The organism is Ruegeria sp. BC3 (assembly GCF_056539265.1).
Genome location: NZ_JBQFUP010000007.1, coordinates 1 through 56,777, shown reverse-complemented (window position 1 = coordinate 56,777; position 56,777 = coordinate 1). Strand labels below are relative to the sequence as shown.

Sequence of the window (56,777 nt, the reverse complement as noted above, 5' to 3'; positions counted from 1 at the left end):
GGGTGGAACTTGACCAGCCACAGGATCGAGTTCGGACGGTCCTGACGTTTGGACAGCGGCGTGTACCGCGGGCCACGGCGCTTTTCCTCGCCCGAGGCGGCCGGGTTGAACTTGAGCTTCAGCTTGTGCAGTGGGTTGTTCTGCGCCGCGTCGATCTCATCCTGGGTCAGCTGGTTATTGGCAATCGGGTCAAACCCTTTGACGCCTGCGGCCACATCGCCGTCCGCGATGCCCTGCACCTCAAGCTCGTGCATGCCTACGAAATCCGCGATCTGCTTGAAGCTGATCGTGGTGTTGTCCACCAGCCATACGGCTGTTGCCTTGGCCATAAGCGGTTTTGCCATCAGCCCGTCTCCTATAAATACATCTGTCCCGTCGCCGGAATTCGGCGGCCCCGAGGCTTTGGGGCAGGTTTCCGTTGTCGGGGAACTTGGCCCGTATATAGTCGCGCTGAGGCAAGAAGGGAAGAGGCGAATGCGCCACGGGATTCTGGGTTTGGTTTTGGGACTGGTCGGTGCGTTGGCCGCGCACGCGGATGGCGAAAAGGCGGGTGAGTTTGACTACTACGTCCTGTCGCTCAGTTGGTCGCCGAACTGGTGCGCCCGCGAAGGTGATGCGCGCGGGTCCGATCAATGCGACGCGCGCCATGACCACGGGTGGATTCTGCATGGTCTTTGGCCGCAATACCACCAGGGTTGGCCATCCTTCTGCCGCACCCCCGAGGCCCCGCCCTCGCGCGCGATGACCCGGGAAATGGCGGATATTCAGGGCTCGTCAGGATTGGCCTGGCATCAATGGAAGAAACACGGCACCTGTTCGGGTCTGTCGGCACCGGACTACTATGCCCTGTCCCGGCACGCCTATGGAGCGGTTGAACGCCCGCAGGTGTTCCGCAAACTGGATGCGTCGGTCAAGCTGCCTGCATCCGTCGTGGAAGAAGCTTTCCTCAAAGCCAACCCCGGTCTCGAACGCGACATGATCACGGTCACTTGCAAGCAAGGCTATATCGAAGAGGTGCGCCTGTGCCTGTCACGCGAGCTTAACCCGGTTCCCTGTGGGCGCGACGTGATCAAAGACTGCAGAGCCAAAGACGCCCTGTTCGACCCGATTCGTTAGAGTTTCCGGTTCTGGCAGTCCCGCGCATAGTCCAGCGCCTTGGCGGTGCCTTTCAGGTCAATCGCCATCACCACTTCACCTGCCGGGTTGTAAACGGTCATCGTTCTGTTCTGGGCAATGGCGTTGACGAAATTCCGATCTGTGAAAAACACCGTCGCGCCCGGAACCCGGTCCTGTTTGAATCCAATGGCGGTCGCGTCAAAGCTCTTGCCGTCCAGTTCAAACCGGATCGGATAGCTCTGCCCCGGTTCGATATCGCCCCAGGCCTTGTTGTAGACGGTGAAATACCCGCGATTGCCCAGCGCGTCATAGCCCAATCGCACAACCGAGAGATCCTGATAGATCGTCTGAATAAGACACCCGTTTCCCAGCGCGGGGTCCATCATGATGTTCCAGCCTTCGACAAAGCCCTTGTCGATAAGTTCCTGCGACCAAGCGGCAGTTGCGGTGAAAACGGCGAAGGTGAAGGCGAGAAGGCGGGTCATTATTGGTTCCGAATTAAATGAGGTCAGGCTAACGGCATAGTACACGCCACGCGCTTAAGGCAAAGGTCATTCTGGGCCGCTGTGGCGGTGAATTGCGATCTATTTGCGCAGTAAAACGCGGCTATGCCTTGCGGCGCCGACGCTTGAATCCTGCCCGTCGCACAATAGTTTTTGCTCAATAGGTTAAGGAGCGAGCCATGCCTCAACATCCAAGAACATTCTCTCACATCGGGTTGTCAGTCCCAAATGTTGATGAAGCTGTAGAATTCTACTCCGAAGTCCTTGGGTTTTATGTAATCATGCCACCAACCGACGTGGTCGAGGATGATACGGACATTGGTGTGATGTGCACCGATGTGTTTGGCCCGGAATGGAAAAAACTGCGTATCGCGCACCTTGCGACGGCCGATCGAGTTGGTTTCGAGCTTTTTGAGTTTGACGGGAACTATGCGCCGGAAAACAATATCGATTTTCGCCAGAATGGTACGTTCCACTTCTGCGTCCAGGACCCTGACGTCGAAGGTCTGGTAGAAAAAATTGTGGCAGCTGGCGGTAAGCAACGGATGCCGATCCGATACTATTATCCCGGAGAGAAGCCCTACCGCATGGTCTACGTTGAAGACCCATTTGGTATTGTCTTCGAAATTTACAGCCATTCTTATGAATTGACCTACTCGTCGGGTGCTTACACCTGACAAACGAGTAAAGCCTTTTTGTGCAATCGGAGCAGGCGGGAGCGTTCGCTTGCCAGTTGATTGCGGCGCTCAGAGCTCCTTCCGTGCCCGCAACGCCGCCGTAATCGTCCCGTCATCCAGATAATCCAGCTCGCCCCCAATCGGCACACCTTGCGCCAGCGAAGTCAGGCGGACCTGACCCTCCAACTGATCGGCGATGTAATGGGCGGTGGTCTGGCCATCGACGGTGGCGTTCAGCGCCAGAATGACTTCGGTAATCCCCTCGGCCAAAACCCGGTCTTTGAGGCGGGGAATGCGCAACTCGTCCGGGCCGACGCCATCCAGCGCCGACAATGTGCCACCCAGCACGTGATAGCGGCCTTTGAAAACGCCAGCGCGCTCCATCGCCCAGAGGTCAGCGACGTCCTCGACCACGCAAAGCTCTCCGGTCGCGCGGGCCTCGCTGTCGCAGATGTCACAGATATCGGTGGTGCCCACGTTGCCGCAGTTCAGGCACTCGCGGGCGGTGACGGCGACCTGCTGCATTGCATCGGACAAGGGTGTCAGCAGCAAGGCGCGTTTGCGGATCAGGTGCAGCACGGCGCGGCGGGCCGAGCGAGGGCCGAGGCCCGGCAACTTGGCCATCAGGTCGATCAGATTGTCGATGTCGCTGTTCGAACTCATGGCGCGTGCTCCTGCAAAAGGGCCGGGCATCTGTGCCCGGCCTTTGGGTCGTCAGGAGTGTCTATCAGAACGGCAGCTTGATGTCTGCGGGAAGGCCCATGCTTTCGGTTAGTTTTGCCATCTCGGCCTGCGAGCGTTCGGCCGCTTTGGTCTGCGCATCCTTGATTGCGGCAAGGATCAGGTCCTCGACGACTTCCTTGTCGTCCCCGTTGAAGATAGACGGGTCGATATCCAGACCTTTGAGCTCACCTTTTGCTGTGGCGGTTGCCTTGACCAGACCTGCACCGGATTCGCCGACAACCATGATGGTGTTCAGTTCTTCCTGCATGTCGGTCATCTTGGTCTGCAAATCCTGTGCGGATTTCATCATCTTGGCCATATCGCCCAGACCGCCGAGTCCTTTGAGCATTGGTTTTCTCCTGTAAATCGGTTTGACGCCTAAATACGGGCGTGGGCTGCGGCATACAAGGGCAGAGGTGCTCCCGCCCGTCGTCAAGGTCTTTGGCAAGACCTTTCCTCCCCTTGGGATGCCCGGCGTCAGCCGGGTGCCCGTGGCGGGCGCGGGAGTTTTTCTGCCTTGTGAACGCCGATCAGTCCTCTTCGAACGGATCCCATTCGTCTTCCACCTCGGGCAGGGCTTCGGTTTCAACCTTGGCTGCGCGTTCCTCTGGTGTTTCGATCCGCTTGATGCGGGCTTTGGGGAACTGCATCAGGACGGCCTGCACAAGCGGGTGCTGCTCGGCCTGCGCTTTCAACGCCAGATCGGCTGCGTCGCGAACTTCTGCGATCGTCGCCGCATCGCCATCCGCCACAATCGATACGGCCCATCGGTTGCCCGTCCAGCGTTGCAGAGCCGAGCCCAGACGCTGAGCCAGATCGGTCGGGGCGTTGTCTGTCGGCGTAAACTCGATCCGTCCCGGCGAATACGAGACAAGCCGTACGCCGTTTTCGACTTCGACCAGGAGTTTCACGTCCCGATTGGTGCGGATCAGTTCCACCACGTGTTCGAAGGTCGGATAGCGCGCCAGCGCGGTCTGGACGTCTTGGGCCAATGCAGCCGTCGGTGCGCCCGCCGGTCCGCGCTGTGGCGCAACCTGCGCCGTGGACGTCGCCTGTACAGGCGCATGGGACGGTACAGCCATACCTCCGCCCGGGCCGCCGTTTGGCGGCGGCGGTGCATCTTGCAGTCGCTTGATCAACTCTTCCGGGCTGGGCAGGTCTGCCACGTGGGTCAGGCGGATCACCGCCATTTCGGCCGCCATCATCGCGTTGGGCGCGGCGGAGACCTCCTCCAGCGCTTTCAGCAGCATTTGCCACATCCGGGTCAGAACGCGCATCGGTATCGCCTCGGCCATTTGCTGGCCGCGCGCGCGCTCATCAGGGGAGACGGTGGGGTCTTCGGCGGCGTCCGGCGTGATCTTTACCACAGAAACCCAGTGGGTGATTTCCGCGAGATCGCGAAGCACGGCCAACGGATCCGCCCCTTCGGCGTATTGGCCGCTTAACTCCGTCAAGGCACCTGCCGCGTCTCCGCGCAGGATCATATCCATCAGGTCCAGAACGCGGCCCCGGTCGGCAAGACCCAGCATCGCGCGCACCTGATCGGCATTGGTTTCCCCAGCGCCGTGAGAAATCGCCTGATCCAGCAGCGAGGTCGCATCCCGCGCTGATCCTTCGGCGGCGCGGGTGATCAGTGCCAGCGCATCGTCGGCAATCTGTGCCCCCTCGGCTGCTGCGATCTTGTTCAACAGGCCGATCATGTCTTCGGGCTCGATCCGGCGCAGGTCGAAGCGCTGGCAACGCGACAGGACGGTCACCGGAACTTTGCGGATCTCGGTGGTCGCAAAGATGAATTTCACATGCTCGGGCGGTTCTTCAAGCGTCTTGAGCAGCGCGTTGAATGCACTGGTCGAGAGCATGTGAACTTCATCGATGATGTAAATCTTGTAGCGGGCAGAAGCCGCGCGATAACGGACGCTGTCGATGATTTCTCGAATGTCATTCACGCCGGTGCGGCTGGCGGCGTCCATCTCCATCACGTCGACATGGCGGCCTTCCATGATGGCAACGCAGTGTTCACACTGGCCGCATGGTTCGGTCGTGGGACCGCCTGTGCCGTCGGGACCGATACAATTCATGCCCTTGGCGATAATCCGGGCCGTGGTCGTCTTACCGGTCCCCCGAATGCCGGTCATGATAAAGGCCTGCGCGATCCGATCCGCTTCGAACGCGTTTTTCAGCGTGCGCACCATTGCGTCCTGTCCAACCAGATCTGCAAAGGTCTCGGGGCGGTACTTGCGGGCAAGAACCTGATAAGCGGGGCTGGGCGTTTCGGTCATGTCTGCTCTGTCGGATTCGTAACAGGGATGCAGCGTAGAGACCCGCGTCGCCCGCGTCCACAGCAGGGTTGGAGGAATTTCGGTTTGGTTTGTATTGAGGGGAAGAAAAGAACGACGAATCCTCTGATTCACAAAGGAGCATCGCTTTGGAAAAATTCGCAATCCATGCCCTAGGCGTTGGTCCAGGCCAACTGGCGTTGTCGCCTTTGCCCGGGGCGGGTGGTGCCTATGACCGCGATCTGAATGTGATCCGGGACTGGAACCCTGACCTGGTGATTTCAATGACCACCGACGCCGAACTGAACCAAGCCGGAGCAGCTAGCTTTGGGGGCGATGTTCAAAACGCATCTGCCGTGTGGAAGCACCTGCCGATCAAAGACTTCGGCGCTCCATCGCCGCCAATTCAGGCGCAGTGGCCCGAGACCAGCGCATTGGCGCGGCGCATATTGGCAGATGGCGGGCGTGTTTTGGTCCATTGTCGGGGCGGATGCGGTCGATCTGGCATGGTTTTGCTGCGCTTGATGATCGAAAGCGGAGAGGAGCCTGCGCAAGCCCTAGCGCGCCTTCGCGCGGTTAGGCCTTGCGCTGTTGAAACCGATCCGCAAATGGACTGGGCCACGACGCTGACCCAGCATAGGTCGTGAGAGCCGATCAGGCCGGAATGTGCTGTACGGTTTCTTGCGAGGGACGAGGTGCCAAAGCCAGCGCCTCAAGCATGGCGCATGGCGCAGTGGTCAACGCACCGGCGGGCAACATCGCAAAATCCGCGCCGAACATCATATCGGCATAGTCCTCTAGCGTTTCGGCTGAGTCTTCGGCATTTGTCCCGCAATAGACCCTGATCCGGGCCGGGCTGGCGCGAAACCGTGCCGTGCAGCCTTCACCGCAATGGCTCAACTCGCTTGAGCCGTCCATTTCGAATTCGCTGGTTGTCACGGGCTGCGCCGCGTCCATTGCCTGCGTAATGGCGCGCGCCAATTGGGCCAGCGCCGGGCAGGGTTTCCCGGTTTTCTGGCACAGAGTCGCCGTGAACTCATGCGTTTGTGTCTTCCAGATCATGATGCGCCCTCCGCGCGATGGACGGGGGACGTGGAACAGGTGTCTCAGTTCACTGAAGACCTGCCCGGACACCCCGCCCGAGTTTCGGTTTTGTCTTTGATGGCAGGTCTCCTGACTTGCGGGTCATCGCTTTGCTGACCTTCCCAACCTTTCGGCCAGTGGTTATTCAGCATTGCTCACCGCTTACAGTTGCGGGGGCAGTCTCGGCCTTGATCCATTCCGGCATCGCCGGGCAGGACCGCACCGTGTTCCCTTTTCATCCCGCCCAGGTTACGAGGCGAGAACCATCACACCATCGCTAGCGGGTGTAGCCGGTTTGAGTCAAGCTGCCTGTTTCGCCAGGTCCAAACGGACGCTTGGTCACTTTGGAAATCTGTTGACTTTGAGCCGGGAAAAGCGCCGATTGCAGAAAGTGAACCGTACGGTTCAGATGCTTGCGAGGGCGCTATGTTGGACAATACTACAGCGGTAGTGACCGAAGATTTTATGCTGGCTGCCGGTACGGCCAGCCTGTCCGCACGGTTGTACACACCCGCATCGGCACCAGACGTTGCCGTTGTGATCCACGGTGCCACGGGCGTACCGCGTGACTATTACAAGCACTTCGCGCATTGGCTGGTGGCCGAGCAAGGCGTGGCCTGTCTGACCTATGATTATCGCGACTTTGGGCATTCCTTGACTGGCCCTATGCGCGAATCGCAGGCCACCATGGCGGACTGGGCGTTGATAGACATGCCAGCCGCCCGAGCAGAGATGCGACGCAGGTTTCCGTCTGCGCAACACTGGAGCATTGGACACTCGGTCGGTGGAATGCTTGGACCTGTCCAACCGGATATCGACCAGATCGATCGAATGATCTGTGTCTGTTCAGGCTTGGTCACATTGTCGGACCACCCTTGGCCGTACCGCGCGTTGGCGACGATGTTCTGGTACGGTCATCCGCCGTTGCTGGTCAAGGCGCTGGGATACCTGCCGGGCAAGGCGCTGGGATTTGGGTCGAACCTACCGTCGCGAGTGTATTGGCAATGGCGGAAGTGGTGTACTGATCCGCTGAACTATGTGCCAGAGATCGGCACCAGCCTGCCCGAAGCGCAATGGGCCGCGTCGGAGACACCCGTTGACCTGTTCACAACAGACGATGATCAGGTGGTGCCTCCTAACGCGGTGTGGCGATTGGCCGATCTCTACGGCCCCAAGGCGCGCAGGCACCAATTGTCACCGAAGGAGTTCGGCCTGTCCGAGATCGGCCACATTGGCGCGTTTGCGCGTCGCAATGCGGCCGTCTGGCCCCGGCTGATTGCGCCAACCAACGGCTAGAGCCTTTTGCGGGACGTCTTGTCCTGCATCACGGACCGCACCATTTTGCCGAATGCTTTGTCGCGTGCCCGTGATTCCGCCACCGTCTCAGAGTTTCTCTGATCCTCGCGGCGCAATTTTTGCCAACGGGCCAAACGTTCTGGGTCCAGCGTTCCTTCGGCGATGGCATGCTGCACGGCACAGCCGGGTTCGCTTTGGTGCTGGCAATCCGAGAAGCGGCAATCATTTGCCAGATCCAGAATGTCGGAAAAAACCTCATCCACGCCGTCTTGCGCATCCAGCAGACGCAAGGCACGCATACCGGGCGTGTCGACCAGCCATCCGCCATTGCGCATCGGATGCAGCGCCCGCGCAGTCGTCGTGTGCCGACCACGTGCATCATCCTCACGAATGCCCGCAGTGGCATGATGCAGACCTGTCATGGAATTAGCCAGTGTCGTTTTGCCGACGCCCGAAGATCCAACCAGCGCTGCGGTTTGCCCTGTGGGGCACCAGGACAGCAGGCTATGAACGTCGCTCTCATCCAGAGCATTTATTGCAAGCACGGTCAGAAACGGGGCCAGCGCCTCGGCTTCTTGGACAAAGGCTTTGGGATTGTCGCAGGTGTCGGCTTTGGTCAGGACAACCACCGGATAGCACCCAGCCTGATGCGCCAGCGCCAGATAGCGCTCAAGGCGCGCCAGATTGAAATCAGCATTGCACGAGCTGACGATGAACAGCACATCCACGTTGGCCGCGATCAATTGGGCCTCGGCCCCGGTGCCTGCGGCCCGCCGTTGCAAAAGGCTGCGGCGATCCAACAGGCGCTGCACGCGGTTTTGGTCATCCACCAACACCCAGTCGCCGACGGCAAATGTGCCGGTCGACTGATTTGGTGTGAACAGAGTGGATTCACCGTCCGAGCTCACGCCAGTCAGGCGATCACGATGAACGGCAGTGATGCGAAAGGGAATGTAAGTAGGGTTGGCCACGTGCTGCGCGGCAAAGTGTGAGGACCATCCAAGGTCCGAAAGTGTAAGGGACATTGTTCTGCCTGTGTTCAGTACAGCAATCCTACCGGATGGCAGTCGCTCATCCGTCGGTAATGTGTTCAGGCAGGTGCGAGTATAGGGTTCAGAAACGCTCTGCCCGAAGGGTATTTGCTACAATCATAGAAGCCCTCCTGAGGCTAAAGGTTCGCGTTAAGTGAGAGGTTGGACATCGACCCAAGCGGGGCTCGTTGTGGCTGCTTCCTTCCGGACCTGACCAGGTTGGCGAGGCGCTCGCCCGCGCCAACCTCTCAACGGGAGATATAGGCAAGACCAGCGGGAATGACAACCCGTCACAGTAAGAGTTGAATGTGCAGGAATCCATCTGCATCTGAGCCAATGAGCTTCGGATCGAACCGGGCAATTTCAGCCAGATGATCCTGTGCCTTGGGGCTGGTTTTCAGCAAGGCCGACGTGCCGGGCGCGGGTGTAAAACTGAACGGGCAGTGGTCGTTGCTGAGCGACTCCGGAGGCAGTTCCCCGGTCAGATAGTCTTTCAGCACTTGCTGGATCGACAAGGCCGGAAGAGTAAGAGATTTGGCATCCGCTACAAAAGGGAAATGCCCGCCACCGCTGGCCCGGTAATTGTTGAGCGCGACAACGAAGCGTTGGTTTCCAGTCACCGGGCGGTTTTCGAAACGAACATCCCGGACGCGCCTGTGGTCAGAGTTCACCAGCTGTCCGGTCGCGTCGAAACGGGGCGGCACGCTCAGATCAATTGCGTAGCTGAGCCCAAACAGAACATCAAAGTTGTGTCCGACTCGGTCCGCGTTAACCAGTTCGATCGGCGCGTCTTGATTAATCTGGTTGAAAATACCGGCGGACATCTCCAGCCAATCCAAAACCTGCGCGCCGGATACCTCAACCGCGCGCAGTTCGTTCGGAAAGATGTTCAGGTCAGCCACATGGCGCATGCGCAAAACACCGGGCGGAATGTCTGTATAGAACCGTGGCCCTGCGCGGCCCCCGAACTTCGACGGAGCGGCCGCGGATAGCAATGGCAGGCCCTCATGGTCTGTGCCCATAAGGTTCCGCCTCAGCGCAGAGGCCTGCGCGTCCGCCAGCACGGCAAGCGCGCGGTCTTTGGCACAAAAGCTGAAAAAGCTGTGCAGGTGGACATCGGTTTGTCCGATCGGTTGTTCGGCACGTCCTCGGGTGGCGGAATGAAGCGCGGAGAAAAGCGACATCAGTTCCGGATCCTCAGGTGCGTTCGTGACCGGGCGCAGTTCCGCCGTATGGGCTGAAACCGACCACCCTTGTGCGGCAGTCGCGGTCAGCTCTAGGTCGATGACCCCCAGATGCGATCCGGCTGAACCGGGCATGACGACAGGAATGCCGTGTACCAGACCGCGTTCAGCGTCGACATGCCGTTGCCCGGAATGAGCCGGTCCCGGAAGTGTCAGATGAGTATGCCCGGCAATGACTGCGTCGATACCGCCAATAGCGCACAGCGGAATCACTGCGTTTTCCAGATCGGGCGCTGGTGTAGACGGACCCAGCCCGGAGTGGGCCAGCGCAACGATCACATTGCAACCCTCGGATTGAAGCGTGGACACGGATTGCCGAGCACAAGTCAGAATGTCTTCGATCCGGACATCTTCGTTCAGCCGATGGGATTCCCAGTTTCGGGTCTGCGGCGGAAGGACTGAAAAGACGCCAATTTTCAAATCATGCTTTCGTCCATCAATGGTAACCTCACGGGTCAGAACCAAATGATCCGTCCAACTCGTTGTGGCACCGGGTTGGTGGACGTTGCTGCAAATCACCGGGCACGGAGCCTGCGACAGGATGCGGTCCAGAACTCTTTGACCAAAACCGAAATCGTGGTTTCCCAGCCCGACCGCGTCATACCCCAACGCTTTGAAGGCTTGCATCAACGGATGAGGGCGATCGACCTGTTCAGCGGCCAGATCTCCGACCGGAGTGCCTTGCAGGGAATCTCCGTTGTCGAACAGCAAGACAACGGTGCCCTCGGCCTCAGCTTGTTCTCTGGCATCCCGGATCAGACTGGCAGTCCGCGTCAGACCAATCGTTGGCTCGGGCCTGTCTGAATAATAGTCGAAACTCCTGAGGTTCATATGCAGATCGGTGGTGGCCAGGATGCGAAGCCGCACGGATTGCGATGGAAAGCTCTGGGGACGTTTCAAAATTCTACTTTGGGCGTATTTGTATTATTCAATTTCAACAAAAAGATTATTCCCTGCAAATTTCAAGGCTTAGCTAAGCCCATTCGACGGAAAACGGGGATTCCGGGCGGAAATCACCGTTGCAACTGTTGGGCCGTCATGGCAGCCCTGTGCGCACTAGCCTAAGGATAACTCATGAAAAATGCGGAATATGTGACCTTTGGTGGCTCGGGGCTGGATCGCGCGGCACATATTCGTGGTGATGCGGAAAAACTCGGGCAGGCCCGGCAACATCCCGGTGCGAAATGCCTATTGTTGTGGCGCGGCAAGGTCCTGGTGCAGGGTGAGGCGCTGGATCAAATCGGGTTTGTATCCATGACCCACAAGTTGGTTGAAAGCGGTCCGGGTGGCTCGGTCGAGCAGCCTGTTTTCCTGGGCATGTCCGATGACGCGCCGGTGTTTGCCGCCGATATCTCGGGCTGTGCAGCGGACGGGTTGGATTTGTCGGGTGTCGGCGCTTTTGTGGACCGAAGCGAGCAGCAGCACCCTGATTTGCCGCAGGGCCATGTCTTTGCCGAACTGCGCCGGATCATGACCCGCCTTTCGACGCGCGATGCAGAATTGGCCGCCTCGGCCAAGGCGGTCATCGGTTGGCATGAAACCCACCGCTTCTGTGCCCGGTGTGGCGCTGCCAGTGTGCTGGCGCAAGCCGGATGGCAGCGCAGTTGCCCGTCCTGTGGCGCTCAGCATTTTCCGCGTACGGACCCGGTGGTCATCATGCTGATCACCTACGGCGATTCGGTGCTGATGGGGCGGTCGCCTGGCTGGCCTGAGGGGATGTATTCGCTGCTGGCCGGCTTTGTGGAACCCGGCGAAACGCTGGAAGCTGCGGTCCGGCGCGAAGTGCTGGAGGAAGCGGGGGTTCTGGTCGGGGCTGTCAGCTATCTGTCCAGCCAGCCCTGGCCTTTCCCGGCATCGCTGATGTTTGGCTGCGCGGGCGAGGCCTTGTCGCGTGACATCACAATTGATCCGGTCGAAATCGAAGATGCCATGTGGGTCAGTAAGTCTGAAATGATGCAGGCGTTTGCGGGTGAGCATCCCAAGCTGCTACCGGCTCGCAAAGGTGCGATTGCGCATTTCCTGCTGCAAAACTGGCTTGCGGATACCCTGGACTGACAAAATACTGAGCTGAACAGCAAGAGACCCCCGAACCCCAATGCAGTTTACAGCGCGCGAAGACATCGAAGCACCCATCAACGCCGTATTCGAGATGGTTGCCGATTTTGAACGGTTCGAACGCATTGCGATGCGCCGTGGGATCGAGGTGCGGCGAACGTCCGGCCACATGGGAGTGGTCCCAGGCACAGCCTGGGAGACCGAGTTCAAATTGCGCGGTAAGACCAGACAGATCTCGGTCGAAATGACCGAATGTGATCCACCGTCGCTGATGCGGTTCGAGGCTGCCAGCAAGGGGATGAACGGCGTCACGACAGTTGAGCTTTTGGCCTTGTCGCAGCGCCGCACCCGCCTGAGCTTGGATATGGCCCTGTCGGCAAAGTCGCTGCCAGCTCGGCTGTTGCTGCAATCGCTGAGGCTTGGTCAATCCCGATTCAAGCGCCAATTTCAGCTGCGCCTCACGGAGTTCGCCCGCGAAATGGAACAACGCCACATTCACGGTCGCTGAGCAGATCAGCCGAACACTTGGAAAGGTCGCGAAATGGATGGCATCGAAATCCGCGAAGCGGTCCTTGCGGACGCCGAAGGCATCTCGGGCGTACTGCGGGAGATAACTGCGGCGGGAAAACGCAATAAACCAAGTGACGTTGATTTCGCCAGTCAGCACTACGTGATCGACCCGGACCGTATCAGATGCTCGGTCGCAGTTCAGGACAACCGTATACTGGGTTTTCAATCTCTGAAGTGGGCGGTTGAAGGCAACCCTTATGGTGCTCCGGTCGGGTGGGGCGTTATTGGCACGCATATCCGCCCGTCCGCGGCGCGACGCGGTGTTGGGCGCGCCTTGTTTCGCGAGACACTATTGGCGGCGCGTGCGCATGACCTTCCGGCCATTAATGCCACCATCGCCGCCACTAATGCCGAAGGTCTGGCTTACTACGCGGCGATGGGGTTTGTGGACTATCGGCAGCTGGATGGTGCCCAGTTCAAACGCTTTACCATCACTTAGTCACGGATCGTTTCAGCCGCGCGGCTGGGCGGCCGGGTAGACACCGAGAATTTCAACATTCGTCGTAAAGTGTTCCAGCTCATCCATTGCCAATTGAACGTTCCGGTCATCCGGGTGACCCACGATATCCGAATAAAACTGAGTCGCTGTGAACGACCCGTCGACCATGTAGCTTTCCAGCTTGGTCATGTTGATGCCGTTGGTCGCGAACCCACCCATCGCTTTGTACAGAGCGGCAGGAATGTTGCGGACCTGGAAAACAAAGCTGGTGATCATGCCGTGCTCACCCCGGCGGCTGTTGTCGGCCTGCCGTGACATCACCAGAAAGCGCGTGGTGTTGTTGTCGCGATCCTCGATATGACGCGCGAGCACGTTCAACCCATAGATCTCGCCAGCCAACTCGCTGGCCAGAGCGGCCGAGTGCAAATCGCCCTGTTCCGACACTTCGCGCGCAGCGCGTGCGTTGTCGGGGCTGACGCGTCCCCGAATGTTGTGTTCTTTAAGGAATTCCGCGCATTGGGGCAGCAGCACCAGATGAGAATGCGCCTCGGTCACATCTTCCAGCTTGGCGCCGGGCACACCCAGCAGGTTGATGTGCACCCGCACAAAGGCCTCGTCGATGATGTGCAACCCGCTGTGCGGGAGCAGCCGGTGAATATCGGCCACCCGCCCATAGGTGGTGTTCTCGACCGGCAGCATCGCCAGTTCAGCCTCGCCTGAGCGCACCGATTCGATCACATCTTCGAAAGTCCGGCAAGGCAGAGCTTCCATATCGGGGCGGGCATTGCGGCAGGCCTCGTGGCTATAGGCGCCGGGTTCTCCCTGAAATGCAATACGTTTGGTCATTTGGTCGATTCCGTGCAACAAGTTCGATAATTGGGCGTTTAGTCGCGGTGTCTATACCTTGCCTCTTGTCAGGGGAAGCCTTAGACACCCCGCAGACAGCTGAAATGGACACGCGATCAAATGTTCGACACGATGACAGTTACTAAGGCCGCTGCAGGCCTGTTTGGCACCTTCCTGGTGCTGCTTCTGGCCAAATGGGGCGCAGAGGTTCTTTACCATGCGGATGGGCATGGCGAGACGGCCTCGTACATCATCGAAACCGAAAGCTCGGGCGAAAGCGCCGACGGCGAAGAGGTGGTGTTCGAAGACATGCTGGCCGCTGCCGATCCGGACAAGGGCGCCCGAGTCTTCCGCAAGTGCACCGCCTGCCACAAGCTGGAAGACGGCGCAAACGGCACTGGCCCCTATCTGTTCGCGATTGTGGACCGCCCGGTTGCCGCGGCAAAAGGGTTCACCGGATACTCTGCTGCGATGCAGGCGCATGGCGGCAACTGGACACCCGAAGCACTGGATGCCTTCCTGACGCGCCCCAGCGCCTATATCTCGGGCACATCCATGAGCTTTGCTGGCCTGAAAAAGCCGCAAGAGCGGGCAGACCTGATTGCCTATCTGCAGACCATCAAATAAGAATCGACCCGGTTTCGACTGGTTCCAAAGCCGCTGTCCGCAAGGCAGCGGCTTTATTTTTTGTCTAAGAAAAACTTCACAAAGTGTTCACGCATTCTAAACTTGAAACTGGCAGGGCTGGTCTTTTAGCTGGTGCCAACAAGATTAGAGACGTCAACGACCAGGGGATGAGCCATATGAAATCCAATCGAGTTTCCGCTTTAGTGCGACCACGGGATTTCGGGCGTTTAATTCACATCCTGGCATTTGGGGCCCTGTTATGTGCAGCTGCCGCGACGCAGGTCTTTGCCGAAGAAAAGATCATCAAATCGCACGGATTCTCGGAATTCGGTGATCTGAAATACCCCGAGGGGTTTGCACATTTCGACTATGTGAACCCGGACGCCCCGCGCGGAGGCGAGCTTTCCTATGCTGCACAAGGCACTTTCGACAGTTTCAATCCGTTCACGCGTCAGGGCCGCGCCGGTGCACGCTCGGCGGATCAATACGAATCTCTGCTGATCGAATCCTATGATGAACCGGCCTCGTATTATGGTCTTCTTGCCGAAAGCCTTGAATACCCGGAAAGCCAGGATTGGGTGATCTTCAACATGCGCCCCGAGGCGCGGTTCTCCGATGGTACTCCGGTCACGGCTGAGGATGTGGTCTTTTCGCATAACCTGCTGTTGGATCAGGGTCTAAAGTCTTACGCCGATGCGGTGCGCAAGCGGATCCCACGGGCAGAAGCATTGGATGAACATCGGGTCAAATTCTATTTCGCCCCGGATATCCCGCGCCGGGCTTTGATCTCGCAAGTTGGCGGTACACCGGTATTCTCAAAGGCGTGGTTCGAAGCTGACCCCGAGAATCGCCGCCTGGACAAATCGCGGCTTGTTCCGGGTATCGGGTCCGCGCCCTACCTGCTGGACAGCTACGACATTAATCGTCGCATCGTTTACAAGCGTAACCCGGACTATTGGGGTGATCACGTCAACGTAAATGTTGGTCGCAACAACTACGACAAAATCCGTATCGAATACTTCAGCGACTCGATTGCCGCGATGGAGGGGTTCAAGGCCGGGACATTCACACTGCGGCAAGAGAACAACTCGAAAAGCTGGGCCACGGCCTATGATTTCCCGGCGATTGAAAATGGCGCTGTAGTGCGTGCCGAGTTGGCGAACGGGAACGTCCCGTCGGCCAGTGGCTTCATCATGAACCTCGACCGTCCCAAGTTCCAAGATCCACGCGTCCGAGAAGCGGTACAGCTTGGATTCAACTTCGAATGGACCAATGAGAGCCTGCAGTATGGCCTGTTCCAGCAGCGCAACTCGTTCTGGGAAGGGACGCATCTGGAAGCCAAAGGCCTGCCAGAAGGGCGTGAGTTGGAGGTGCTGCAAAGCCTTGGCGATGCTGTTGACCCCGCGGTTCTGACCGAAGAACCCGTCATGGCACATGAATCGCGCGCTGCCCGGCAGAATGACCGCCGGAACCTGCGCGCGGCCATGAAATTGCTGGACGAAGCAGGTTGGATCGTTGGCGATGACGGTATCCGCCGCAACGCAAACGGCGAGGTTCTGTCCATCGAATTCCTGTCGGATCAGCCGACTTTTGATCGCATTATCCAGCCCTTTGTCGATAACCTACGCGCCATGGGGATTGATGCGGTCTACAACCGTGTCGACAACGCGCAATTCACTCTGCGCCGCCGGGACCGCGATTTTGACATGATCTATGGTGGATACCCCCGGTCTTTGCAGCCATCCACGGGTCTGTATCAGCAGTTCGGGACCGAGGCGGCCTCTTATTCCGTGTTCAACCCATCTGGCGCGCATGGCCCGGATATCGAACCGCTGATCGACAACATCGTGGCGGCCACCGATAGCGAAGAGCTTTATGCCAATGTGCGCGCCCTGGACCGTGTTCTGCGAGCCAAGCGGATCATGGTTCCCACTTGGTATCTGGGCCAGTACTGGATTGCCTATTGGGACATGTACGAATACCCGGAAAACCTGCCGCCATATGCGCTGGGCGTCGAAGACCTCTGGTGGATCAACGCAGAGAAAGAAGACGAGTTGAAATCTTCAGGCGCCTTGAGGTAATCCGCCCCCATGGGAGCATATATTCTAAGACGCCTGTTGCTGGTGATCCCCACATTGCTGGGGATCATGATCGTCAACTTCACGCTGGTTCAATTCGTTCCCGGCGGTCCGATTGAACAGATCATTGCCCAGATGGAAGGCGGCGGTGATGTGTTCGAAGGCATCGCCGGTGGCGGCAGCGATATCGAACAGCAGACCGGCGGCGCGAATGACCGTTACATCGGCGCGCGTGGCCTGCCGCCCGAGTTCATCGAAGAGCTGGAGAAAGAATTCGGGTTCGACAAACCTCCGGTTCAGCGCTTCCTCGACATGATGGGCAACTACCTGACGCTCGATTTCGGCGAGAGCTATTTTCGCTCGATCAGCGTGATTGATCTGGTGCTGGAAAAGATGCCGGTGTCGATCTCATTAGGTCTGTGGTCAACGCTGATCGCCTATCTGGTGTCGATTCCGCTGGGCATTCGCAAGGCGATCAAAGACGGATCACAGTTCGACACCTGGACCAGCGGCGCGATCATCGTCGCCTATGCCATCCCGGGCTTCCTGTTCGCCATTCTGCTGCTGGTGCTGTTTGCCGGTGGTTCCTACTATCAAATCTTCCCGCTGCGGGGCCTGACGTCGGACAACTGGGACAGCCTGAGCCTATTCGGAAAGATCGTCGACTATTTCTGGCACATCACGCTGCCGATCATTGCGCTGACGATCTCGGCTTTTGCGACGCTCACGCTGCTGACCAAGAATTCATTCTTGGATGAAATCAAGAAACAGTATGTCATGACGGCCCGCGCCAAGGGCCTGAGCGAAAGCAAAGTGCTCTATGGCCATGTGTTCCGCAATGCGATGCTGATCGTGATCGCAGGATTTCCGGCGGTGTTCATTGGCGTGTTCTTTGGCGGCTCGATTATCATCGAAACGATCTTCTCGCTGGACGGGTTGGGACGCCTGGGCTTTGAGGCCGCCGTTGCGCGTGATTATCCGGTGATCTTCGGCACGCTCTTTATCTTTGGCCTGATGGGCCTGGTTGTCGGCATCATCAGCGACCTGATGTATGTGCTGGTTGACCCGCGCATCGACTTCGAAAAGCGGGAGGGTTAAATGGCGCTCTCTCCACTCAACCAGCGCCGCTGGCGCAATTTCCGCCGCAACGGCCGGGCCTTCTGGTCGCTGATTATCTTTTCGGTGCTGTTCGGCCTGTCGCTGTTTGCCGAGTTCATCGCAAACGACAAACCGATCCTGGTGAAGTACCGGGGTGAATTCTACACCCCGATCTTCAATTTCTACGCCGAGACCGAGTTCGGCGGGGACTTCCAGACCGAGGCGATCTATCGCGACCCCGAGGTGCAATGCCTGATCGACAGCGGCGGCCTTGAGGAATGTTTTGACGATCCCCAGGGGATTATTGATGAGATCAAGGCCGGCACGTTTCAGGCCGAAGGGTACGATCGTGGCTGGGCCATCTGGCCGCTGATCCCGTATTCCTTCAACACCAGCGTCGACCGACCGGGTGCCGCGCCGCTGCCCCCCAATGGTCAGAACCTGCTGGGTACGGATGACACCAAACGCGACGTTCTGGCCCGTGTGATCTATGGCTTCCGCCTGTCCATTCTGTTCACGCTGATGGTCACAGGCGTGGCCAGCCTGGTCGGGATCTTTGCCGGAGCGATTCAGGGATTCTTTGGCGGATGGCTGGATCTGATTTTCCAACGGATCATTGAGATATGGTCCGCGACGCCGTCGCTATATGTGATCATCATCATGTTCGCCATTCTGGGCCGAAGTTTTTGGCTGCTGGTGGCGTTGATGATCCTGTTCAGTTGGACCGGTCTGGTCGGCGTCGTGCGCGCAGAGTTCCTGAGGGCGCGGAACCTTGAATACGTCCGCGCTGCGCGAGCGCTGGGTGTGGGCAACATGACCATCATGTTCCGCCATATGCTGCCCAACGCGATGGTTGCCACGCTGACCTTCATGCCGTTCATCGTGACGGGCACGATCGGAGGGCTGGCCTCGCTGGACTTCCTTGGCTTCGGCCTTCCGTCCTCGGCCCCGTCGCTGGGTGAACTAACCTTGCAGGCGAAACAGAACCTGCAGGCGCCGTGGCTGGCCTTCACCGCCTTCTTCACCTTTGCCATCATGCTGTCGCTTCTGGTCTTCATCTTCGAAGGCGTCCGCGATGCGTTTGATCCCAGAAAGACCTTTTCATGAGCCTGTTGGATGTGAATAACCTCAAGGTGTCCTTCCGGCAGGACGGTCAGGTTTCAGCCGCGGTCAAGGGTGTGTCATTTACCGTGGACCGGGGCGAAACGGTCGCGTTGGTTGGCGAATCCGGATCGGGAAAATCCGTGACCGCGCTCAGCACTGTTTCGTTGCTGGGCGACAGTGCGATGGTCGAAGGCTCCGTCAAATATGACGGGGATGAGATGATTGGCGCGTCCGAGGCCAAGCTGATGGAAGTACGGGGCAACGATATCAGCTTTATCTTCCAAGAGCCGATGACCTCGCTGAATCCGCTGCATACCATCCAAAAGCAGATGGCCGAGTCGCTGGCCTTGCACCAGGGCCTGTCCGGCGATGCCGCGCGAGACCGGATCGTTGAACTGTTGACGAAAGTCGGCATCCGTGATCCCGAGGAACGCTTGGACAGCTACCCGCACCAACTGTCTGGCGGCCAACGCCAGCGCGTGATGATCGCTCTGGCGCTCGCAAACAAGCCCGACATCCTGATCGCGGACGAACCGACAACCGCGCTGGACGTAACGATTCAGGCGCAGATCCTTGAATTGCTGGCCGAACTGCAGAAGTCTGAAAACATGGGGATGCTGTTCATAACCCATGATCTGGGCATTGTCCGCCGTATCGCGGACCGGGTCTGTGTGATGAAGGATGGCGAGATTGTCGAAACCGGTGCCACGCGCGAGATATTTGACAACCCTCAGCATCCTTACACTCGCAAGCTGCTGGCGGCAGAACCGTCCGGCCACCCCGACCCGGTGGCCGCCGACGCCGAAGAGGTCGCCCGCACCGAGCATCTGAAGGTCTGGTTCCCGATCCAACGCGGATTCCTGAAACGTACCGTTGGGTATGTGAAGGCCGTGAATGACGCGACGCTCAGCGTACGTGCGGGTGAAACTCTGGGTATCGTGGGTGAAAGTGGGTCCGGCAAAACTACGTTGGCGCTGGCCATCATGCGGTTGATCGCGTCTGAGGGTGGCATCACTTTCAGGGATCAGGATGTGCGCCGCTGGTCCACGCGCGAGCTACGGCGTTTGCGCAAGGACATGCAGATCGTGTTCCAGGATCCCTTCGGCAGCCTCAGCCCGCGCATGACCTGCCAACAGATCATCGCCGAAGGGTTGGCGATCCACAAAGTTGACCCCCATCGCGCGCCGCGTGAGCTTGTGGCCGAAGTGATGACCGAGGTTGGGCTGGACCCTGCTGCGATGGACCGCTATCCGCACGAGTTTTCAGGCGGTCAGCGCCAGCGCATTGCCATCGCCCGAGCCATGGTTCTGCGGCCCAAACTGCTGGTTCTGGACGAGCCGACCAGCGCGTTGGACATGACGGTGCAGGTTCAGATTGTCGATCTTTTGCGCGATCTTCAACGGAAATACGGGCTGGCCTATTTGTTCATCAGCCACGACCTCAAGGTTGTACGCGCGATGTCGCACAATGTGATCGTGATGCGAAACGGAGACGTGATCGAGATGGGCTCGGCCGAGGATCTGTTCGAAAACGCGCAGACGGATTACACTCGTGAACTAATAGCGGCGGCGGGCTGACACCAGCCCGCCCCGAATGCTCAGGCGGTTGCCTTTTCCCGAGCGGCGGATTTTGGCACCGGTCCGCGCAACTCTTCGTAGTGATCGAAGCTTAGTCTGACCCAGCCGGTGCCGCGTGTAGCACTGGCGAGTGTGCGGTGCAGCTCGTCTTCGGCGACGGCGGGCAGCTGGGCGTTGAAGATTTCCCAGCCCGAAGCATTTGGGTTGCCCTCAAAACCCAAGACCTGACCCTGCAGAGAGCTGATCGTGGGCACCAGATCGCCAACGAAATCGGATGGCAGGTGAATCTCGGCGTTCAGGATGGGTTGCAGCACCACCGGTTTCGCCTGTGGCAGTGCCTCGCGCACCGCGTTCTTGCCTGCGGTACGGAACGCATAGTCCGAGCTGTCGACGTTGTGATGCTTGCCATCGCTCAGGGTGACTTTGACATCAACAACAGGAAAGCCCTCGGGGCCCTGCGCTAACGCATCTTTGGCACCGTGTTCGACCGAAGGGATATAGTTTCGGGGAACGGCACCGCCCTTGACGACCTCTTCGAATTCAAACCCTGCGCCACGTGGAGTAGGCGCGATCGAGATGACGACGTCGGCAAATTGCCCTGCGCCACCAGATTGTTTGCGGTGGCGATGGCGGTGTTCGACAGGCGCGCGAATGGTTTCGCGATAGGCGGTTTCGACCTGTTCAGTATCGATCTCGATCCCGAAATCCTCGGCCAGCTTGGCGCTGATGCGACGCATATGCTGAGGACCTTGTGATCCCAAGACCGCGTGACCGCTGAGCTCATCTTGTTCGAGATGCAGTCCGGGATCGATCTCGGTCAGCCGGGTCAGCGCATTGGAAAGGCGCACATCATCGCGCTCATGCGTAGGGGATACGACCTGCCGGTGAGCCGCTGGATGAGAGTCGGCCCATTCCGGTAACGGCGTGGCCCCGGTGCTGTCATACAGGTTGCCCGGATTAAGGTGGTCTGACTTTACAGCCAGCCCGATCTGGCCCGCCTCTAGTTCAGCGATTTGAGTCTTGGCGTCCAATGTCGTCAGGTTACCAACCGTGTCGCCGCCCAGAGCTTCATGCGCCTTGACGCCCTTGCCCAGCCCGCGCAGGACAATGATCTTGCCGATATGTTTTTTGACATCCGCGAACCCGGCTATAGCGCGCGCGTTTTCCTCGGCTTCGTCCCGCCCTGCGGCGATATCGAACTCGGGTGCCTCGTGCCGCAGCGCTTTCATCAACCGGGTCAGACCGTTTCCGTGGCTGGCCGAGCCCAAGCAGGCCGGTATCAACTGATGGTTCTGCAGAACCTGCGCGGCCAGATCGTAGATTTCCTCGCTCGGCGGTTGTTTGTCTTCGATCAACTGTTCCAGTAGGTGATCATCGAAATCAGAAAGCGTTTCCAGCAATTCTGTCCGGGCTTCCTGTTCACGGTCTTCCACAGATTGTGGCAGTTCGATCAGGGCCGAGGGTTGTCCTTCCTGATACTTCCAGGCGCGTTCAGAAATCAGGTCAACTGCGCCAATGATGGTGTCCCCATCCCGGATCGGCACCTGCCGCAAAGCGATGTGATGGGTGCAATAGGTCTGCAGGGCTGCGATGATGTCGCGGATGCGGCCATTGGGGCTGTCCATGCGGTTAATGAACAGGAAGCAGGGAATGCCCGCCTCTTCCACCAAGCGCAAATACGGGGCGCACAACACGGCGGCATCGGGGTCCGGCGGCACGACGACAACAGCCGCGTCCGAGATCGCCATTGCAGGCCCCACATAGGCCAGGGTGTCGCTGCCACCGTTCACGTCAATGGCGCACCAGGGTTCGCCCAAATAAGAAAAACCGTGCAAATGCACGGTCCCGGATACGTCGAATGTGGTTGGCCGGCCATCGAGGCGGCTTATGGCCTCGACCAGAGTAGTTTTGCCCGATTGGCTGGGGCCGAGGACGGAAAAAACGCGCATGGATGCTGTCCCTCTTTCAAGTTGCAGAACGGCTGCACGAAAAGGGCGGTCGAGCGCGAATGCCTCGGCACATGCTGTCTGGTATTTTGCCTGCCTCGGGCGCGGGGCGGATGTTCACCCGCCCCCTGAGTGTGGGGAAAACACACCCTTCGCGTCAAGTCTTGTCCCAGCTATGGGATCAGATCGCCGAACTGTGACCTGCCTTGCTGAGGTCATAGGCGTCAAAGCTACGCGCGATCATCCGGGTCAGCGGGCGGGCTTCGGGCGGAATGAACAACCCGTCGTCGGTGATGCTGAGCAACCCGTCAAATTCAGAGTTCGCAGCCTCATACATATCGCGCAGGTCGGCCTCGGAAATGGCGTGGTCGCGCAGGATTTCGGCCGAGTTGATGCGGAAGTCGCACATCAAAGCTTCGATCAGGCGGGCGCGCAGGATGTCCTGACCCTTGAACAGATGCCCGCGAGAGATCGAGAACTGGCCATCGCGGATGGCTTTTGTATGCGCCGAGGTTGCGGGGGCGTTCTGAGCATAGCCTTGCGGGAACTTCGAGATCGAGCTTGCGCCGACTCCGATCAAAACCTCGGCCTGATCGTCGGTGTAGCCTTGGAAATTACGTTTCAACCGGCCTGCGTTCAGCGCATGCGTTAGCCCGTCATCCTGTGTCGCAAAGTGGTCGATCCCGATCTCGGCGTAGTTGTCCCATAGGAAAAGACGCCGCGCTGTATCAAAAAGGTCCAGGCGGTTTTCAGGTGTGGGCAGGGCGTCCGTTGGAATCAATTGCTGCCGTTTGGCCATCCACGGTACATGAGCGTAACCGTATAGCGCCACCCGATCAGGGCTGAGCGATAACAGCTTTTGCACGCTTTCGGTCATCTTCGCTTTGGTCTGATGCGGCAACCCATACAGGATATCGGCATTCAGGCTAGTGATGCCGCGCGCACGGATCATGTCCACCGCTTCACGCGTGGTGTCATAGCTTTGGATGCGACCGATGGTTTTTTGAATGTCGTCGTCAAAATCCTGCACACCGATCGAGGCGCGGTTCATGCCCGCTTCGGCCAGTGCGTCCAGACGGGCTTCGTCGATTTCATTGGGGTCGATTTCCACCGAAAACTCGGCATCCGGTCCAAGGGGCACGATCTCGAGGATGCGCGACGCCAAATCCCGCATCAGGTCCGGGTTCAGCAAGGTGGGCGTGCCGCCGCCCCAATGCAAGCGCGACAGTGTCACGCCTTCGGGCAAGCGGGCGGCCAGCAAATCCAGCTCTGCCTTCAGGACGTCCACATAGGCAACCACAGGGCTGTCGGTCTGAGTCCCTTGGGTGCGGCAGGCGCAAAACCAGCATAGTCTGCGGCAGAACGGAACATGGACGTAAAGCGACACGGAGCTGCCGGGTTTGATTCCGGAAATCCAGTCACCAAAAAGACTTGGCCCCACATCATTGCTGAAATGCGGGGCTGTGGGGTAGCTTGTGTAACGCGGGACTTTCGCGTCAAATAGTCCAAGCTTTGCCAATTGCGGTTTCACTATCATAGCGATACCGTTAAGGCACCGTCGACACAGAAACCTTGACCGAGATCAAGTGGAACCGCGCACGATGCTAAAAGCTCAATTTGACCACACCAACTGTTCGGACTGTCCAATCCGGCACCGCGCCGTTTGTGCGCATTGTGATGCCGATGAGTTGGAAGAGCTTGAAGACATCAAGTATTACCGCACCTTCGAGGCAGGGCAGACGATTATCTGGTCCGGTGATCAGATGAATTTTGTGGGTTCTGTCGTGTCCGGGATTGCTTCGTTGACGCAAACGATGGAAGACGGGCGTACACAAATGGTTGGCCTTCTGCTGCCCAGCGACTTTGTCGGGCGACCGGGGCGCGAGGCTGCGCCTTACGATGTGCAGGCCACGACCGATCTGGTCATGTGCTGCTTTCGCAAGAAACCGTTCGAAGACCTGATGAACACCACCCCGCACATCGCCCACCGACTTCTGCAGATGACGCTGGACGAGTTGGATGCCGCCCGCGAATGGATGCTGGTGCTGGGGCGCAAGACCGCGCGTGAGAAGATTGCCAGCCTGCTGTCTATCATTGCCCGCCGCGATGCTTCGATCACGCCAAAGGACAAGCCTGCGCCCATCGTGTTCGACCTTCCGCTGACGCGTGAGGCGATGGCAGACTATCTGGGCCTGACCCTTGAAACCGTCAGCCGCCAAATCTCGGCACTCAAGAAAGACGGGATCATTCAGTTAGAGGGCAAACGCCACGTGACGATCCCGGATATGCGTCGCCTTATGGAAGAGGCCGGCGACGATTCGGATGGCGGGTTCCTGGTTTAATCCTGTTCTCTGAGAGTTTTCCGTGGTTTACTGGCTTGGTGAATGAACCAGTCAGGAGCGTGACATGGAATTCAGTAGCTTATTGGCAATGCTTATCATCGGCTGCATCGCCGGTTGGCTTTCGGGCAAGATCATGGAGGGCCGGGGCTTTGGTCTGATCGGTAACGTGATCGTTGGGATCATTGGCGCATTCCTTGCGGGCATGATCTTTCCGGCGTTGGGCTTTTCTGTCGGCGGCGGTGTTTTTTCGTCGATCTTTTTTGCGACGATTGGTGCGGTCATCCTGTTGTTCGTGATCGGATTGATCAAACGCGCTTGAACCACCCACCAGAACGGGTGGTCCTGAGCTTTTTTCAGTGTGCCATAAAAACCGGGACCGAGGCCTGTTCCAGCATGTTGCGGGTGGCGCCGCCCAGGATCGCCTCGCGGAACCGCGAATGGCCGTAGGCACCCATGACAATCATATCCGCTTCGCTGTCTGCGGCGTGTCGGCTCAGAATGTCCGAGACGCGCGTCATAGTTTTGCTTAGCACGTCAATTTCACACTTGGCCCCATGGCGGGCCAACATCTGAGACAACAGCCCGCCCGGGTCTGATCGATCCGGGCCGTGGCGCGGCGGGTCGATGACAACGATCCGAACCACATCAGCCTGTACCAGGAACGGCAGCGCGCGACGAATGGCGCGCATGGCCTCGACGCTTTCATTCCAGCCGATCAAAATCGTGCCGGGACGTTGGAAAGGCGTCGCGTTTTCGGGTGTGACCAGAACAGGTGCGTGACCTTCGAACATGGCCGCTTCGACAATCGGTTCAGACTCCGCCCCCCGATCTTTGCCGTAAGGTTGCGGAAGGACAACCAGATCGGAGAACCGGGCGCGATGGGCAACGTGACGGCCGATATCGGCGATTTGCGCGACACCGCTTTCCGCAGACCAGCGAATTCCGGATTTACCCAGGTAATCTTTGGTATGAACCAACAGCTCGTCGGCTTCGGCATTGGCCCGGCTCAGAGTCTCTTGCAGTACCAGTGCGTTCGCGCCCGCGTAGTAATACCCAGCCTGACTGCGATCCACGCCAAGACACAGCGCGTCGGCATGTGCGTCTTGTCCATCCGCCAGTGCGACCATTTGAGCCAAAGCCGGTTTTGATTGTTCCGCGTCCGTTACGACTGTGAGAAGAGATTTGTAAGCCATCTTGACCTCTTGCCTGGGGGACTGAGTCACCTGCGACGACGCAGCTCATCCTTAAGGCTTAGGATTGTCACAGATTTCGGCGTATTGTCTTGACACAGATCAAAGCAAGTCTGGCCGCCGTGGGACACAACAGCGGCCAGTCAAATAGGTTCCGCGACTAAACAAGAATCGCGCGGGGCATGGCAAAGGGACGCAATATGTCAAATTACATCAAGCTGATCGTGCTTGGTCTGATCGCGATATTCGCGGCGATCGGAACCAACTATGCACGCGATTTGGCGTATCAGGTGCATGCAATTCTGGTGATGCTGATCGCCGGTGGTTTGTTCATCTGGACGCTGAGAAACACGGATGAGCCAGATATCCTCGTTGACCGCTCGGCCGAATACATGGATGACGTGATCCGCTATGGCGTGATCGCGACGGCCTTCTGGGGCGTCATCGGGTTCATCGCAGGGACGTTCATCGCGTTCCAGCTCGCCTTTCCGGTGCTGAACTTCGAATGGGCGCAAGGGTACCTGAACTTCGGCCGTCTGCGCCCGCTGCATACCTCGGCGGTGATTTTTGCGTTTGGCGGCAACGCGTTGATCGCGACATCATTCTACGTGGTTCAGCGCACCAGCGCCGCGCGGCTTTGGGGCGGTAACCTGGCGTGGTTCGTATTCTGGGGCTATCAGCTATTCATCGTTCTGGCCGCAACCGGCTATGTTCTGGGCGGAACGCAGTCCAAGGAATATGCAGAGCCAGAGTGGTATGTTGACCTGTGGCTGACCGTTGTTTGGGTCGCTTACCTGGCCGTTTTCCTGGGCACGATCGTCAAGCGGAAAGAGCCGCATATCTACGTGGCGAACTGGTTCTACCTGGCGTTCATCGTGACTGTCGCGATGCTGCACCTGGTCAACAACATGACCATCCCGGTCAGCATCTGGGGCTCTAAATCGGTCATCGTCTGGTCCGGCGTACAAGACGCCATGATCCAGTGGTGGTACGGCCACAACGCTGTTGGCTTTTTCCTGACCGCGGGCTTCCTGGGCATGATGTACTACTTCATCCCGAAACAGGCCGAACGTCCCGTATTCTCGTACAAGCTGTCGATCATCCACTTCTGGGCGCTGATCTTCCTGTACATCTGGGCCGGTCCGCACCACCTGCACTATACCGCGCTGCCTGACTGGGCTTCGACGCTGGGCATGGTGTTCTCGATCATCCTTTGGATGCCGTCTTGGGGTGGTATGATCAACGGTCTGATGACCCTGTCGGGCGCATGGGACAAGCTGCGCACCGATCCGGTGATCCGTATGATGGTGATCTCGGTCGGCTTCTACGGCATGTCCACGTTCGAGGGTCCGATGATGTCGATCCGCGCTGTGAACAGCCTGTCTCACTATACCGACTGGACCATTGGTCACGTGCACTCGGGCGCGCTGGGCTGGAACGGCATGATCACCTTTGGTGCGCTGTACTTCCTGGTGCCGGTCCTGTGGAAACGCGATCGCCTGTATTCGCTCCAGATGGTCAGCTGGCACTTCTGGCTCGCAACCATCGGCATCGTGCTCTACGCGGCATCGATGTGGGTCACCGGTATCATGGAAGGCCTGATGTGGCGTGAAGTGGACGCCAACGGCTTCCTGGTGAACTCGTTCGCCGACACCGTGGCGGCCAAGTTCCCGATGTATGTGGTGCGTGCGCTGGGCGGTGTTCTCTACGTCGCAGGTGGCGTGATCATGTGCTACAACCTGTGGATGACTGTGCGGAAAGCGCCGGCCAAAGAAGCCAGCCTGTCCGTCGCGGTCCCGGCTGAATAAGGAGGGCCGGAGCAATGGCAATTCTCGACAAACATAAGATCCTCGAGACCAACGCGACCCTCCTGCTGATCTTCAGCTTCCTGGTCGTGACCATCGGTGGCATCGTTCAGATCACCCCGCTGTTCTACCTTGAGAACACCATCGAGAAGGTGGAGGGCATGCGCCCTTACACCCCTCTCGAAATGGCGGGTCGTGAAATCTACATCCGCGAAGGCTGCTATGTCTGCCACAGCCAGATGATCCGCCCAATGCGGGACGAGGTCGAACGCTATGGCCACTACTCGCTGGCAGCTGAGTCGATGTATGACCACCCGTTCCAGTGGGGCTCCAAGCGGACCGGGCCTGATCTGGCGCGCGTTGGTGGCCGTTACTCGGATGATTGGCATGTGCGCCACCTGCGTGATGCACAGTCAGTCGTGCCGGAATCGGTGATGCCCAAGTACGGCTTCCTGGAACAGCGCAAGATCGACGGTCGTTACATTGGTGACATCATGGCGGCAAACGCTGTGGTCGGAACCCCGTATACCGAAGAGATGCTGGAAAACGCCGTCGCGGACTTCCGTGCGCAGGCAGATCCGGACAGCGACTTTGACGGGTTGCTCGAACGGTATGGCGATAAGGTCAACATCCGTAACTTTGACGGCCAGCCAGAGCTGACCGAAGCGGACGCGCTGATCGCCTATCTGCAGATGCTGGGTACTTTGGTTGATTTCTCGACCTTCACCCCGGATCCGAGCCGCTAACAGGAGGGTGTGATGGAAGAATACACAATCCTAAGGCAATTCGCGGATAGCTGGATGCTGTTGCTGCTGTTTGTCTTCTTCATTGGCATCGTGATCTGGGTTTTCCGCCCGGGTGCCAGCAAGGAGTACAAAGACACCGCCAACATTCCGTTCCGGCACGAAGACAAACCCGCCGAACCCGAGGAGGCGAGGAAATGAGCAAACCATCTGAAAAACTGCCGGGCGATCCAAAAACAACCGGACACACCTGGGACGGGATCGAGGAATTCGATAACCCGATGCCTCGTTGGTGGCTGTGGACCTTCTACGCCACGATCTTCTGGGGTGTGATCTACACGATCATGTACCCAGCCTGGCCTCTGGTACAGTCGGCAACAGCCGGTGTTCTGGGCTGGTCGTCCCGCGCCTTGGTCCAAGAAGAACTGGTCGAGTTTGAAGAGGCAAATGCCCCTTGGAATGCCAAGCTGGTTGAAACCCCGCTTGAGGACATCTCGAAGGACCCAGAATTGCAGCAATACGCTGTAAATGCGGGTAGTGCGGTCTTCCGTACCTGGTGCGCCCAGTGCCACGGCTCGGGTGCGCAAGGCGCGGCAGGGTTCCCGAACCTGCTTGACGACGCATGGCTGTGGGGCGGTACGCTTGAGGATATCGAGTACACTATCGCCCATGGTATTCGGAACGAAGAAAGCGACGATGCGCGCTATTCCGAGATGCCGGCCTTTGGTGAGATCCTAGAAAAGGATGAGATCACCCAAGTGGTCCAGTACGTGATGTCCTTGACCAATGCGCAGACCGATGACGCGGCGGCACAGGCGGGCAAGGTTGTCTTCGAAGATAACTGCGCAGTCTGTCATGGCGAAGACGGTAAAGGCGATGTCACCCAGGGTGCACCGAACCTGACGGATGCGATCTGGCTTTATGGTGGCAGCCAAGAGGCGCTGACCGAGACGGTCACCTATAGCCGCTTTGGCGTGATGCCCCCGTGGGAAAACCGCCTGACCGATGCGCAGATCCGCGCGGTTACTGCCTATGTCCACCAGTTGGGTGGCGGTCAGTAAGGTCATAAGAATACCTTCGGACGGTTAACCGCCCGAAGGTTGAGGCACCGGCTGTTCCATCTGTTCGCGCGTTTCCTGAACAGCCGGTGCTTAATCCTCATCCTACAATTCGTACTTTTGTCGGTCTAGCGGTGGGCCATTGTCCTGTTGCGTTGCCCATGCGTTTCGTGGCGCGGCATTTTGTCGGACAACAATGTGATCGGGTCAGTTCTCTTTTCGGCCCGTTGAGACAAAAAACCTCCGATTTACCTTGTTTTTCTCTCTTTTGTCAGGCGCAAGCGTCCCAAAAAACTGTTGGGTAAGAAGGGGGGCGAACTGGTAAGCTGTGACAAAAGGTGTCTGCACGATGCGCTTTTGACCCATGTCAAAGTGACTACCTTTGTGATCTGGAAAAAGACGCCGTGACAAAGCCACATCTGGAGCCAGCCCGTGAGCGATTCCGACCCCGCACCTAGCCTGTACGCTGCAAGAGAACCCATTTTTCCAAGGCGCGTTTCCGGGCCGTTCAGAAACCTGAAATGGATCATCCTCGCGGTCACACTGGGTATCTACTACATCACTCCCTGGATCAGGTGGGACAGGGGCCCCAGCCTTCCCGATCAGGCGGTGCTTTTGGATCTGGCAAACCGCCGTTTCTATTTCTTCTGGATCGAAATCTGGCCGCACGAGTTCTATTTCGTTGCCGGCCTTCTGATCATGGCCGGGCTTGGCTTGTTCCTGTTCACCTCGGCGCTGGGTCGCGTGTGGTGCGGCTATGCCTGTCCGCAGACGGTTTGGACCGATTTGTTTATCCTTGTCGAGCGTTGGATCGAAGGGGATCGCAACGCACGCTTGCGCTTGCATCGGCAGGAGAAGATGGATTTTCGAAAGGCGCGTCTGCGTCTGACCAAGTGGACCGCTTGGCTGCTGATCGGCCTGGCGACCGGCGGGGCCTGGGTGTTCTATTTTGCTGATGCGCCGACGCTTGCGCGCGATCTGGTCACCGGGAACGCGCATCCCGTCGCTTACACGACCATGCTGATCCTGACCGGTACGACCTTCCTGTTCGGTGGATTTGCCCGCGAACAGATCTGTATCTATGCCTGTCCTTGGCCGCGGATTCAGGCCGCGATGATGGACGAAGACACCCTGGTCGTCGGGTATCGTGAGTGGCGGGGTGAGCCGCGTGGCAAGGGAAAACGGACTGCGGATTCCGAGTTGGGGGACTGCATCGACTGCATGGCCTGCGTGAACGTTTGTCCGGTCGGTATCGACATTCGCGACGGCCAGCAGCTGGAATGCATCACATGCGCCCTGTGTATCGACGCCTGCGACGACATGATGGCCAAGATCGGCAAGCCGCGCGGTCTGATCGACTATATGGCGCTGAGCGATGAGACACGCGAGCGCGAAGGTCAGCCACCCAAGAGCGTTTGGAAACATATCCTGCGTCCCCGGACCATCATGTACACGGCGCTGTGGTCGCTGGTGGGCTTTGCGCTGCTGTTTGCTCTGTTCATTCGCTCGGATATCGAGGTCACCGTGGCGCCGGTGCGTAACCCGACCTTCGTGACTTTGTCGGATGGGACGATCCGCAACACCTATGACGTGCGGCTGCGCAACAAGCATGGTGAGGATCGGCTGTTCAAGCTGTCTCTGGCCGGTGATCCGGCGATGCGTCTCGTGATTGAGGGCACCCAGCTTGATACAGTGAACGTGACCGCCGATACTGCACAGCTAGAGCGGGTCTATATCATCGCGTCCAAAGACACCGATCCGGCAGCGGCCGACACGACGCCGGTGCGGATCTGGATCGAAGACCTGCAAAGCGGTGAGCGCGCCTATAAGGACACGACGTTCAATGGACGAGGAAACTGATATGGCAGAGCGTCAATTTACCGGGAAACATGCCCTGGCGGTTTTTGTCGCCGCATTTGGGGTGATCATCACCGTCAACCTCGTGCTTGCCTACAGCGCCGTTAAAACCTTTCCGGGGCTCGAGGTTAAGAACTCGTATGTTGCCAGTCAGGAGTTCAACGAGCGCCTGAAAGTGCAACAGGAACTGGGTTGGGAAATCCGGGCCGAAAACACGGGTGGTCTTCTGATCCTGCACATCACCGACCAGTCCGGCGCCCCGGTTCAGGTGGCCGAGCTGCAGGCGGTTGTGGGCCGTGCGACTCATGTGAAAGACGATTTCAGCCCCGATTTTACCTTTGACGGCAACGCCTATTCCACGCCAGCGACGCTGGGCAAAGGGAATTGGAACATCCGCCTTGTGGCCAAGGACAGCAGCGGTGCCGAGTTTGCGCAGCGTGTGCCGTTGTACGTGAAAGGGTAGGGGATGACGGCTCAGCTCAGCTCAGGTACGGCGGCATGTCCGGGTTGCATCGCCACTCCGGCGGAACCCGCGCGGCCTATTCCTGAGGATGTGCAGATTGCCTTGTCTCTGCCGGGTATTCACTGCTCGGCCTGTATCGCGAATGTTGAACGCGAGCTGAACGCCCATCCGGGGGTCGAGGATGCGCGGGTCAATCTGACTCTTAAACGCGCCATGATCAAAGCCGCACCGGAAACGCGCGCCGCTGATCTGATCCCGGTGCTGGAACGGGCAGGCTATGAAGCGCATGAGCTGGACCCGGGCGCGCTGTCTGCCACGCAGGCGGACAAGGCGGGGCGCGACTTGCTGATGCGGCTTGCGGTGGCCGGGTTCGCCTCGATGAACGTGATGCTGCTGTCTGTGTCGGTCTGGTCCGGGGCCACGGACGCAACGCGCGACATGTTCCACTGGATCTCGGCGGCCATCGCGCTGCCTGCGATTGCATTTTCCGGGCAGCCCTTCTTTGCCAATGCCTGGAGCGCCCTGCGTGTGCGCCGTCTGAACATGGACGTGCCAATCGTGCTGGCCATCCTGCTGGCACTGGTCACGTCACTGTGGGAGACCGCGCTGAGTGGCAAACACGCCTATTTCGATGCTGCCCTCACGCTAACCTTCTTCCTGCTGGCCGGGCGGTATCTGGACTATCGCACCCGAGCTGCGGCGCGTTCCGCGGCCGAAGAACTGACCGCGCTTGAGGTCCCTCGGGCAATTCGTCTGGTGGACGGCGTCGAACAAGAGGTCTCGGTTACAAGCCTCGCTGTGGGTGATCTGGTCCTTGTGCGACCGGGTGGACGCATGCCTGTGGATGGGCAGATCGTATCCGGCACCTCGGAACTTGACCGTTCCTTGCTGACGGGGGAAACCCTGCCGATCTTTGCCGAAGCCGGGCTGGACGTCAGCGCGGGCGAGGTCAACCTGACCGGGCCGCTGACCATCCGGGCAACCGCGGTGGGCGAAGATACGTCCCTGCATCGTATGGCCGATCTGGTGGCCATCGCTGAATCGGGTCGATCCCGGTACACGTCGCTGGCCGATAAGGCCGCCAAGCTTTACGCACCGGGGGTCCATATCCTGTCCGCGCTCAGTTTCGTTGGTTGGTACATCTATTCCGGCGATGTCCGTACGGCGCTAAATATTGCCGCGGCCGTCCTGATCATCACCTGTCCCTGTGCGCTGGGACTTGCCGTGCCTGCGGTGACAACGGCGGCCTCGGGGCGGTTGTTCCGCAAGGGGATGCTGATCAAACACGCCACCGCGCTAGAGCGTCTGGCTGAGGTTGATACAGTTGTCTTCGACAAGACCGGAACGCTGACCTCCGGCACGCCGGAACTGACCAATCTGGGGGATCATTCCCGCGCCGATCTTGAAGTCGCGTTGGCGCTGGCCGAGGCGTCCTCGCACCCCTTGTCCGTGTCGCTTGCCAAATCGGCCAAAGACGCGGGTATCAAGCCCGCCCGTGTTGAAGATGTCGTCGAAGTCCCGGGCTATGGCACGGAAGGCACCTATCGCGGCCAGCGCGTTCGCCTTGGTCGCGCCGGATGGACCGGCGGTGACGAAGGTAGCCAGACAGCCGCCTGGCTGGCCATTGCGGGTCAGGCACCCGCCGCGTTCCTGTTCACTGACTCATTGCGCCCTGGCGCGGCTGAGGCCGTACAGGCGTTTCGCGATGCCGGGAAAGAGGTCATCCTGATCTCGGGGGATACTAAGGGCGCGGTTCAAGCGCTGGCCGGCAAGCTGGGCATTGAAACCTGGATTGCCGAGGCTCTGCCCCAGGACAAGGCCGCTCATGTACAGGCGCTCAGCGAAAAGGGGCGTCATGTATTGATGGTTGGCGACGGGTTGAACGATACGGCCGCGCTTGCTGCGGCGCATGTGTCGATTTCTCCGGCATCGGCGCTGGATGCGGCGCGGGTTGCGTCGGATATCGTGCTGCTGGGCAATGACCTGTCGCCGATTGCCGACGCCTGTGACACGGCGGTCAAGGCAACGAAACGGATTCGCGAGAACTTCCGCATCGCGACGGTTTACAATATCATCGCCGTACCCTTGGCCGTGGCCGGGCTTGCTACTCCGCTGATTGCGGCTTTGGCGATGTCGACCTCGTCCATTACTGTGTCCCTGAACGCCCTGCGCCTGAGGTAGTTGATATGGAAGTTTTGGCCTATCTGATACCGATTTCCCTGTTTCTGGGCGGGGTTGGCCTGGTGGCATTTGTCTACACGGTTCGATCGAACCAGTATGACGACCCCGAAGGCGACGCGCGTCGCATCCTCAGCGATGAATGGGACGACAAGCCCAAGCCCTGAGTGCCCTTGAAATTGCCGCAATGCCCGGTTATGTCCGGCCTATCCGCTAGCAGAGAGAACCAAGCCAAATGGCCACCACAAACCCGATCCAGTTCATTCAGCAAGTCCGTGCCGAAGTTTCCAAGGTCGTCTGGCCGACCCGGCGCGAAGTTCTGCTGACCACGGTCATGGTGTTCATCATGGCGGCACTGACCGCTGTGTTCTTTGCGCTGGTCGATCTTGGCATTCGCGGCGGTCTGCAGCTGATCTTGGGTGCATTCGGCTAAGTCGGTCAGGGTGGGGCGGAAACGCCACTGCCCTCTTGCACAGCGCGCGATGTCAGAGTAGTTGACACGGTACTATTCGGAATGGGCGTGCGGCGATTCGGGCTGCGCGCCGCTTTTTATTCCGGGTCACGTGATAGAATTTCAATGATGGACGCGTCCGGCCAAATGGACGCTCCGAAGGCAAACAAGGACGACAGGTTCATGGCGAAACGGTGGTACTCGGTCAGCGTTCTTTCGAACTTCGAAAAGAAGATCGCAGAGCAGATCCGCACATCCGTGGCCGAACAGGGCCTTGAAGACGACATCGACGAAGTGCTGGTCCCCACAGAAGAGGTGATCGAGGTACGTCGCGGCAAGAAGGTCACGACCGAGCGTCGCTTCATGCCCGGTTACGTTCTGGTGCACATGGAAATGTCGGATCAGGGGTACCACTTGATCAACTCGATCAACCGCGTCACCGGCTTTCTGGGCCCGCAAGGTCGCCCGATGCCGATGCGCGACGCTGAGGTGAACCAGATCCTCAACCGTGTTCAGGAAGGTGAAGAAGCGCCAAAGCTGATGATCACCTTCGAGGTGGGCGAGAAGGTCAAGGTCAACGACGGCCCGTTCGAGGATTTCGACGGCATGGTCGAGGGCGTGGACGACGAAAACCAGAAGCTGAAGGTTTCGGTTTCGATCTTTGGCCGCGAAACCCCGGTCGAGCTGGACTTTACGCAGGTCACCAAGCAGGGCTAAGGGGTCTTCCCACTTGTTTTGAACGCCGCGATGCCACGAGCGCCGCGGCGTTTTGTTTTGGCGAAACCAATTCTTGGCCCGGCGGCATAAGGGCAGGAAAAGCGTTGACTAGGGTCGACCGGGGATCAGTTCTTGCTGCTGAAGAACTGTGAGTATGTCGAGGATCGTGGATGGGCTGACATCAACGGAACCGTCCAGAAACACGCCAAGACCACCATCTCCGATCTCACGTGGGCCGCCCTTGTCATAAACAGGATCAAGGGATGCCAGCTCTGCCGGGAGTTCCGGGCACAATGGGGTGTCGTTTAGCACAAGACCGACTGCGGCCAGCATCAATTCCTTGACGGATTCCAATGTGTCATCTTCCAAGAGTTGCTCTCGCTGTGCTTCGGGTGCTGAAAGTGTCAGATCGATGAGTTTGAAGTAGGCGCAGTTGTCGCGCAGTTCGACGGTAGCTTCGGTGGACATGTTGGCCGCAATAGCCCTTTTTTCTTCACCGCGCTGAAAATCGCGATCGCTGGTGCGGCTGCATTCGAAAATCGTGACGGTGACCGCCCCATCCAGGCCGATTGCGTCGCCCTGAGCGTTGAAGCTTAGGTCATCAAGCCGAACCTGAAGGCCGCAATTGTCGACTATCGCGTTGTCGGCCAGCCGCTCGGGCACAATTCTCTGCATTTCACGCAGATCGAGAAGCGCACCTACCCCGATCCGTGTCGGCGCAGCAGCGGTGAGGTTCAGGTCAAGCGTGTATGGCAGTTCCGTGTCGCGAACAGGCAGGGACGCATCGATCAAAAAATTGACCTGCTCGGCGTCCGGAGCGCGGGCGTTCAGGGTCGTCGCAACCAAGACCGGGATCATCAACCAAAGTCTCATTCGGCAAACTCCAATACGCCAAGCTCTTTCAGACCCGCGAGAACTTCAACAATTGTCTCGGCGCTGACATCCGCCGACCCGACAACGGCCGCTCCCATCCCGCCGGGTGCAATTTCGCGGGTGCCGCCGGATTCGTAGATTGGGTCCAGAACCGCGAACTCCGAAGGCAGTGGCGGGCAGACTGGATTCGCAGCCAGGAATTCTCCGCCTTTTTCCAGAACGGCTTCGTTGATGCGGTTGGTTAGTCCAAAAAGATTGCTCACGCCTCCGATGAAACCACGCGGGCTGAGGTCAACGCTTTCGATACTGAAGGTAAGGCATTGGCCCTTCACTTCGGCCTTGGCGACCGCGATCGCATCCACGGTAGCCCCGAAATAGCGAATTCCGGGTTCCTCATTCCTTGTGCACCTCGTGAATTGGGCCCGGGCTGAGCCTTCAACCTTTACAGTTTCGCCTATGGCGGTGACGTCTCGGACCTCAAGATAAATCTGACGATTGCAGCTTTCCTCCAGCGGGCCTGTCAGTATCTGAGGTGCTTTCTCCTGCAATCCCCGCAAATCCATGAATGCCCGCAATCGCAAACGGGTCGGACTGGATTCCTCAAGACCGCCGTAGACCGTGAAAGGAACCGGAATGTCGCGAAGCGGAACTTCTTTGGTCAGTTTGATTTGGAAGCGACCGGCATAGGTGGCAGGGTCAATCCCTTTTGAAGCGAATGACGAGGTTTGAGCGGCGCTATCAGCTTGTGTTGCGACCGCTGCACTTTGATCCTGAGCCTTGCTGCCGCATCCCGGTACCACAGCAAAAAGAATGCAGATCAGTAACCCCTTGTTTAGGCGAGATGACTCCATCCCAGACCGCCCCTTTTGTAATCAAGCTGCCTCAAGATACCTGTCGACGGCTCTTAAGCAACTCATGCTTTTGAATTACTGAATGCAAGTTGCGCATTTGGGGCATTTTGAATGCGCCAACGCAGTTGGTTTTGTCGAAGGCGACAAACCCAATGACCCAATCTCAACGCCGCGATGCAATCAGCACCGCGGCGTTCTTCATTCAACAGACATGAGTTCTTCGCCTACTGGGCTTGCGTTACCGCTGCGCGCAGGAGTTGGGGGCGATCAGACTGCGACGGCAGGAAAACCGCTTGCGATCCCGCGTCCAAGGCTGAAAGGCTTGCGTCGTACCACTGCAGGGCCAGATCGCGACGCTCTTGCACGCCGAAACCTTCGCGCAGGTGGTGGCCGATCAGCTCGCCATAGGCCGGCTCACCCATGGCAACCAGCATCAGGGCAGAGCCGACAGCGACGTCCATGTTGTCCTCGCGGTAGCCGATTGCCAGACAGACTTTGCTGGTTGCGGCCAGATCTTCGGGGCTCAACCCAGATTCCAGAGCCAGTTTGCGCATCTGCGTTTCCGCGTCCGTTTTTGAACTGAGCGACAACGCCACGACCTGCGGGGCTAGCATTTCGCCATAGGTATTGCACTGCGCAGCCACCTGATCTGGCGTTAGACCTTGGATGTCCTGCATCAGATCTTCACCACGCGACATTGCATAGCTGCGAGCCAGACAAAACTGCTCGCTCAAGGCGAAATCAGGGTCGGACATGTTTGTCAGGGTCGTATACCCACCATTGGTGGATGTCTGCAGCATGACCCCGCTGCACCGATTGGCGAGCGATGGGCCACCGGTTCCGCCAGAAAACAGGCTTGGCAGGGTGGCAGACGCCGTTTCGGTTGTGTTGGCTTCGGGTTCCGGTGCAGGTGCTGGCTGGGTCACAACAGGGGTCGTTGCAGCGGGTGCCGGTGCGGCCGGTGCCTGGGGCGCAACGGCCAGGGCAGAACCTGAGTGGAGGTGCTGACGATAGGCCATCAACAAAGGCTGACCGGTCAACTGCGTTGTGGCCTGACCTCCGCTGGTCGCCCAATAGTAGGCCTGCATCAGGAAATCGCGCTGATACGGCTGAAAATCATAGCCATTTATGGGGTAGCCCATCGACGCCTGATAGCGTTCGATCGCTGACCGCGTCCCACGGCCGACCTGACCATCGACCCGTCCGGCATTATAGCCGAAATAGTTCAGTGCCGTCTGGGTCTGCGCACCCTGCGTGGTCGACGGTATGGTTTGCCGGTAGGTCCGGGTTGTCCGCGTTGTTCTCTGGGCCTTTTTCTTCTGCTGGTCCTGTCCAATCGCATAGCCCAGGACCCCACCGACAACGGCACCACCTATAAAGTCACCCGCGTCCGCCCGCGCAGTCTGTGGTGCAGTAGCGGCCAAAGACAACGCGAGGCCAAGCGAGAGAATAAACCGAATGATCATAATAAACCTCCACCAATTCAAAATATTTTACTCAGTATAGCACATCCCTTCGTCTCAAAGTGATTTCTGACCGCCAACCAAATTGGCGAATAGCCCCCCAATCATTTTTGCTTTGATATTGGATCGTTAGTGGTGAACCGAAAAACGAAGTACTCGGCCACCGTTGTTCTGTTGGCCTGCACTGCTTACCCCCAGGGCACGATTCGAAAATTACCGCTGGAGTCAGGGTAGGGCACTTGCCAACCCCCACGTTCCCCTATAAACGCCGCCTCTATCGTCTTCGGGCGAGATTCTCTCGTGGGAGGTTGCTGGGATCGCGATCCCGGATCGGACCACGCAACATAAACCGGGTGGAACGCGTTTCACCTACGTTGAAAGGAAAACCAAATGGCCAAGAAGCTTGCTGGTACAATGAAACTGCAGGTTCCTGCAGGTCAGGCGAACCCGTCGCCGCCAGTTGGTCCGGCGCTGGGTCAGCGCGGCATCAACATCATGGAATTCTGCAAGGCGTTCAACGCCAAGACCGCAGACATGGAGCCCGGCGCTCCGTGCCCGACCGTGATCACCTACTATCAGGACAAGTCCTTCACCATGGACATCAAGACGCCGCCTGCGTCTTACTACCTGAAAAAAGCAGCTGGTCTGAAGCCGGTCGGCAAGCGTAACCGCCCCCGTGGCGCGGAAAACCCAGGTCGCGAGACCGTGGCAACCGTGACCTCGAAGCAGGTTCGCGAAATCGCCGAAGCCAAAATGAAAGATCTGAATGCCAACGATATCGAAGGCGCAATGCAGATCATCCTGGGCTCGGCCCGCTCCATGGGCATCGAGGTGAAGTAAGATGGCAAAACTTGGTAAACGCACCCGCGCTGCGCGCGAAGCTGTCGCTGGCAAGGAAAACCTGTCGGTCGAAGAAGCAGTCGCCTTGGTTAAAGCCAACGCAACCTCGAAATTCGACGAGACCATCGAAATCGCACTGAATCTGGGCGTTGACACCCGTCACGCAGACCAGATGGTTCGCGGCGTTGTCGGCCTGCCGAACGGCACCGGTAAAGCGATGCGCGTTGCTGTTTTTGCTCGTGGCCCGAAAGCTGACGAAGCGAAAGAAGCAGGTGCAGATATCGTCGGCGCAGAGGACCTGATGGAAACCATTCAGGGCGGCACCATCGAATTCGATCGCTGCATTGCCACCCCGGACATGATGCCGATCGTCGGTCGTCTGGGTAAGGTTCTGGGCCCCCGCAACCTGATGCCGAACCCCAAAGTTGGCACCGTGACCATGGACGTGAAAGCGGCCGTGGAGGCAGCCAAAGGTGGTGAAGTTCAGTTCAAGGCAGAAAAAGGCGGCGTTGTGCACGCTGGCGTTGGCAAAGCGTCGTTCGACGAAGCCAAGCTGGCTGAAAACGTTCGTGCTTTCGTCTCGGCTGTGGCCAAGGCCAAGCCGTCGGGCGCCAAAGGCACCTACATGAAGAAAATCGCGCTGAGCTCGACCATGGGCCCGGGCGTGACTCTGGACGTGGCAGCCGCGTCGGGCGAGTAAGCCTTACTGCTGAACAGTCAGAATTTGACCCCGGGTGGCGCAAGCTGGCCGGGGTTTTTCGTTTTTCAGTGGGATTCCAATTGGCACCGAGGGGCTTTAGTCGAAAATCAGATTTAGGCGCGCCCAAAGACGGCTTCGCCTGTCGCGTTCAAAAGCGCTGCAGGTGTGGGTGATCTGGTGCAGAAACAGCCAGTCTTTCAGCAACCGCCCTCGGATGCAGTAGTCAAGGATCTCGTGATTGATTGGATGCCGGTAGAGGCGGAAGAACATCTCCTTGTTTCGCCTCAGGATACCGCTGCGATCCACTTCGGACGCCACAGTCTCGCGAAAGATGTCGGCCTTCAGGAAATCGACGATATCGTAGACGGCCAGCTTGTCCTTTGCTTCGGTGAAATCCAGACCGATGGTCTTGCCCTGTCCGACAATCAGGTTTTGGCCGTGGAAGTCTCCATGTGAAAAGACCCGCAGGTCCTCGGTGCCCTTCAGGCGAGCGCCTTCGGCGAGCATTTCGTCGACCATGGCGCGGCTTTGGTTTGCGATGTCACGCGGGACCGCTTGTATCAGCTCGCTCAGGCTGTCTGTCATCCAGCGTGGTTTGAAGGCATAGCGGGTCGGCGGGTGACGGGCATGCAGATCGTTCAGCCAGGATCCGGCACGGCGATAGACCTGAGCGACCTGATTGTCATCCGCACTGTTGTAAATCAGGTCAACGGCGGTCGGACGGTCAATATACTCGGTCACCAGGAATTCACCGCCCTGTGACAGATAAACAGGCCGGACAACGCGCGAGGTTTCATTGCCGTCGAAATGCTGATGCAGTGCGCTCAGCAATTCGAACTCATTCTTCAGCCGTTCCGTGCTAGGCGATGTGGTGTCGATCTTGAGGGCGAAAGCCTGCGATGATGTGTGCAGGACGACGACCGAACGGGTGTCAGCGAAAGCATGTGAGCGGTAGATACAGTCATAGCCGGTCATGGGGCCTTGCAAGCATTGATCGGAGAACTCGCGGATATATGTTTTGACGCAGGCGTCTTCCTCGTCTGAAAGGGGCAAAATTTCAGCCAATGGCGATGTCCTGCATCCGGTATACTGGTTATGGGACAGGATAGCAGAGCGGTTCTTATGTCAACGGCCTCTGGAAGCCGTAGCAAAAGGTCGTAGAGAAGGCTCGGTTGCGGTCGCAGAAACCGCAATTTACCTCTTGGAAACCCCGCGCATCTGCCCTAAGTAAGGCTACGAAGTAAAGCGTGCGATTCGTCGTGCGCTTTATTTTGTTTCGTCCAAGACGGTGGGTGGTGCCATATGGCCCCTTAATTCCCTGCCTGAGACGGGTAAGACCAAAGAATTCTGAGGGTCCCATCCTCGGGCGCATTTTGGCCAATCCCGTAACAACGGACCTGAACGCTGGGGTTTCGACCTCGGCAAATATGAGCCGGGGTGAGATATCGCCCCTAACTTGGAGAGAACTGTGGATAGAGCCCAGAAAGAGAAAGTGGTCGAAGAACTCGGCCAAATCTTCGAAAGCTCTGGCGTCGTAGTGGTTGCTCACTACGCCGGTCTGACAGTTGCCGAGATGCAGGACCTTCGCGCACGTGCTCGTGACGCGGGTGGCTCCGTGCGTGTTGCTAAGAACAGGCTCGCCAAAATCGCCCTTGAGGGTAAGCCGTGTGAAAGCATGGCCGACCTGCTGACAGGGATGACCGTTCTGACCTATTCCGAGGACCCTGTGGCAGCAGCCAAAGTGGCCGAGGACTTCGCCAAAGAGAACCAAAAGTTCGAAATTCTTGGCGGTGCAATGGGTGAGAACGCTCTGGACCGCAAAGGCGTTGAAGCCGTTTCGAAAATGCCGTCGCGTGAAGAGCTTATTGCTTCGATCGTTGGCTGCATTGGCGCACCTGCTTCGAACATCGCTGGCGCGATTGGCGCACCTGCAAGCAACATCGCAAGCATCCTTTCCACCATCGAAGAGAAGGCGGAAGCTGCGTAAGCGGTTGGCACTGAATGATCTGCGTAGGGTGAATACCCTGACGTTGGAACACACACTGTAAACGGAAAGAGCTGATAAAATGGCTGATCTGAAAGCACTCGCAGAAAGCATCGTGGGTCTGACCCTGCTGGAAGCACAAGAACTGAAAACCATCCTCAAAGACGAGTACGGCATCGAGCCCGCAGCTGGCGGCGCCGTAATGGTCGCAGCTGGTGGCGACGCCGGTGGCGCCGCTGAGGAAGAAAAAACCGAATTCGACGTCGTTCTGAAGAACGCCGGCGCATCGAAAATCAACGTCATCAAAGAAGTTCGCGGCATCACCGGCCTGGGCCTGAAAGAAGCCAAGGAACTGGTCGAAGCCGGCGGCAAGATCAAAGAAGGCGTGGACAAAGCAGAAGCAGAAGACATCAAAGGCAAGCTGGAAGCAGCTGGCGCCGAAGTCGAGCTGGCCTAAGCTTAGTCTCTGGTGCATCGCTGATGTGCCGAAAAATTTGGCTGGGTCCGGAGAAATCCGGGTCCAGCCGAACCTGTCTTAGAAAGGGCCTCATACACGGGGGCGTTTTCTAAGACGCGGTTCGCGGATCGGGAGGCTGCCTTCGGGACGGTGGCCATGAATTGATCCGGACGTGTCGTCTCGAATGTGCAAGATGCCGGGGCCCGACGGTGTCTTTGCCCGCTGAGAACATCGAAAGGTGACATCTGACATGGCTCAAACGTTCCTTGGCCAGAAACGTCTTCGTAAATATTACGGCAAAATCCGCGAAGTGCTGGAGATGCCGAACCTTATTGAGGTCCAGAAATCTTCTTATGATCTTTTCCTCCGCTCCGGCGATGCAGAGCAGCCCACTGACGGCGAAGGCATCAAAGGTGTGTTCCAGTCGGTTTTCCCGATCAAGGATTTCAACGAAACCTCCGTACTGGAGTTCGTGAAATACGATTTGGAAAAACCCAAATATGACGTCGAAGAGTGCATGCAGCGCGACATGACCTACAGCGCGCCGCTGAAGGTCACCCTGCGTCTGATCGTGTTTGATGTCGATGAGGATACCGGCGCCAAGTCGGTCAAAGACATCAAAGAACAGGACGTGTTCATGGGCGACATGCCCCTAATGACGCCGAACGGTACGTTCATCGTGAACGGCACCGAGCGTGTGATCGTGTCCCAGATGCACCGCTCGCCCGGTGTGTTCTTTGACCACGACAAAGGCAAAACCCATTCTTCGGGTAAACTGCTGTTTGCCTGCCGCATCATCCCGTACCGCGGCAGCTGGCTGGACTTTGAGTTCGACGCCAAAGACATCGTTTACGCCCGTATCGACCGCCGCCGCAAGCTGCCTGTGACCACCCTGCTATATGCGCTGGGTCTGGATCAGGAAGCGATCATGGACGCGTATTACAACACCGTGTCCTACAAGCTGGACAAGAAGAAAGGCTGGATCACGCCGTTCTTCCCCGAGCGTGTGCGTGGCACCCGCCCGACCTATGACCTGATTGACGCGAAATCCGGTGAAGTGATTGCCGAAGCGGGCAAGAAAGTCACTCCGCGCGCGGTCAAAAAGCTGATCGAAGAAGGCGTCGTCACCGACTTGCTGGTTCCGTTCGACAACATCGTCGGCAAGTTCGTCGCCAAGGACATCATCAATGAAGAAAACGGCGCGATCTATGTCGAAGCCGGTGATGAACTGACCCTGGAATATGACAAAGACGGCGACCTGATCGGTGGCACCGTCAAGGAACTGATCGATGCGGGTATCACCGACATTCCGGTTCTGGACATCGACAACGTCAACGTCGGCCCCTACATGCGCAACACCATGGCTCAGGACAAGAACCTGAACCGTGAAAGCGCGCTGATGGATATCTACCGCGTTATGCGTCCGGGTGAGCCGCCCACCGTCGAAGCTGCGTCGGCCCTGTTCGACACTCTGTTCTTCGACAGTGAGCGCTATGACCTGTCCGCCGTTGGCCGCGTGAAGATGAACATGCGTCTGGCTCTGGACGCACCGGACACCCTGCGCACCCTGCGTCGCGAAGACATCGTGGCCTGCATCAAGGCGCTGGTGGAACTGCGTGACGGTAAAGGCGACGTGGACGATATCGACCACCTTGGCAACCGTCGTGTCCGTTCGGTCGGCGAATTGATGGAAAACCAGTACCGCGTCGGCCTGCTGCGCATGGAGCGCGCGATCAAAGAGCGTATGTCGTCGGTCGAGATCGACACCGTCATGCCGCAGGACCTGATCAACGCGAAACCGGCTGCGGCTGCTGTTCGTGAATTCTTTGGCTCGTCGCAGCTGTCGCAGTTCATGGACCAGACCAACCCGCTGTCCGAGGTTACCCACAAACGCCGTCTCTCGGCGCTTGGCCCCGGTGGTCTGACACGTGAGCGTGCAGGCTTTGAGGTGCGCGACGTGCACCCGACCCACTATGGCCGGATGTGCCCGATTGAAACGCCGGAAGGTCCGAACATCGGTCTGATCAACTCGCTGGCCACCTTTGCCCGCGTGAACAAGTATGGCTTCATCGAGACACCGTACCGCGTTGTTAAAGACGCCGAGGTGACCGACGAGGTTCACTACATGTCCGCGACCGAGGAAATGCGTCACACCGTGGCGCAGGCGAACGCGACGCTGGATGCTGATGGCAAATTCATCAATGATCTGGTTTCGACCCGTCAGGCTGGTGACTACACTCTGGCTCCGCGCGAGAATGTGGACCTGATTGACGTGTCGCCGAAACAGCTGGTCTCGGTCGCTGCATCGCTGATCCCGTTCCTTGAAAATGACGACGCCAACCGCGCTCTGATGGGCTCGAACATGCAACGTCAGGCGGTTCCGTTGCTGCGCGCCGAAGCGCCGCTGGTCGGTACCGGGATCGAGGAAAAGGTTGCGATCGACTCGGGTGCTGCGATTCAGGCGAAACGCGCCGGTATCATCGACCAGGTTGATGCCCAGCGTATCGTTATCCGCGCCACCGAAGATCTGGAACTGGGCGACGCTGGCGTTGACATCTATCGTCTGCGCAAGTTCCAGCGTTCGAACCAGAACACCTGCATCAACCAGCGTCCGCTGATCAAGGTGGGTGACACAGTCCAGAAGGGCGAAGTCATTGCCGATGGTCCGTCGACCGATATGGGTGAACTGGCCCTTGGTAAGAACGTGGTCGTCGCGTTCATGCCGTGGAACGGTTACAACTACGAAGACTCGATCCTAATCTCGGAACGTATCGCTCGTGACGACGTCTTTACCTCGGTCCATATCGAGGAGTTTGAAGTCGCCGCCCGTGACACCAAGCTGGGTCCGGAAGAGATCACCCGCGACATCCCGAACGTCGGTGAAGAAGCGCTGCGCAACCTCGACGAGGCAGGCATCGTTTACATCGGCGCGGATGTTGAGCCGGGCGATATTCTGGTCGGCAAGATCACTCCGAAGGGCGAAAGCCCGATGACCCCGGAAGAAAAGCTGCTGCGCGCCATCTTTGGTGAGAAAGCATCTGACGTGCGCGATACATCGCTGCGCGTGAAGCCGGGCGATTACGGTACGGTCGTTGAGGTCCGCGTTTTCAACCGTCACGGCGTCGAAAAAGACGAGCGTGCGCTGCAGATCGAGCGTGAGGAAGTCGAACGTCTGGCCCGTGACCGGGACGACGAGCTGGCGATCCTTGACCGCAACATCTATGCGCGTCTGCAGGGCCTGATCCTGGGTAAAACCGCTGTCAAAGGCCCGAAAGGCGTCAAGCCGGGCTCGGTTATCACCGAGGAACTGCTGGAAACCCTGACCCGTGGTCAGTGGTGGCAACTGGCGCTGGAAGGCGAGCAGGACGCACAGATCGTTGAGGCTCTGAACGAGCAGTACGAAGTGCAAAAGCGTGCTCTGGATGCCCGTTTCGAAGACAAGGTCGAAAAAGTCCGCCGTGGCGACGACCTGCCGCCGGGTGTGATGAAGATGGTCAAAGTCTTCATCGCTGTGAAGCGTAAGCTGCAGCCGGGCGACAAGATGGCCGGTCGTCACGGGAACAAAGGTGTGATCTCCAAGGTTGTTCCGATGGAAGACATGCCGTTCCTTGCCGATGGTACGCCGGTTGACTTCTGTCTCAACCCGCTGGGCGTGCCTTCACGTATGAACGTTGGTCAGATCCTTGAAACCCACATGGGTTGGGCCGCACGCGGTCTGGGTCTGAACATCGATGAGGCTCTGGGTGAATACCGCCGTTCCGGCGACCTGACCCCGGTGCGCGAAGCGATGAAGCTGGCCTATGGCGAAGATGTCTACGAAGAAGGCATCACCGGTCTGGACGAGGATGGCCTGATCGAGGCTGCGGGCAACGTTACCCGCGGTGTTCCGATCGCAACCCCGGTCTTCGACGGTGCTAAGGAAGCAGACGTCAACGACGCGCTGGTGCGTGCGGGCTTCTCGGAAAGCGGTCAGTCGGTTCTGTTCGACGGTCGTACCGGTGAGCAATTCGCACGTCCGGTGACCGTAGGCATCAAGTACCTGCTGAAACTGCACCACCTGGTGGACGACAAGATCCACGCGCGTTCGACCGGGCCGTACAGCCTGGTTACCCAGCAGCCGCTGGGTGGTAAGGCGCAGTTCGGTGGTCAGCGCTTTGGTGAGATGGAGGTCTGGGCTCTGGAAGCTTACGGCGCCGCCTACACCCTGCAGGAGATGCTCACCGTGAAATCGGATGACGTCGCCGGCCGGACCAAGGTCTATGAGTCGATCGTCAAGGGCGAGGATAACTTTGAAGCGGGCGTACCGGAATCGTTCAACGTTCTGGTTAAAGAAGTCCGTGGCCTCGGCCTGAATATGGAACTCCTGGATGCGGAGGTTGAGGAGTAAGGGCGCTGCCCTTTCTCCCGTCCCCCCTTCCGCAAGATTTGAGGTAACAAATGAACCAGGAAATCACCAACAACCCGTTCAACCCGCTGACGCCCCCGAAGGTTTTCGACGAGATCAAGGTCTCGCTGGCGTCGCCCGAGCGGATCCTGTCTTGGTCCTATGGCGAGATCAAGAAACCCGAAACCATCAACTACCGGACGTTCAAGCCCGAGCGTGACGGCCTGTTCTGCGCGCGTATCTTTGGCCCGATCAAAGATTACGAATGTCTGTGCGGCAAGTATAAGCGGATGAAGTATCGCGGCGTTGTCTGCGAGAAATGCGGTGTGGAAGTCACCCTGCAGAAAGTCCGCCGTGAGCGTATGGGCCATATCGAACTGGCCGCGCCCGTCGCACATATCTGGTTCCTGAAATCGCTGCCGTCCCGCATCGGTCTGATGCTGGACATGACGCTGCGCGATCTGGAACGCGTTCTGTACTTTGAAAACTACGTGGTCATCGAGCCCGGTCTGACCGACCTGACCTACGGCCAGATGCTGACCGAAGAAGAGTACATGGATGCGCAGGATGCCTATGGCATGGACGCGTTCACCGCGAATATCGGTGCTGAAGCCATCCGTGAGATGCTGGCCCAGATCGATCTGGAAGCCGAAGCCGAGCAGCTGCGTGCTGATCTGGCCGAAGCAACAGGCGAACTGAAGCCCAAGAAGATCATCAAGCGTCTGAAGGTTGTTGAATCCTTCCTTGAGTCGGGCAACCGGCCTGAGTGGATGGTGATGACCGTGATCCCGGTCATTCCGCCGGAACTGCGTCCGCTGGTTCCGCTGGATGGTGGCCGTTTCGCGACCTCGGATTTGAACGATCTGTATCGCCGCGTCATCAACCGGAACAACCGTCTGAAGCGTCTGATCGAACTGCGCGCGCCTGACATCATCGTCCGTAACGAAAAGCGGATGCTGCAGGAATCCGTTGACGCTCTGTTCGACAACGGCCGTCGTGGCCGCGTCATCACCGGCGCCAACAAGCGTCCGCTGAAATCGCTGTCGGACATGCTGAAAGGCAAGCAGGGCCGCTTCCGTCAGAACCTTCTGGGTAAGCGCGTCGACTTCTCGGGCCGTTCGGTCATCGTGACCGGTCCGGAACTCAAGCTGCACCAGTGTGGTCTGCCCAAGAAGATGGCGCTGGAGCTGTTCAAGCCGTTCATCTACTCGCGCCTTGAAGCCAAGGGTCTGTCTTCGACCGTGAAACAGGCGAAGAAACTGGTCGAGAAAGAGCGTCCCGAAGTGTGGGATATCCTCGACGAGGTGATCCGCGAACACCCTGTCATGCTGAACCGTGCGCCGACGCTGCACCGTCTTGGCATTCAGGCGTTCGAGCCGGTTCTGATCGAAGGTAAAGCCATCCAGTTGCACCCGCTGGTCTGTTCGGCCTTTAACGCCGACTTCGACGGTGACCAGATGGCCGTTCACGTCCCGCTGAGCCTTGAGGCCCAGCTGGAAGCCCGCGTTCTGATGATGTCAACGAACAACGTCCTGTCGCCTGCAAACGGCGCGCCGATCATCGTTCCGTCGCAGGATATGATCCTGGGTCTCTACTATGTGACCCTGGAACGCGAAGGCATGCCGGGCGAAGGCAAGGTGTTTGGTTCGATCGACGAAGTTCAGCACGCTCTGGACGCAGGTGAAGTGCATCTGCACACCAAGATCACCGCGCGGATCACGCAGATCGACGACGAAGGCAACGAAGTTCAGAAGCGTTACGAGACAACTCCGGGCCGTCTGCGTCTGGGTGCCTTGCTGCCGATGAACAACAAAGCGCCGTTCGATCTGGTCAACCGCCTGCTGCGGAAGAAAGAAGTGCAGCAGGTGATCGACACCGTCTACCGTTACTGCGGTCAGAAAGAGTCGGTTATCTTCTGTGACCAGATCATGTCGATGGGCTTCAAAGAAGCGTTCAAGGCGGGCATCTCGTTCGGTAAGGACGACATGGTCATCCCGGGCGACAAGTGGGGCATCGTTGATGACACCCGCGATCAGGTGAAAGACTTTGAACAGCAGTACATGGACGGCCTGATCACTCAGGGCGAAAAGTACAACAAAGTTGTCGATGCCTGGTCGAAGTGTAACGACCGCGTCACCGAAGCGATGATGAGCACCATCTCGGACGTCGCCAAGGCCGAAGACGGGTCGGACATGGAGCCGAACTCGGTCTACATGATGGCCCACTCCGGTGCGCGTGGCTCGGTCACTCAGATGAAACAGCTGGGCGGTATGCGCGGCCTTATGGCCAAGCCGAACGGTGACATCATTGAGACGCCGATCATCTCGAACTTTAAAGAAGGTCTGACCGTTCTCGAGTACTTCAACTCGACCCACGGTGCCCGTAAGGGTCTGTCGGATACCGCTCTGAAGACGGCGAACTCGGGTTACCTGACCCGTCGTCTGGTGGATGTGGCGCAAGACTGTATCGTTCGTGAGATCGATTGTGGCACCGAGCGTGCGATCACTGCCGAAGCCGCCGTGAACGACGGTGAGGTTGTCGCCTCGCTGGCCGAACGTGTGCTGGGCCGTGTCGCGGCTGACGATGTTCTGCGTCCAGGTACGGACGAAGTGATCGTGGCCGCTGGTCAGCTGATCGACGAACGTATGGCCGACACCATCGATGAAGCTGGTGTTCAGTCCATGCGCATCCGCTCGCCTCTGACCTGTGAGTCCGAGGAAGGCGTCTGTGCAACCTGCTACGGTCGTGACCTTGCGCGCGGTACAATGGTGAACACAGGTGAAGCTGTCGGCATCATCGCCGCGCAGTCGATCGGTGAACCCGGTACACAGCTGACCATGCGTACATTCCACATCGGTGGTGTTGCACAAGGTGGTCAGCAGTCGTTCCAGGAAGCCAGCCAAGAGGGTGTTGTTTCCTTCGAGAACCCGCAGATCCTGGTCAATGCGGCAGGCGAAAGCCTGGTCATGGGCCGGAACATGAAGCTGGTGATCAAGGACGAACATGGCGAAGAGCGTGCCAGCCACAAGCTGGGCTACGGCTCGAAGCTGTTCGTCAAGGACGGCACCAAAGTGGCCCGTGGCGACAAGCTGTTCGAGTGGGATCCCTACACTCTGCCGATCATCGCCGAGAAAGCCGGTACCGCGAAATACGTTGACCTTGTTTCGGGCCTTGCTGTCCGCGACGAGACCGACGAAGCAACCGGCATGACCCAGAAGATCGTGATCGACTGGCGCGCGGCCCCCAAAGGCAGCGACCTCAAGCCCGAGATCATTCTGGTCGGCGAAGATGGCGAGCCGGTCCGCAACGAAGCGGGCAACCCGGTTCACTATCCGATGTCGGTGGATGCGATCCTGTCGGTCGAAGACGGTCAGAAAGTCGAAGCCGGTGACGTTGTTGCGCGTATCCCGCGTGAAGGTGCCAAGACCAAGGACATCACCGGTGGTCTGCCGCGTGTGGCCGAACTGTTCGAAGCCCGCCGTCCGAAAGATCACGCGATCATCGCAGAAGCCGATGGTTACGTGCGCTTTGGCCGCGACTACAAGAACAAGCGTCGCATCAGCATCGAACCGGCTGACGAGTCCATGGAGACCATCGAGTACATGGTGCCCAAGGGCAAACACATCCCGGTCGCCGAAGGGGACTTCATCCAGAAGGGTGAATACCTGATGGACGGTAATCCGGCTCCGCATGACATCCTGTCCATCATGGGTGTCGAAGCGCTGGCGGATTACATGATCGACGAAGTGCAGGATGTCTATCGTCTGCAGGGCGTGAAGATCAACGACAAGCACATCGAGGTCATCGTGCGCCAGATGCTGCAGAAGTGGGAGATCCTGGATTCAGGAGACACCACCCTGCTGAAAGGCGAGCATGTCGACAAGCAAGAGTTCGACGCGGCCAACGAGAAGACCATTGCCCGCGGTGGTCGTCCGGCACAGGGCGAGCCGATCCTGCTTGGGATCACCAAAGCCTCGCTGCAGACGCGTTCGTTCATCTCTGCGGCCTCGTTCCAGGAAACCACACGCGTTCTGACCGAAGCTTCGGTTCAGGGCAAGAAAGACAAACTGGTTGGCCTGAAAGAGAACGTCATCGTTGGTCGTCTGATCCCCGCCGGTACCGGTGGTGCGACCCAGGCCGTGCGTCAGGTTGCGCAAGGCCGCGACAACGTTGTGATCGAAGCCCGTCGGGAAGAGGCCGAAGCGGCCGCTGCCCTGGCAGCCCCGGTCATGGACGACGATCTGGTTGGCGACGAGTTGGACGTTCTGGTCGAAACGCCGGAAAGCCGCGAGTAAGCGCAGCTAGAACCGAATGATCAGGCCCCGCGATTTCGCGGGGCCTTTTCTTTTGCCCGGCGTGATACATTGGGCGAAACCTGGGACCACTTCGAAGAGGGCAGCATGGCAGTCATCAAAGGTGACCTGATCCAACTGGCGCTGGATGGTGAATTTGATGTCATCGTCCATGGCTGCAACTGTTTCCACGCCATGGGCGCAGGAATCGCGCGGGTGATCGCGGCAGAATTCCCCAGCGCCTTTGAGGCCGACAAGCGAACAGAGTATGGGGTTCGGTCCAAGCTGGGGACAATTTCTTCCGCCCGGATTTTACGGGGGACAGCGGACTTCACGGTGATCAACGCCTATACTCAATACCGTTGGGACGGCGAAGGGCGGCTAGTGGATTATGATGCGATCTCCACATGCTTTGGCGCCGTTGCCGACGCGTACCCGAGCGCCCGCGTAGGCTATCCGATGATTGGCGCCGGCTTGGCTGGTGGGGACTGGTCCGAGATCGCGCCGCGCATAGATGCCGCCCTTGAGGGTCTGGAACATAAACTGGTTGTGCTACCCGACTGAACCCGACCCCGCTGGTTGCGTATTGACATCGCACAAGCGCTTACGACCAATGGGCGCAGTTTCGTCAAGGCATTGGAACCGTAAATTATGACCCCAAACGTGAAGGGCGCGTTGCTGATGATGGGCAGCATGGCCGCCTTTACCGTCAATGATGCGATGATCAAGGCTGCGGGGGCCGAGCTGTCGCTGTTCCAAATGGTGGCGATGCGGGGTGTGCTAGCGACGGTTTTGGTTTTTCTTTTGGCGCGTCACCTCGGTGCATTGCACTTGAATTTTCCGCGTCATGACAAATGGTTGGTCGCTGCACGCTGTTTGGCAGAGCTGTCGGCAACGTTCTTCTTTCTGACCGCGCTTCTTCATATGCCGCTTGCGAATGTCACGGCGGTGCTACAGGCGCTGCCATTGACGGTAACACTGGGCGCGGTTCTGTTTTTTGGCGAACATATCGGATGGCGCAGAATTCTGGCGATTGGGCTGGGGTTCGTAGGTATGTTGCTGATCGTCCGCCCAGGGCCAGATGGGTTCAGCATTTTTGCAGTGTATGCCCTGATCGCTGTGGCATCCGTCACGGTTCGTGACTTGATCACCCGCCGCATGTCGATCTACGTCCCATCGCTGGCTGTAACATTGGCCACGTCGCTTTCGATCACTGTTGCGGCTGGTATCGCAACTGCGGTCACGGGGTGGGAACCTGTTTCAACTGGGGCCGGTGTTCTGGTCGCCTGCGCTGCGGTGTTTGTCCTGACCGGATACCTGTGCAGCGTTATGGTAATGCGTGTAGGTGACGTCGGCTTTGTCGCGCCTTTTCGCTACTCAAGCCTGATCTGGGCGCTGGCGCTGGGTTGGCTGGTGTTCGGAGATTGGCCAGACACGATCACCATGCTGGGCGCGGTTCTTGTCGTTGCCGCGGGGCTGTTCACCCTGTTCCGTGAGCGGCGCTCTCAGGCGGTCGAGTGAACGCGCCTGACGGCATCCTGTTCAATGCCAAACCGCGCGATGAATTCCCCCTCTTGTTCCGGAGTCAGCGGAAACAGCTCGGTTTTGCTGGCGCGGGCATGGGGTGAGTCATTGAATGAGTTCAAGGTCCGAACCCACATCGGCGCATCGGGATAGCTGATCACTGGCATGAAGCGGCCGATCTTGTGGTGGGTAAAGCTCATGATCGTATGTTTGCACCCACCGGCGATGTACATGCCCAGGCCGACACCCAAAAGCGACCGAAAAACTTGTGTGGCACGAATACCCTCGGGGCCAAAGCGCGCAAGGAATCCGCTGTTGAAATCCAGGCCAATCGTCCGGTTATGTTCGGCCAGCCCCTTTGCATCCAGCGCGGCAAGGCGCAGACGTTCGACCAGATCAACGGACACCGCATCGTCATCATAGTGTCGGAACTGAATGCAGGGCTGATCCGGATTGGTCCGCGCGCTGTGAAGAACGTCCTTGACCACCGGGCGGTGCCGGGCGGGGGCGCGTTTGACAATGCGGACCTGCTTTATGTCCGAGGTGAGATCATAGAGCCGGTCCATCGACTCTTTGGGTAGGCACTCACCGATCAAGACCAGCAGTTCAAAGTCTTCATCGGTTTGTTCGCGAAAGCAGGGCAGGGTGGTGGTCTCGAACAGGCGAAACCGCTCTTCCAGACGGGCCGGATTGTACAAGTACTGGCGTCTTTCCTCGACGGAGGCGTGTTCGACCTGATAGCCGCCGATCGCGGGATAGGAAAAGCGGCACAGGCCGATGACTTGCATGTTTTGTCCGTTCGTGAGTATTCACCGCGACTATGCCGTTGCCGCTGCTGGCCCGCAACGGGTGGATTTTTGCGACCTCGCATTATCCACGTCGGCCGATCTGGTGCACCACTCAAACAGGTGCTGTTGACACTCGGGCCGACTCCCCCTATTACGCGCGTCATCTCGGTGCCGGGGGCCGCCCCACAACCGATTCCAGTAATGAACTGGTCAAGACCCGGACAATTTTGCAGTCCGCGTCCTCTGATAACCAACCGCGACGTTCACCTCGGAATGGGAACGCTCGCGGGTTTTGCGCTTGTGGACGCATAAGTGCAGCAAAGTTTAACCGCACGCAACGCGCGTGCATGTCATGTGTGTTGCAAAACGGGGAAGAAACCGGAATGCCAACTATTCAACAGCTGATCCGCAAGCCGCGGCAGCCCAAAGTAAAACGCTCGAAGTCCATGCACCTGGAGCAGTGCCCGCAGAAGCGCGGCGTTTGCACCCGTGTGTACACCACCACACCGAAAAAGCCGAACTCGGCTATGCGTAAGGTTGCCAAGGTGCGCCTGACCAACGGGTTCGAGGTCATCTCGTACATCCCCGGTGAAAGCCACAACCTGCAGGAACACTCGGTTGTTCTGATCCGTGGCGGCCGTGTAAAAGACCTTCCCGGTGTGCGTTACCACATCCTGCGCGGTGTTCTGGATACTCAGGGCGTCAAAGATCGTAAGCAACGTCGTTCGAAATACGGCGCGAAGCGTCCCAAGTAAGAAGGAGAGGCTGATATGTCACGTCGTCACGCCGCCGAAAAACGCGAAGTCCTGCCTGACGCCAAATTTGGCGACAAGGTACTGACCAAATTCATGAACAACCTGATGATCGACGGTAAGAAGTCGGTCGCAGAGCGCATCGTTTACAACGCGTTTGACCGCGTTGAGAACAAGATCAAGCGCGCTCCTGTCGAAGTGTTCCACGAAGCGCTCGACAACATCAAACCGTCGGTCGAGGTTCGCTCGCGCCGCGTTGGTGGTGCAACTTATCAGGTTCCGGTCGAAGTGCGCCCCGAGCGCCGCGAAGCACTGGCCATCCGCTGGCTGATCACTGCTGCGCGTGGCCGCAACGAAAACACCATGGAAGAACGCCTCGCCGGCGAGCTGCTGGACGCTGTACAGTCCCGCGGTACCGCCGTGAAGAAGCGCGAAGACACCCACAAGATGGCCGAGGCGAACAAAGCCTTCAGCCACTACCGTTGGTAATTCAGAGGCTTATCAAAAATGGCACGCGAATATCCGCTCGAACTGTACCGTAACTTCGGTATCATGGCGCACATCGACGCAGGTAAGACCACCTGCTCGGAGCGTATCCTGTATTACACTGGTAAATCCCACAACATCGGTGAGGTGCACGATGGTGCAGCCACTATGGACTGGATGGAGCAGGAGCAGGAACGCGGCATCACCATCACTTCGGCTGCGACCACCACGTTCTGGGAGCGCACCGAGGACGGTCAGACCGCCGATACCCCCAAGCACCGCCTGAACATCATCGACACCCCCGGCCACGTTGACTTCACCATCGAAGTTGAACGCTCGCTGGCGGTTCTCGACGGTGCCGTCTGCGTTCTGGACGCAAACGCCGGTGTTGAGCCCCAGACCGAAACCGTGTGGCGTCAGGCTGACCGCTACAAGGTTCCGCGTATGGTTTTCGTCAACAAGATGGACAAGATCGGCGCTGACTTCTTCAACTGCGTTCGCATGATCGAAGACCGCACCGGCGCACGCGCTGTTCCGGTTGGTATTCCGATCGGCGCCGAGTCCGAGCTGGAAGGTCTGATCGACCTGGTCACCATGGAAGAGTGGCTGTGGCAGGGTGAAGATCTGGGCGCAAGCTGGATCAAAGCTCCGATCCGCGACAGCCTGAAAGACATGGCTGACGAATGGCGCGGCAAGATGATCGAAGCGGCCGTCGAAATGGACGACGACGCGATGATGGAATACCTGGAAGGCAATGAGCCCGACGTTCCGACCCTGCGCGCCCTGCTGCGTAAAGGTACTCTGGAAATCGCGTTCGTTCCGGTTCTGGGTGGTTCGGCGTTCAAGAACAAAGGCGTTCAGCCTCTGCTCAACGCTGTGATCGACTATCTTCCCAGCCCGCTGGACGTTGTTGATTACATGGGCTTCAAACCCGGCGACGAGGAAGAAGTTCGTGACATCGCCCGTCGTGCAGACGACGACATGGCCTTCTCGGGTCTGGCGTTCAAAATCATGAACGACCCCTTCGTTGGCTCGCTGACCTTCACCCGGATCTACTCGGGCACCATGAACAAGGGTGACTCGATCCTGAACTCGACCAAAGGTAAGAAAGAGCGCATCGGTCGTATGATGATGATGCACTCGAACAACCGGGAAGAGATCGAAGAAGCGTTTGCAGGCGACATCATCGCGCTGGCGGGTCTGAAAGACACCACCACCGGTGACACCCTGTGTGACGCGAAGGATCCGGTGGTTCTGGAAACCATGACCTTCCCCGATCCGGTGATCGAGATCGCGGTTGAGCCCAAAACCAAGGGCGACCAAGAGAAGATGTCCCAGGGTCTGGCCCGTCTGGCCGCAGAAGACCCGTCCTTCCGTGTGGAAACCGACCTGGAATCGGGTCAGACCATCATGAAGGGCATGGGCGAACTTCACCTGGACATCCTGGTTGACCGTCTGAAGCGTGAGTTCAAGGTTGAAGCGAACATCGGTGCACCGCAGGTGGCCTATCGTGAAACCATCTCGATGCCGGTCGAGCACACCTACACCCACAAGAAACAGTCGGGTGGTTCGGGTCAGTTCGGTGAGGTTAAGCTTGAGATCACTCCGACCGAGCCGGGCGAAGGTTACTCGTTCGAGAGCCGCATCGTTGGTGGTGCCGTTCCGAAGGAATACATCCCTGGTGTTGAAAAAGGCATCCAGTCCGTCATGGACAGCGGCCCTCTGGCTGGCTTCCCCGTGATCGACTTCAAGGTTGCCCTGCTGGACGGTAAGTTCCACGATGTTGACTCGAGCGTTCTGGCGTTCGAAATCGCAGCCCGTATGTGTATGCGTGAAGGCATGCGCAAAGCTGGCGCGAAACTGCTGGAACCGATCATGAAGGTCGAAGTGATCACCCCGGAAGAATACACCGGCGGTATCATCGGCGACCTGACCTCGCGTCGTGGCCAGGTGTCTGGTCAGGAACCGCGCGGCAACGCGATCGCGATCGACGCGTTCGTTCCGCTGGCGAACATGTTCGGCTACATCAACACCCTGCGTTCGATGTCGTCGGGCCGTGCCCAGTTCACCATGCAGTTCGACCACTACGATCCGGTTCCGCAGAACATCTCGGACGAGATTCAGGCGAAATACGCATAAGCGAAGATTTGGGGGAGCGTGGGTATCACGCTCCCTTCATTACCGAAAAAGGAGGCCATCATGGCAAAGGAAAAGTTTGAGCGTACAAAACCGCACGTCAACATCGGCACGATTGGCCACGTTGACCATGGTAAAACGACGCTGACCGCAG

The 56,777-nt window shown here is 58.4% G+C and carries 53 protein-coding genes, 1 other RNA gene and 1 riboswitch (1 of these 55 running past the window's edge); of the genes, 36 read left to right on the top strand and 18 right to left on the bottom strand.

The window, feature by feature from the left end; genetic code table 11:
- A protein-coding gene (locus ACR0MV_RS17425) for a DUF1013 domain-containing protein (RefSeq protein ID WP_170427395.1) crosses the window boundary here: on the bottom strand, positions 1-344 show its start. The gene continues 418 nt to the left of window position 1, outside the view; only the first 344 of its 762 coding nucleotides appear in the window; its start codon is at positions 342-344; the stop codon falls past the left edge of the window.
- A 130-nt stretch (positions 345-474) separates the two neighbouring features.
- On the opposite strand from ACR0MV_RS17425, the gene ACR0MV_RS17420 reads away from it, so the two are divergent.
- Entirely contained in the window at positions 475-1,116 is a 642-nt protein-coding gene (locus tag ACR0MV_RS17420) for a ribonuclease T2 family protein (protein WP_480703036.1), read from the top strand.
- On the opposite strand, the gene ACR0MV_RS17415 is transcribed toward ACR0MV_RS17420, so the two are convergent.
- Positions 1,113-1,601, bottom strand: coding sequence for a hypothetical protein (locus ACR0MV_RS17415; protein ID WP_170427393.1), 489 nt, complete (start codon positions 1,599-1,601; stop codon positions 1,113-1,115). The two genes, ACR0MV_RS17420 and ACR0MV_RS17415, sit on opposite strands and share 4 nt — an antisense overlap.
- Positions 1,602-1,798: 197 nt before the next feature.
- Here ACR0MV_RS17415 and ACR0MV_RS17410 point away from each other — a divergent pair, with 197 nt between their 5' ends.
- Entirely contained in the window at positions 1,799-2,296 is a 498-nt protein-coding gene (locus ACR0MV_RS17410) for a lactoylglutathione lyase family protein (protein ID WP_170427392.1), read from the top strand.
- 69 nt (positions 2,297-2,365) lie between these two features.
- On the opposite strand, the gene recR is transcribed toward ACR0MV_RS17410, so the two are convergent.
- The 3 genes from recR to ACR0MV_RS17395 form a co-directional block, all read right to left on the bottom strand.
- Positions 2,366-2,959, bottom strand: a complete 594-nt coding sequence (gene recR / locus ACR0MV_RS17405; RefSeq protein WP_170417100.1) for a recombination mediator RecR — start codon at positions 2,957-2,959, stop codon at positions 2,366-2,368.
- Positions 2,960-3,023: 64 nt separating this feature from the next.
- Positions 3,024-3,368, bottom strand: coding sequence for a YbaB/EbfC family nucleoid-associated protein (locus ACR0MV_RS17400; protein WP_039529126.1), 345 nt, complete (start codon positions 3,366-3,368; stop codon positions 3,024-3,026).
- A gap of 181 nt (positions 3,369-3,549) precedes the next feature.
- Positions 3,550-5,298 (bottom strand): DNA polymerase III subunit gamma/tau, encoded by a 1,749-nt coding sequence (locus ACR0MV_RS17395; RefSeq protein WP_480703035.1) that lies wholly within the window; start codon positions 5,296-5,298, stop codon positions 3,550-3,552.
- 146 nt (positions 5,299-5,444) lie between these two features.
- On the opposite strand from ACR0MV_RS17395, the gene ACR0MV_RS17390 reads away from it, so the two are divergent.
- Positions 5,445-5,942 (top strand): protein-tyrosine phosphatase family protein, encoded by a 498-nt coding sequence (locus ACR0MV_RS17390; protein ID WP_480703033.1) that lies wholly within the window; start codon positions 5,445-5,447, stop codon positions 5,940-5,942.
- 7 nt (positions 5,943-5,949) lie between these two features.
- Here ACR0MV_RS17390 and ACR0MV_RS17385 read toward each other — a convergent pair whose 3' ends face one another.
- Positions 5,950-6,357, bottom strand: coding sequence for a hypothetical protein (locus ACR0MV_RS17385; protein WP_480703032.1), 408 nt, complete (start codon positions 6,355-6,357; stop codon positions 5,950-5,952).
- Between the two features lie 84 nt (positions 6,358-6,441).
- Positions 6,442-6,660, bottom strand: a riboswitch (cobalamin riboswitch).
- Between the two features lie 144 nt (positions 6,661-6,804).
- Here ACR0MV_RS17385 and ACR0MV_RS17380 point away from each other — a divergent pair.
- Positions 6,805-7,674 carry an alpha/beta hydrolase family protein gene (locus tag ACR0MV_RS17380; RefSeq protein ID WP_480703031.1) on the top strand — a complete coding sequence of 290 codons (870 nt, stop codon included), beginning with the start codon at positions 6,805-6,807 and terminating at the stop codon, positions 7,672-7,674.
- Here ACR0MV_RS17380 and rsgA read toward each other — a convergent pair.
- From rsgA to ACR0MV_RS17365, 3 genes are all read right to left on the bottom strand, one after another.
- Positions 7,671-8,699, bottom strand: coding sequence for a ribosome small subunit-dependent GTPase A (gene rsgA, locus ACR0MV_RS17375; RefSeq protein WP_480703030.1), 1,029 nt, complete (start codon positions 8,697-8,699; stop codon positions 7,671-7,673). The two genes, ACR0MV_RS17380 and rsgA, sit on opposite strands and share 4 nt — an antisense overlap.
- Before the next feature lie 158 nt (positions 8,700-8,857).
- Positions 8,858-8,956, bottom strand: an RNA gene (gene ffs, locus ACR0MV_RS17370) — signal recognition particle sRNA small type.
- A 39-nt stretch (positions 8,957-8,995) separates the two neighbouring features.
- Entirely contained in the window at positions 8,996-10,849 is a 1,854-nt protein-coding gene (locus tag ACR0MV_RS17365) for a bifunctional 2',3'-cyclic-nucleotide 2'-phosphodiesterase/3'-nucleotidase (protein ID WP_480703029.1), read from the bottom strand.
- 174 nt (positions 10,850-11,023) lie between these two features.
- Here ACR0MV_RS17365 and nudC point away from each other — a divergent pair, with 174 nt between their 5' ends.
- From nudC to ACR0MV_RS17350, 3 genes are read left to right on the top strand one after another with little or no spacing between them, the layout of a single operon-like run.
- Complete coding sequence (gene nudC, locus ACR0MV_RS17360) at positions 11,024-12,004, top strand: NAD(+) diphosphatase (RefSeq protein WP_480703027.1); 981 nt, start codon at positions 11,024-11,026, stop codon at positions 12,002-12,004.
- Between the two features lie 40 nt (positions 12,005-12,044).
- Positions 12,045-12,512: an SRPBCC family protein gene (locus ACR0MV_RS17355; RefSeq protein WP_480703026.1), complete on the top strand. Its 468-nt coding sequence runs from the start codon at positions 12,045-12,047 to the stop codon at positions 12,510-12,512.
- Positions 12,513-12,545: 33 nt separating this feature from the next.
- Positions 12,546-13,013, top strand: coding sequence for an N-acetyltransferase family protein (locus ACR0MV_RS17350; RefSeq protein WP_480703025.1), 468 nt, complete (start codon positions 12,546-12,548; stop codon positions 13,011-13,013).
- A 12-nt stretch (positions 13,014-13,025) separates the two neighbouring features.
- Here ACR0MV_RS17350 and ACR0MV_RS17345 read toward each other — a convergent pair whose 3' ends face one another.
- Complete coding sequence (locus ACR0MV_RS17345; RefSeq protein ID WP_480703024.1) at positions 13,026-13,859, bottom strand: prephenate dehydratase; 834 nt, start codon at positions 13,857-13,859, stop codon at positions 13,026-13,028.
- 120 nt (positions 13,860-13,979) lie between these two features.
- Between ACR0MV_RS17345 and ACR0MV_RS17340 the strand changes: the two genes are divergently transcribed.
- The 5 genes from ACR0MV_RS17340 to ACR0MV_RS17320 all read left to right on the top strand — a co-directional run bounded on the left by ACR0MV_RS17340 (position 13,980) and on the right by ACR0MV_RS17320 (position 20,343).
- Complete coding sequence (locus ACR0MV_RS17340) at positions 13,980-14,486, top strand: c-type cytochrome (protein WP_170427382.1); 507 nt, start codon at positions 13,980-13,982, stop codon at positions 14,484-14,486.
- A 176-nt stretch (positions 14,487-14,662) separates the two neighbouring features.
- Entirely contained in the window at positions 14,663-16,567 is a 1,905-nt protein-coding gene (locus tag ACR0MV_RS17335; RefSeq protein WP_480703022.1) for an extracellular solute-binding protein, read from the top strand.
- 9 nt (positions 16,568-16,576) lie between these two features.
- Positions 16,577-17,662, top strand: a complete 1,086-nt coding sequence (locus ACR0MV_RS17330; protein WP_170427380.1) for a microcin C ABC transporter permease YejB — start codon at positions 16,577-16,579, stop codon at positions 17,660-17,662.
- A complete protein-coding gene (locus tag ACR0MV_RS17325; protein WP_480703021.1) occupies positions 17,663-18,769 on the top strand; it encodes an ABC transporter permease in 1,107 nt (368 codons plus the stop codon). It begins immediately after the preceding gene.
- On the top strand, positions 18,766-20,343 hold the full coding sequence (locus ACR0MV_RS17320; protein WP_480703020.1) for an ABC transporter ATP-binding protein: 1,578 nt from the start codon (positions 18,766-18,768) through the stop codon (positions 20,341-20,343). The genes ACR0MV_RS17325 and ACR0MV_RS17320 overlap by 4 nt, the downstream gene beginning before the upstream one ends.
- Before the next feature lie 20 nt (positions 20,344-20,363).
- On the opposite strand, the gene ACR0MV_RS17315 is transcribed toward ACR0MV_RS17320, so the two are convergent.
- Both ACR0MV_RS17315 and hemN read right to left on the bottom strand, forming a co-directional pair.
- Complete coding sequence (locus tag ACR0MV_RS17315) at positions 20,364-22,292, bottom strand: elongation factor G (RefSeq protein ID WP_480703019.1); 1,929 nt, start codon at positions 22,290-22,292, stop codon at positions 20,364-20,366.
- A gap of 178 nt (positions 22,293-22,470) precedes the next feature.
- The gene (gene hemN, locus ACR0MV_RS17310) at positions 22,471-23,826 is read right to left on the bottom strand and encodes an oxygen-independent coproporphyrinogen III oxidase (RefSeq protein WP_480703017.1); all 1,356 of its coding nucleotides are present in this window, start codon (positions 23,824-23,826) and stop codon (positions 22,471-22,473) included.
- Positions 23,827-23,890: 64 nt separating this feature from the next.
- On the opposite strand from hemN, the gene fnrL reads away from it, so the two are divergent.
- Both fnrL and ACR0MV_RS17300 read left to right on the top strand, forming a co-directional pair.
- On the top strand, positions 23,891-24,631 hold the full coding sequence (gene fnrL, locus ACR0MV_RS17305) for a transcriptional regulator FnrL (RefSeq protein ID WP_170427375.1): 741 nt from the start codon (positions 23,891-23,893) through the stop codon (positions 24,629-24,631).
- Between the two features lie 64 nt (positions 24,632-24,695).
- Positions 24,696-24,950 (top strand): GlsB/YeaQ/YmgE family stress response membrane protein, encoded by a 255-nt coding sequence (locus tag ACR0MV_RS17300; protein ID WP_170427374.1) that lies wholly within the window; start codon positions 24,696-24,698, stop codon positions 24,948-24,950.
- Between the two features lie 34 nt (positions 24,951-24,984).
- Here ACR0MV_RS17300 and ACR0MV_RS17295 read toward each other — a convergent pair whose 3' ends face one another.
- A complete protein-coding gene (locus tag ACR0MV_RS17295; protein WP_480703016.1) occupies positions 24,985-25,824 on the bottom strand; it encodes a universal stress protein in 840 nt (279 codons plus the stop codon).
- Positions 25,825-26,021: 197 nt separating this feature from the next.
- Here ACR0MV_RS17295 and ccoN point away from each other — a divergent pair, with 197 nt between their 5' ends.
- The 10 genes from ccoN to nusG all read left to right on the top strand — a co-directional run bounded on the left by ccoN (position 26,022) and on the right by nusG (position 35,093).
- Entirely contained in the window at positions 26,022-27,629 is a 1,608-nt protein-coding gene (gene ccoN, locus ACR0MV_RS17290; protein ID WP_170427372.1) for a cytochrome-c oxidase, cbb3-type subunit I, read from the top strand.
- A gap of 14 nt (positions 27,630-27,643) precedes the next feature.
- Positions 27,644-28,372 carry a cytochrome-c oxidase, cbb3-type subunit II gene (gene ccoO, locus ACR0MV_RS17285; protein ID WP_170468067.1) on the top strand — a complete coding sequence of 243 codons (729 nt, stop codon included), beginning with the start codon at positions 27,644-27,646 and terminating at the stop codon, positions 28,370-28,372.
- A gap of 12 nt (positions 28,373-28,384) precedes the next feature.
- The gene (locus ACR0MV_RS17280) at positions 28,385-28,570 is read left to right on the top strand and encodes a cbb3-type cytochrome oxidase subunit 3 (protein ID WP_475201298.1); all 186 of its coding nucleotides are present in this window, start codon (positions 28,385-28,387) and stop codon (positions 28,568-28,570) included.
- Complete coding sequence (gene ccoP, locus ACR0MV_RS17275) at positions 28,567-29,430, top strand: cytochrome-c oxidase, cbb3-type subunit III (protein WP_170427369.1); 864 nt, start codon at positions 28,567-28,569, stop codon at positions 29,428-29,430. Before ACR0MV_RS17280 ends, ccoP begins: the two co-directional genes overlap by 4 nt.
- A gap of 429 nt (positions 29,431-29,859) precedes the next feature.
- Positions 29,860-31,287, top strand: a complete 1,428-nt coding sequence (ccoG, locus tag ACR0MV_RS17270; RefSeq protein ID WP_170427368.1) for a cytochrome c oxidase accessory protein CcoG — start codon at positions 29,860-29,862, stop codon at positions 31,285-31,287.
- Between the two features lies 1 nt (position 31,288).
- Complete coding sequence (locus ACR0MV_RS17265) at positions 31,289-31,747, top strand: FixH family protein (protein ID WP_170468073.1); 459 nt, start codon at positions 31,289-31,291, stop codon at positions 31,745-31,747.
- A gap of 3 nt (positions 31,748-31,750) precedes the next feature.
- Entirely contained in the window at positions 31,751-33,928 is a 2,178-nt protein-coding gene (locus tag ACR0MV_RS17260; RefSeq protein ID WP_480703014.1) for a heavy metal translocating P-type ATPase, read from the top strand.
- Between the two features lie 5 nt (positions 33,929-33,933).
- Positions 33,934-34,092 carry a cbb3-type cytochrome oxidase assembly protein CcoS gene (gene ccoS, locus ACR0MV_RS17255; protein WP_170355309.1) on the top strand — a complete coding sequence of 53 codons (159 nt, stop codon included), beginning with the start codon at positions 33,934-33,936 and terminating at the stop codon, positions 34,090-34,092.
- Between the two features lie 68 nt (positions 34,093-34,160).
- The gene (gene secE / locus ACR0MV_RS17250) at positions 34,161-34,358 is read left to right on the top strand and encodes a preprotein translocase subunit SecE (RefSeq protein WP_170427365.1); all 198 of its coding nucleotides are present in this window, start codon (positions 34,161-34,163) and stop codon (positions 34,356-34,358) included.
- 201 nt (positions 34,359-34,559) lie between these two features.
- Positions 34,560-35,093 (top strand): transcription termination/antitermination protein NusG, encoded by a 534-nt coding sequence (nusG, locus tag ACR0MV_RS17245; protein ID WP_170427716.1) that lies wholly within the window; start codon positions 34,560-34,562, stop codon positions 35,091-35,093.
- Between the two features lie 108 nt (positions 35,094-35,201).
- Here the strand turns inward: nusG and ACR0MV_RS17240 are convergent, their stop codons facing one another.
- The 3 genes from ACR0MV_RS17240 to ACR0MV_RS17230 all read right to left on the bottom strand — a co-directional run bounded on the left by ACR0MV_RS17240 (position 35,202) and on the right by ACR0MV_RS17230 (position 38,283).
- Positions 35,202-35,966, bottom strand: a complete 765-nt coding sequence (locus ACR0MV_RS17240; protein ID WP_480703013.1) for a hypothetical protein — start codon at positions 35,964-35,966, stop codon at positions 35,202-35,204.
- Entirely contained in the window at positions 35,963-36,817 is an 855-nt protein-coding gene (locus ACR0MV_RS17235; protein ID WP_480703012.1) for a hypothetical protein, read from the bottom strand. Before ACR0MV_RS17235 ends, ACR0MV_RS17240 begins: the two co-directional genes overlap by 4 nt.
- Positions 36,818-37,041: 224 nt before the next feature.
- On the bottom strand, positions 37,042-38,283 hold the full coding sequence (locus tag ACR0MV_RS17230; protein WP_170427362.1) for a peptidoglycan-binding domain-containing protein: 1,242 nt from the start codon (positions 38,281-38,283) through the stop codon (positions 37,042-37,044).
- Positions 38,284-38,670: 387 nt separating this feature from the next.
- Between ACR0MV_RS17230 and rplK the strand changes: the two genes are divergently transcribed.
- Together rplK and rplA are read left to right on the top strand one after the other, a co-directional pair.
- Entirely contained in the window at positions 38,671-39,120 is a 450-nt protein-coding gene (gene rplK, locus ACR0MV_RS17225) for a 50S ribosomal protein L11 (RefSeq protein ID WP_152459181.1), read from the top strand.
- 1 nt (position 39,121) lies between these two features.
- The gene (gene rplA, locus ACR0MV_RS17220; RefSeq protein WP_170427361.1) at positions 39,122-39,820 is read left to right on the top strand and encodes a 50S ribosomal protein L1; all 699 of its coding nucleotides are present in this window, start codon (positions 39,122-39,124) and stop codon (positions 39,818-39,820) included.
- 96 nt (positions 39,821-39,916) lie between these two features.
- Here the strand turns inward: rplA and ACR0MV_RS17215 are convergent, their stop codons facing one another.
- Positions 39,917-40,885: an aminoglycoside phosphotransferase family protein gene (locus ACR0MV_RS17215; protein ID WP_480703011.1), complete on the bottom strand. Its 969-nt coding sequence runs from the start codon at positions 40,883-40,885 to the stop codon at positions 39,917-39,919.
- Between the two features lie 403 nt (positions 40,886-41,288).
- Between ACR0MV_RS17215 and rplJ the strand changes: the two genes are divergently transcribed.
- From rplJ to ACR0MV_RS17185, 6 genes are all read left to right on the top strand, one after another.
- Positions 41,289-41,807 (top strand): 50S ribosomal protein L10, encoded by a 519-nt coding sequence (gene rplJ / locus ACR0MV_RS17210; protein ID WP_170427359.1) that lies wholly within the window; start codon positions 41,289-41,291, stop codon positions 41,805-41,807.
- A 79-nt stretch (positions 41,808-41,886) separates the two neighbouring features.
- Positions 41,887-42,261: a 50S ribosomal protein L7/L12 gene (gene rplL, locus ACR0MV_RS17205; protein ID WP_155142436.1), complete on the top strand. Its 375-nt coding sequence runs from the start codon at positions 41,887-41,889 to the stop codon at positions 42,259-42,261.
- Positions 42,262-42,511: 250 nt separating this feature from the next.
- Positions 42,512-46,648, top strand: coding sequence for a DNA-directed RNA polymerase subunit beta (gene rpoB, locus ACR0MV_RS17200; protein ID WP_480703010.1), 4,137 nt, complete (start codon positions 42,512-42,514; stop codon positions 46,646-46,648).
- A 50-nt stretch (positions 46,649-46,698) separates the two neighbouring features.
- A complete protein-coding gene (gene rpoC / locus ACR0MV_RS17195; protein ID WP_480703009.1) occupies positions 46,699-50,940 on the top strand; it encodes a DNA-directed RNA polymerase subunit beta' in 4,242 nt (1,413 codons plus the stop codon).
- Positions 50,941-51,045: 105 nt separating this feature from the next.
- Positions 51,046-51,501 carry a macro domain-containing protein gene (locus ACR0MV_RS17190; RefSeq protein WP_480703007.1) on the top strand — a complete coding sequence of 152 codons (456 nt, stop codon included), beginning with the start codon at positions 51,046-51,048 and terminating at the stop codon, positions 51,499-51,501.
- 87 nt (positions 51,502-51,588) lie between these two features.
- Positions 51,589-52,458, top strand: a complete 870-nt coding sequence (locus tag ACR0MV_RS17185; RefSeq protein ID WP_480703006.1) for a DMT family transporter — start codon at positions 51,589-51,591, stop codon at positions 52,456-52,458.
- Here ACR0MV_RS17185 and ACR0MV_RS17180 read toward each other — a convergent pair.
- On the bottom strand, positions 52,443-53,249 hold the full coding sequence (locus ACR0MV_RS17180) for a putative rhamnosyl transferase (protein WP_480703005.1): 807 nt from the start codon (positions 53,247-53,249) through the stop codon (positions 52,443-52,445). The two genes, ACR0MV_RS17185 and ACR0MV_RS17180, sit on opposite strands and share 16 nt — an antisense overlap.
- A 383-nt stretch (positions 53,250-53,632) precedes the next feature.
- Between ACR0MV_RS17180 and rpsL the strand changes: the two genes are divergently transcribed.
- The 4 genes from rpsL to ACR0MV_RS17160 form a co-directional block, all read left to right on the top strand.
- Positions 53,633-54,004, top strand: coding sequence for a 30S ribosomal protein S12 (rpsL, locus tag ACR0MV_RS17175; protein ID WP_005621086.1), 372 nt, complete (start codon positions 53,633-53,635; stop codon positions 54,002-54,004).
- A gap of 15 nt (positions 54,005-54,019) precedes the next feature.
- Positions 54,020-54,490, top strand: coding sequence for a 30S ribosomal protein S7 (rpsG, locus tag ACR0MV_RS17170; protein ID WP_039529242.1), 471 nt, complete (start codon positions 54,020-54,022; stop codon positions 54,488-54,490).
- Between the two features lie 18 nt (positions 54,491-54,508).
- On the top strand, positions 54,509-56,626 hold the full coding sequence (gene fusA, locus ACR0MV_RS17165; protein WP_170427353.1) for an elongation factor G: 2,118 nt from the start codon (positions 54,509-54,511) through the stop codon (positions 56,624-56,626).
- Between the two features lie 60 nt (positions 56,627-56,686).
- Positions 56,687-56,777 (top strand): GTP-binding protein (locus tag ACR0MV_RS17160; protein WP_215675807.1); only part of this gene is annotated, 91 nt, incomplete at its 3' end.

Excerpts from the sequence above, each read along its gene's own strand:
- rplA (WP_170427361.1), top strand. The coding sequence starts at position 39,122 with ATGGCAAAACTTGGTAAACGCACCCGCGCTGCGCGCGAAGCTGTCGCT.
- hemN (WP_480703017.1), bottom strand. The coding sequence starts at position 23,826 with ATGATAGTGAAACCGCAATTGGCAAAGCTTGGACTATTTGACGCGAAA.
- ACR0MV_RS17265 (WP_170468073.1), top strand. The coding sequence starts at position 31,289 with ATGGCAGAGCGTCAATTTACCGGGAAACATGCCCTGGCGGTTTTTGTC.
- ACR0MV_RS17340 (WP_170427382.1), top strand. The coding sequence starts at position 13,980 with ATGTTCGACACGATGACAGTTACTAAGGCCGCTGCAGGCCTGTTTGGC.
- ACR0MV_RS17300 (WP_170427374.1), top strand. The coding sequence starts at position 24,696 with ATGGAATTCAGTAGCTTATTGGCAATGCTTATCATCGGCTGCATCGCC.
- ccoO (WP_170468067.1), top strand. The coding sequence starts at position 27,644 with ATGGCAATTCTCGACAAACATAAGATCCTCGAGACCAACGCGACCCTC.
- ACR0MV_RS17345 (WP_480703024.1), bottom strand. The coding sequence starts at position 13,859 with ATGACCAAACGTATTGCATTTCAGGGAGAACCCGGCGCCTATAGCCAC.
- ACR0MV_RS17180 (WP_480703005.1), bottom strand. The coding sequence starts at position 53,249 with ATGCAAGTCATCGGCCTGTGCCGCTTTTCCTATCCCGCGATCGGCGGC.
- nusG (WP_170427716.1), top strand. The coding sequence starts at position 34,560 with ATGGCGAAACGGTGGTACTCGGTCAGCGTTCTTTCGAACTTCGAAAAG.
- ACR0MV_RS17395 (WP_480703035.1), bottom strand. The coding sequence starts at position 5,298 with ATGACCGAAACGCCCAGCCCCGCTTATCAGGTTCTTGCCCGCAAGTAC.
- ACR0MV_RS17415 (WP_170427393.1), bottom strand. The coding sequence starts at position 1,601 with ATGACCCGCCTTCTCGCCTTCACCTTCGCCGTTTTCACCGCAACTGCC.
- ACR0MV_RS17320 (WP_480703020.1), top strand. The coding sequence starts at position 18,766 with ATGAGCCTGTTGGATGTGAATAACCTCAAGGTGTCCTTCCGGCAGGAC.
- rpsG (WP_039529242.1), top strand. The coding sequence starts at position 54,020 with ATGTCACGTCGTCACGCCGCCGAAAAACGCGAAGTCCTGCCTGACGCC.
- fusA (WP_170427353.1), top strand. The coding sequence starts at position 54,509 with ATGGCACGCGAATATCCGCTCGAACTGTACCGTAACTTCGGTATCATG.
- ACR0MV_RS17240 (WP_480703013.1), bottom strand. The coding sequence starts at position 35,966 with ATGAGACTTTGGTTGATGATCCCGGTCTTGGTTGCGACGACCCTGAAC.
- ACR0MV_RS17420 (WP_480703036.1), top strand. The coding sequence starts at position 475 with ATGCGCCACGGGATTCTGGGTTTGGTTTTGGGACTGGTCGGTGCGTTG.
- ACR0MV_RS17355 (WP_480703026.1), top strand. The coding sequence starts at position 12,045 with ATGCAGTTTACAGCGCGCGAAGACATCGAAGCACCCATCAACGCCGTA.
- ACR0MV_RS17230 (WP_170427362.1), bottom strand. The coding sequence starts at position 38,283 with ATGATCATTCGGTTTATTCTCTCGCTTGGCCTCGCGTTGTCTTTGGCC.
- ACR0MV_RS17295 (WP_480703016.1), bottom strand. The coding sequence starts at position 25,824 with ATGGCTTACAAATCTCTTCTCACAGTCGTAACGGACGCGGAACAATCA.
- nudC (WP_480703027.1), top strand. The coding sequence starts at position 11,024 with ATGAAAAATGCGGAATATGTGACCTTTGGTGGCTCGGGGCTGGATCGC.
- ACR0MV_RS17235 (WP_480703012.1), bottom strand. The coding sequence starts at position 36,817 with ATGGAGTCATCTCGCCTAAACAAGGGGTTACTGATCTGCATTCTTTTT.
- ACR0MV_RS17185 (WP_480703006.1), top strand. The coding sequence starts at position 51,589 with ATGACCCCAAACGTGAAGGGCGCGTTGCTGATGATGGGCAGCATGGCC.
- ACR0MV_RS17335 (WP_480703022.1), top strand. The coding sequence starts at position 14,663 with ATGAAATCCAATCGAGTTTCCGCTTTAGTGCGACCACGGGATTTCGGG.
- ccoP (WP_170427369.1), top strand. The coding sequence starts at position 28,567 with ATGAGCAAACCATCTGAAAAACTGCCGGGCGATCCAAAAACAACCGGA.
- ACR0MV_RS17380 (WP_480703031.1), top strand. The coding sequence starts at position 6,805 with ATGTTGGACAATACTACAGCGGTAGTGACCGAAGATTTTATGCTGGCT.
- ACR0MV_RS17190 (WP_480703007.1), top strand. The coding sequence starts at position 51,046 with ATGGCAGTCATCAAAGGTGACCTGATCCAACTGGCGCTGGATGGTGAA.
- secE (WP_170427365.1), top strand. The coding sequence starts at position 34,161 with ATGGCCACCACAAACCCGATCCAGTTCATTCAGCAAGTCCGTGCCGAA.
- rpoB (WP_480703010.1), top strand. The coding sequence starts at position 42,512 with ATGGCTCAAACGTTCCTTGGCCAGAAACGTCTTCGTAAATATTACGGC.
- ACR0MV_RS17385 (WP_480703032.1), bottom strand. The coding sequence starts at position 6,357 with ATGATCTGGAAGACACAAACGCATGAGTTCACGGCGACTCTGTGCCAG.
- ACR0MV_RS17315 (WP_480703019.1), bottom strand. The coding sequence starts at position 22,292 with ATGCGCGTTTTTTCCGTCCTCGGCCCCAGCCAATCGGGCAAAACTACT.
- rplL (WP_155142436.1), top strand. The coding sequence starts at position 41,887 with ATGGCTGATCTGAAAGCACTCGCAGAAAGCATCGTGGGTCTGACCCTG.
- ACR0MV_RS17325 (WP_480703021.1), top strand. The coding sequence starts at position 17,663 with ATGGCGCTCTCTCCACTCAACCAGCGCCGCTGGCGCAATTTCCGCCGC.
- ACR0MV_RS17350 (WP_480703025.1), top strand. The coding sequence starts at position 12,546 with ATGGATGGCATCGAAATCCGCGAAGCGGTCCTTGCGGACGCCGAAGGC.
- ACR0MV_RS17280 (WP_475201298.1), top strand. The coding sequence starts at position 28,385 with ATGGAAGAATACACAATCCTAAGGCAATTCGCGGATAGCTGGATGCTG.
- ACR0MV_RS17410 (WP_170427392.1), top strand. The coding sequence starts at position 1,799 with ATGCCTCAACATCCAAGAACATTCTCTCACATCGGGTTGTCAGTCCCA.
- fnrL (WP_170427375.1), top strand. The coding sequence starts at position 23,891 with ATGCTAAAAGCTCAATTTGACCACACCAACTGTTCGGACTGTCCAATC.
- rpoC (WP_480703009.1), top strand. The coding sequence starts at position 46,699 with ATGAACCAGGAAATCACCAACAACCCGTTCAACCCGCTGACGCCCCCG.
- ACR0MV_RS17330 (WP_170427380.1), top strand. The coding sequence starts at position 16,577 with ATGGGAGCATATATTCTAAGACGCCTGTTGCTGGTGATCCCCACATTG.
- recR (WP_170417100.1), bottom strand. The coding sequence starts at position 2,959 with ATGAGTTCGAACAGCGACATCGACAATCTGATCGACCTGATGGCCAAG.
- rsgA (WP_480703030.1), bottom strand. The coding sequence starts at position 8,699 with ATGTCCCTTACACTTTCGGACCTTGGATGGTCCTCACACTTTGCCGCG.
- ACR0MV_RS17400 (WP_039529126.1), bottom strand. The coding sequence starts at position 3,368 with ATGCTCAAAGGACTCGGCGGTCTGGGCGATATGGCCAAGATGATGAAA.
- rpsL (WP_005621086.1), top strand. The coding sequence starts at position 53,633 with ATGCCAACTATTCAACAGCTGATCCGCAAGCCGCGGCAGCCCAAAGTA.
- ccoS (WP_170355309.1), top strand. The coding sequence starts at position 33,934 with ATGGAAGTTTTGGCCTATCTGATACCGATTTCCCTGTTTCTGGGCGGG.
- ccoN (WP_170427372.1), top strand. The coding sequence starts at position 26,022 with ATGTCAAATTACATCAAGCTGATCGTGCTTGGTCTGATCGCGATATTC.
- ACR0MV_RS17260 (WP_480703014.1), top strand. The coding sequence starts at position 31,751 with ATGACGGCTCAGCTCAGCTCAGGTACGGCGGCATGTCCGGGTTGCATC.
- rplK (WP_152459181.1), top strand. The coding sequence starts at position 38,671 with ATGGCCAAGAAGCTTGCTGGTACAATGAAACTGCAGGTTCCTGCAGGT.